Here is a 56,182-nt window from a genome sequence, read left to right on the forward strand (position 1 = left end):
CGTCGCGTACGTCGGCACGTTCTCGAAGACGATCTTTCCCGAACTGCGGATCGGCTACACGATTCCGCCGCGTGCGCTGCGCGGCGCGCTGGCCAAGGCGAAGCAGATCGTCGACTGGCACACCTGCACGCTGACGCAGGCGGCGCTCGCGCGCTTCATGCTCGAAGGCGATTTCGCACGGCACCTGAAGCGCGCGCAGAAACACTACGACGCGCGCCGCAAGATGCTGATCGCGCACCTGCGCGGCGAACTCGCGCCGTGGTTCGACGCGATCGTGCCGACCGCCGGCATCCACCTCGCCGCGTACCTGAAGCCGGGGCTCGACGAAGCAGCGCTGGTCCGGGCAGCCCGTGCGCAGGACATCGGCCTGTACGGAATCTCGGCGTTCAATGTCGGCGTGCCGGTTCGCGCGGGGCTGCTGTTCGGCTATGGCGGCATCGACGCGTTGCGCATCGATACGGCGCTCGCGAAGCTGGCCGGAATGCTGGGTTCGGGCGTAGCCGGCGTACCGACACTGGTTACCTGAATTTCCACAAAATTGGATATTCAAGCGGGCCAGTCCGCATCTTAAAGTGGGTCCTGTCGCGCCACCCGGCGCACCCACCGAAAAAGGACCTGCCATGCAACCGCGCCTGAACTTCTATGCCGCCAGCCCGAATGCGATCAAGGTAATGCGCAACGCCGAGGAATTCCTCGCGAAAAGCTCGATCGAGAAGCCGCTCGCCGAACTCGTCCGCCTGCGCGCGTCGCAGATCAACGGCTGCGCGTTCTGCGTCGACATGCACACGACCGACGCGCGCAAGGGCGGCGAAACCGACCGCCGCCTCGCGACCGTCGTCACGTGGCGCGAAACGCCGTTCTTCACCGAACGCGAACGCGCGGCGCTGGAGTGGACCGAGGCACTGACGCTGGTGGCCAGCAACCACGTGCCCGACGCCGTCTGGGAAGCCGTGAAGCCGCATTTCACCGACGAGGAACTGTTCGACCTGTCGATGCTGATCGCGACGATCAATTCGTGGAACCGCTTCGCGATCGCGTTCCGCAAGATGCCCGAGTAAGGAGGCGACGATGGTTCGCTCCCTGCTCCGTCTCGGCACGTCTTGCACGTGATTCGCGCAGAAATGAAAAAACCGGCCCGAAGGCCGGCTTTTTCATACCGCATGCCGTAAGCGGCGCTCGCGCGCCGCGCGACATCAGAAGCGGTGGATCATGCCGACGCCGAGGCCGATCTGGTTCTGCTTCGAACCTGCGCCCACGCCGTCGCCGATCGACGTCGTTGCAGCGATGATGCCACCCGTCGGGGTCAGCGTGTTGCCGCTCGAGTGCTGGTAAGCCTCAACTGCGTACAGGCCCGTGCGCTTCGACAGGCTGTAGTACTGCGACAGCGTGACCTGATGGTACTTGGCCGAGCTCGTGATGCCGTTCGACTGCGTTGCCGCCGTGTACGAGTAGCCCGCTGCGAAATCCCACTGAGCCGCCGCCTTCCAGTGCAGCACGGCGCCTGCCGTGTTGAAGATCGCCGTGTTCCGGAAGCCCGAACCCGTGCCCGGAATGTACTGAACGTTCGAGTACGACGCCGAAATGTCCCACGACGGCGTGAACTGGTAGCCCGCCGTCACGGCCAGGCGCTGTTGCGACTGCGCGAACTGGTAGCCGTTGTTGATCGACGACACCGCCGGCTCGACGCCGTTGGTACCCGTCGCGTTCAGCCCGTTCTGGACCGTCGAGTTCGCGCCCCACGCGCCGCCGCCGAGCGTCGAGTTGTTGACCTTCTGGTAGCCGACCGCGATGCCTGCCGGGCCGTTCAGGTACTGGATCGCCGCGCTCCACGTCGAGCCGCGGTTCGTCGCGCCTGCGACGCCGCCGAACGAGTACGAACCGCCGACCGTGAAGCCGTAGAACTTCGGCGACATGTAGACGAGCGAGTTGTTCGCGCGGTAGCTGGTATCCAGCGAATCGATATCGCCCGGGTGCGCGCCGTAATAGCCGGTCAGCCAGGTCGTCGGGCTGTACGGCGACAGCAGCGTGTAGTACGCGGTGTACTGGCGGCCGGCCGTCAGCGTACCGTACGCGTTGTTGGTCAGGCCAACCCACGCCTGACGCGTGAAGATGCCGTTGGTCCACTGCGACGAGCCGTTAGCCGTGTTGACGCCGGCTTCCAACTGGAAAATCGCCTTCGTGCCGCCGCCGAGATCTTCGCTGCCCTTCAGGCCGAAGCGGCTGCCTGCCCACACGCCGGTGGACATCTGCACTTTCGAGTGACCACCCGTGGTCGCGCCGGTGGCCGACGAGTTGTTCTGGTATGCCAGACCGTTGTCGACGATACCGTACAGGGTCACGCTGCTCTGGGCGTGGGCGGCGGTAGCGGCTGCAAGGCCCACTGCCGTCATGGCGAAAGCGACGCGCTTTTTCATTGATTCTCCGTCCTCAAAGAATGTTTCTTTTCTGGTGTGGTTTTATGACTGACACATGTGCGAGTACATGCCGACGCGATTCTGACGGATTACCAATTGTTTCCCAACATGTGCAGTCGGTCATCGTATGATCGACGCAACGCGCGGGTTCACCAAGCGGTTACGTAACACCTTGAAACGCTTGCGCAGCGGGCCTTTCCGGCATTTCCCGGTGAAAACCCTAGCTTTACATTTTTACTGGTGCAACGCGACTGTCCGATGTCGTCAGACGCCTTCGGCAAAAAATCATCTTACAAATGCGCGATCGCAGCTGACGCCGCGATTCACGCCGCCGCGCAGGATCGCTGACATTCATGACACCCACATTTCGGGAAGCGAAATCATGAAAACGTTTCAGTCGGCGGGCGGGAGATCGGAAGGAAACGGCCCGGCGAACGCGGGCCGAGATGCGTTGCCGGCGCGACGCGCCGGCAACGTTCAGCGCGATGCCGGGCGGGCGAGCCGCGCGGCCACCGCATCGGCGAGTGTGGCCATGCGCGCCCGGATCGCCGCGTTCGAGCCGACCAGCGCGAGCGACGATGCCATGATCCGGTAGATGCGCTTGCGCGGCACCTTGGCCGGCTTCGCCGGGTCGAGCCACGCATCGTGGCCGGCCAGCAGTTCGAGCGTTTCGAGGCCGATCATGATCGGCCACAGGCACGCGAGCCGCAGCCGCACGAAACGGCGCGGAATCGCGAGCGTATACAGGCATGCGTCGCGATACTGGTCGAGCGTCACGCGCAGCAGGTCGTCCAGCACGACACGCGCGCGCGCCGACGCTCCCGGTTGCATCAGGTCGGCCACGCTAAGTCCGTGCGCGCCCAATACGTCGTCCGGCAGATAGCAGCGACCGATGCGCAGGTCCTTCGCGCAATCGCGCAGGATGTTGGTCATCTGCAGCGCCTTGCCGAAACGGATGCCCTTCTCGCGCATGTCCGCCAGATCCCAGTGGCGCGCGGCGCGCGTGTGCGCGACCGTCATGTCGGTCCAGAACTCGCCAACGCAGCCGGCCACGAGGTACGTGTAACGATCGAGCACATCGCCCGTCGGCAGCGACGCGACCTGCCCCGACTGCTCGTCCGGGAACGTGCGCAGGTCGAATTCCATCCCCGACGTAAGCGTCGCGACGACCTTGCGGATCGACGCGCGGTCCGCGTCGGGCTGCGCGCGCAGCAGCGCGAGCATCGGCTCCATCGAACCAAGCAGCACGTGCTCGTGCGAATCGGTCTGCATCCGCGTCACGTCCTCGAGCGAACGCGACAGCGCCGCGCCGTCGCCGAGCCGCTCGATGTCGTCACGCAGGTCGGTCAGCAGCGCCGCCCGTCGATCGGGCGCGACGAGCGCGGTATCGGCGATCGTGTCGGCCGCGCGCGCGAGCAGGTACGCAAGGCCGACCGGGTCGCGCATGCCGTCGGGCAGCACACGCAGCGTCAGGTAGAAGGAGCGGGAAACGTTCTTCAGCAGGTCGCCGAGCAGAAAGGCGGAATCGGTTCGAGTCGTCATGGGTCGGGAAAAATCGGCCGGCGCGGGCCCCGGACGCACGCGGGCGCCGGGCGCCCGCGCCGGCCGCGAGTCGCCGCATCGTCGTGCCAGGCGTGCGTCTGGCCCCGGCGCGGCGATGCAAAAGTCCCGCAAGTTTAGTGCATCCGGCGTGCGGCCTGCCTGCGACGGCCGGCGTGCGGTGCACGCGAGACCGCCGCCGATGCCCTTCCCGCACGCATCGCGCCCTCAAAGAACACAATGGAAAGGCACAAGTAATACATATGTAATTATTCGGTGCGACGATCGCGCACCGTTCGATTCCGCGCGGCGCGGCGCCACCGCCGTGCTGCCGGAGCGACCGCCCTTTTCCGACTCCCGTTTCGAAGGTTCATCGACATGCTCTTCAAGCGCCCGACCTCCCTGCGCTACGTCCCGCTCGCCTGCGCCGCCGCGTTCCTGCTCGCCGCGTGCGGCAGCGACGACGACCTGGCGTCCGATCCCACGCAGCCGATTTCCGCGAAGGTCCAGGTGGTCGGCCATCGCGGCGCAAGCGCGCTGCGCCCCGAACACACGCTCGCGTCGTACCGCAAGGCGATCGAGGACGGCGCGGACGTGATCGAGCCCGACCTCGTGTCGACCAGCGACGGCGTGCTCGTCGCGCGCCACGAGAACGAAATCTCGGGTACGACGAACGTGTCGGCACTGCCGCAGTTCGCGAGCCGCAAGGCGACCAAGACGATCGACGGCGCGCAGCTGACCGGCTGGTTCACCGAGGATTTCACGCTGGCCGAGCTGAAGACGCTGCGGGCGCGCGAACGCATTCCGCAGGTCCGCCCCGCGAACACCGCGTACAACGACCAGTTCGAGATCCCGACGTTCGACGAGATCGTCGCGCTCGCGAAGCAGATGTCCGCGCAGACCGGCCGCACGATCCACCTGTATCCGGAAACCAAGCACCCGACCTACTTCCAGTCGATCAACCTGCCGCTCGAGGACCGTCTCGTCGACGCGCTGTTGAAGGATACGTACACGTCGCGCACGGCGACCGTCTACATCCAGTCGTTCGAAGTCGCGAACCTGAAGACGATCCGCAACCGGATCAGGTCGAGCCAGCCGAACTGGAAGCTCGTGCAGTTGATGGACGAAGCCGGCCAGCGTCCGTACGACTTCGTGAAGGCGAACGACAAGCGCACCTACGGCGACCTGTCGACGCGCGACGGCATGCGCGAGATCGCGACCTATGCGAACGGCGTCGGCCCTTACAAGACGTCGATCATCGCGGTTGCCGCGGACGGCACGCTGCAGCAGCCGACGCCGTACGTGCGCTATGCGCACGAGGCCGGCCTCGTCGTCCATCCGTACACGTTCCGCCCGGAGAACAACTTCCTGCCCGCGTCGCTGAAGGACAGCGGCACGCCGGCCGCGCGCAACACGGCCGGCTCGGTGCGCGAGATCCAGGCCTACCTGCGCGCAGGCATCGACGGCTTCTTCACCGACGATCCGGCCGTCGGCCGCACGGCCGTCGATACGTTCAAGCGCTGACCCGCACGCCGACCGGGCGCGGCGCACGACGCACGCGCCGCACCCGGTTGCACCGTAGCGGTCAGATCACGTTGAAGTGGTGCGTGCCGTCCCGCTTCAACTGGTCGACCAGCCCGTATTCCCAGTCGAGATACGCCTGCATCGCGGCCGCCGCGTTGTCGGTGCCTTCGTACGGGCGGCGGTAGCGGTCGACGCGCGGCGATGCGAGGTGCGTCTCGCCGCTTTCGAGCGGCAGCCCGGCGTCGATCCACGCGGCCGTACCGCCGGTCAGCACCGAAATGTCGGCCGACGCCGGCAGCAGCGCGCGCGCATCGTCCGCCGCGAACCGCGCCAGCAGGCTCGATCCGCACGTGAATACATAGCGCTTCGCGGGCGGGATCGCAGCAAGCGCATCGCGCAACTGCGCACGCACGACGAACCACGCGCCTGGAATATGGCGCTTCACGTAATTCGCGCTGACCGTCACGTCGACGATCGCGAGTTCGCCGGGCGCCGCTTCCTTCAGCCAGCCCGCGAGCGTCGCGGGCGACACGTCGGTCGCAGGCGGCGTTGCCGGCACGTCGCGCGGCGGCTGGCCGCGTTCGCCGAACGCCGCCGCACCGGCCGGCTCGACGACGCGGACGTCCCAGCCCATCTGCGCGAGCCACGATGCGGTCATGTCGGCGCGCACGCCGTCGTCGTCCGCCAGCACGATCCGTGCACCGCGCACGGCCGCGTGATGGTCGGTCTCCTGCACGAGCTGGCCGCCCGGCGTGCTCAGGAAGCCCGGCAGGTGGCCGGCTTCATATTCCTCCGGCGTGCGTACGTCGAAGCGGTACAGCGTGCGGCCCGGCTCGTCGAGCGCGGCGACGTCGGCCAGCGCGATGCGCGGCACGCCGGCACGTTCGGCCACCGCGCGTGCAGCCTGGCGCGCGTCGGCGCGCTGCGTCGCATCGATCTCGTCCGGAAAACGGCGCGCGGCGCCGCGCTCGAGCGTCTGGCCCGCGAGCGTCCAGCCGATCGTGCCGTTGCGCAGCGCCGCGACCGGGTTCGGCAGCCCCGCGTTGACGAGCGACTGCGTGCCGATGATGCTGCGCGTGCGGCCCGCGCAATTGACGACCACCTGCGTGCGCGGATCCGGCGCGAGCGCGCGCACGCGCAGCACGAGTTCCGCACCCGGCACGCTCGTCGACGTCGGGATGTTCATCGTCTGGTATTCGTCGAACCGGCGCGCGTCGACGATCACGACATCGGCCTTCGCGTCGATCAGCGCGTGGACTTCCTGCGCGGACAGCGACGGCGTATGGCGCTCGGCCTCGACCCATTCGCCGAACGACTTGCTCGGCACGTTCACGTCGATGAACAGTTCGCCACCGGCCGCCAGCCAGCCGGCGAGGCCACCGTCGAGCAGCCGAACGTCGGTGTAACCGAGCTGTGCAAGCTTCGCGGCCGCGCGCGGCGCGAGATCCTCGCCGCCCGCTTCGCCGAACACGACGATCGGCGTGTCGCGACGCGGAATCCGCGTCCACGCATCGAGTTCGAGCTTCGACAACGGAAAGTTGGCGGCCCACAGCGGATGGCCCTGCGCGTACGGATCTTCCTCGCGTACGTCGATCAGCGCGAGCTCGTCGCGGGCCAGCAGGCGCGCGCGTACATCCTGGTACGACGCGACGGGAAAGCGGGTATTGGAATCGGCGGATTGCGTCACGATGTCTCTGTGTTGAATGCGTTGAAGTCGGTGAAGAAAGCGGAACGGATCAATGCCGGGCCTGCCGGCGCATGCGTGCGACGGTGCGCACCGGCGTGCTCCGCATCAGGCATTCGAATAGCCTGACACGAAAGGCTTCACGGTGCCGTCGTCCAGGAACACGGCGCGCTCGACCTTGCCGATGTTCGCACCGTACACGTGAATGCTGATCGACACCTGGTCGGCGAACGCGTTGGTCACGCGATGCACGTCGCCGATGCGCGGCGACACGGCCTCGACCTCGCCCGGCGCCAACTGCACGGCATCGCCGGCCGGCACCGGCCTGCCCGCCGCGTCGAACCGGTACGGCTGCGAGAACTCGCCGCCGCGCAGCATCCCGATCAGCCCCCACACCGTGTGGTTGTGGATCGGCGTCGTCTGGCCGGGCCCCCACACGAAGCTGACGATCGAGAACCGCTCGTCCGGGTCGAGATGCAGCAGGTATTGCCGATAGCGCTCGGGATCGGGCTGCGCGAACGCGTCGGGCAACCAGTCGTCGTGTTCGACGAGCGCGGCGAGCAGCGCGCCGCCTTCGTCGAGAATGCGCGCCTCGTTCGCGCCGGACGCAAGCAGCACGCCCAGGCCGTCGACGAAAGGCCGCAGCGGCGTCTGTTGCAACGAAAGCGTACTCATCGGCTGTCTCCTCGAATATGATGCCGAATATGATGGATCGTCATGATGCACCCGAAAGACCATGCAGAACAAACATGAAAATTAGCGATATCGACGCTTTTGCAGCGGTCGTCCGCTGCCAGACCCTGAGCCAGGCCGCGGCCGAGCTCGGGATGACGCAGCCCGCGATCACGCGGCGCGTCCAGAATCTCGAGGAAGCGCTCGGCGTGGTCCTGCTCGACCGCAACACGAAGCCGCCGCGTCCGACCGACATCGGCCGGCAGGTCTTCGAGCAGTGTCGTGCGATCCTGCGCGAGGTCGATGCGCTGCGCGAACTGACGGCCGGCGAGCAGCCGCCCGCCGGCGCATTCCGGATCGGGCTCACGCAGGGGCTCGGCGAGCTGATGCTGCCGGCACTCATCGCGGCACTCGCCGCGCAGTGGCCCGCACTCGCGACACAAGTCACGACCGCCTGGGGCGGTATGCTCGTCGAACGCATCGCACGCCGCGAGCTCGATGCCGCGCTCGTGTTCCTCGCACGCGAAATGGTGTTGCCTGCGCAAGTCGAAGGCGAACGGCTGCTGGCCACGCGCCTCGTCGCGGTCGGCCGCAAGGGCGACTGGCCGCGCCGCAGCTACCGGCTCGCCGATTGCCACACGCGCGGCTGGGTGCTCAATCCCGACGGCTGCGGCTTTCGCGCGGGGTTGCGGCGCGCGCTCGACGCACAGGGCCTGCCGATGCCGGTCACGCTCGACACCTACGGCCGCGACCTGCAACTGCAGAGCGTCGCGAACGGCTTCGGCATCGGGCTCATGCCGCTGCCGCTCGTCGAAGGCAGCCCGCTGCGCGAGGCGCTCGACATCGTGCCGCTCGCCGATTTCAAGCCGCAGATCGATCTGTGGCTGCTGCGCCGGCACGACGCGGCCCGCCTCGATGCGCCGCTCGCGGCCGTTGCCGCGCATGCGCGCGCGGCGTTCGCGATGCCCGAGCAATCGCACGGCAAGGCCGCTTGACCCGGCGGGGCGGCACCCGCCTCCCGCCGCCCTGTTTCCACTCACGGTATCCGTGCCCCGCTCACGCATCGGGTCGATCGTGATCGATCTCGCTGCGTGACGCGTCTCCTGCCTCGAGCTTCGTTTCACCCGCGCGTACCGCGTCGAGTGCCGCCCGCCCCGCCGCCACCGCGATCGCGTCGTCCTGCGGCGTATGTACACGGCTGCACAGCACGTCGCGATAGTGACGTTCGAGCGGATTGCCCCGGCTCAGACCGTGGTTGCCCGACAGCTTCAACGCCTGCTCGACCGCGCGGATCGCCTGCTCGGTCACGGTGCGCTTGACGAGGCCGCTCGTCGTCGCCGACGGCGCATTGCCCGCGTCGGTGCGCGCGATGTGATCGTCGAGCAGCACGCGGTTCGTGTGCAGCCAGCCCTCGATCTCGCCGACCGCTTCCTGCACACGCGGCAGCGTCGCGAGCGGCGCACCGAGCCCGCTCGGCGCACGCGTCGTCGCGAATCCGACCAGCCAGTCGCGCGATGCGCGCGCCACCGCGTCGTACAGGCTGCCGAGCAGCGCGACCATCCACGCCTGCTGGTCGGCCTGTGCGTCGGCGTCCGCATGGGTCGCCGCCGACACGGCCCATGCTTCCGGCGCACGCACGTCCACCGCGTGATCGGCCGGCAGCCATGCATCGTCGAACACGACTTCGTGACTGCCCGATGCGCGCAAGCCGAGGTGATTCCAGCTTTCGATCACGCGGATGCGATCGCCATCGGCGTCGCGGTCGCGCGGCACGAGGAACACGCCGACGCGCGGCTCCGGCTCGTCGGTGCGCGCCCACACGGCCAGCCAGCGCAGTGCCGGAATGCCGGTGCTGTAGAGCTTGTGGCCGGACAGCCGCCAGCCGTTGCCGTCGCGGCGTGCGATGGTCGCCGGCAGCCCGCCGCGCGACGGCGAACCGAGCGCCGGCTCGACGCGCAGCGCATTGATCAGCGCACCGTGCGCGACCGCGCTGTCGAACACCGCGCGCCGCACCTGGGCCGGCCAGCGGTTGTCGGCGCGGCCGAGCGCGCGATGCTGCAGGTACGTCATCGTCAGCACCAGCGCGGTCGCCGGATCGGCACGCGCGACGGCAGCGACGATCCGGCTCGCCTGTGCAAGCGTCGCACCGGCGCCGCCATGCTCGCGCGGCACGACCTGCGCGATCAGCCCCGCACGATGGAGCCGCGCAAAGTTCTCGTGCGGAAAGCGGCCGTCGACGTCGTTGCGGGCCGCGTCGGCCGCGAGTTCGGGCGCGAGGCGATCGAGCAGCGCGGCGACGCGCGCGTCGTTCGCGCCGTCGACGCCGTCGGCGGGCAGGAGGCGCAGCGCAGGCTGCGGAAGCGGCGAGGAAGCGGCAAGGCTGACGGACATCGAGACGGATTCCCTGGGTAGTGCGGACACGGCGCCAACGCGCGCCCGATCATTCACGAGCCCACAGCGTATGCGCAACGCATATCGACCCAAACCATGCAAATCTGATATTCAAATCGGGATTGATTATTTCCGTTTCGCATGATCCCGGCGTTAACCTGCGCTCCATTCCTGCCCGGCCGCATGCCGGGCCGTTCCTGCACCGGAGACCCAGATGAGCGTCGAATTCATCGGCATGATCCAGAGCCAGAAGCAGTCGGAGATTCACCCGGCGTCCGGCCCCGTGGTCGATCCCGACTACGTGCGCGACTTCGCGCGCGCCCACGAAACGGCCGGCTTCGACCGGATCCTCGTGCCGCATCACTCGACCGGCCCGTCGGCGACGCTGACGATCGCGTTCGCGGCGGCCGCGACCGAGCGCATCCACTTCATGCTCGCGCATCGCCCGGGCTTCACCGCGCCGACGCTCGCCGCGCGGCAGATCGCGACGCTCGACCAGTTCAGCCGCGGCCGGCTTGCCGTGCACTTCATCTCCGGCGGCTCGGACAGCGAGCAGCAGCGCGACGGCGATTTCCTCGACCACGACGCGCGCTATGCGCGCACCGACGAATACCTCGGCATCCTGCGGCGGATCTGGACCGAAGCGCAGCCGTTCGATCACGACGGCGCGCACTACCGGTTCAAGCAGGGTTTCTCGGAAGTGAAGCCGTTCCAGCAGCCGCACGTGCCGATCTACTTCGGCGGCGCATCGGAAGCCGCGCTCGCGGTGGCCGGCAAGCATGCCGACGTGTACGCGCTGTGGGGCGAATCGCTCGACCAGGTGCGCGACCTGACGACACGCGTGCGCGCCGAAGCGGCGAAGCACGGCCGCCAGGTCCGCTTCTCCGTATCGTTCCGGCCGATCCTCGCCGCGACCGAGGACGAAGCGTGGGCGCGCGCGCATCGCATCCTCGACGAAACGCGCCGGCTGCGCGAAGCGGCCGGCCTCGGCGCCGGCGGCCCGCAGCAGAGCGAAGGCGCGCGCCGCCTGCTGGCCGCGGCCGATCGCGGCTCGCGTGTCGACAAGCGGCTGTGGACCGAGATCGCGAAGCTCACCGGCGCGCGCTCGAACTCGACGGCGCTCGTCGGTACGCCCGAACAGGTCGCCGACGCGCTGCTCGACTACTACGACCTCGGCGTGACGACCTTCCTGATCCGCGGCTTCGACCCGCTGGAAGACGCGATCGACTACGGCCGCGAACTGATTCCGCGCGTGCGCAGCGCCGTCGCCGCACGCGACGCAGCACGCCGCGCCGCCTGAGCCCAACGGAGCCACCCGCCATCATGTCCGCTGTCCTTTCCTCGCCTGTCCGCACGGCATCGGGCCTCGAGCTCGCCGACGCCCCGCGTCAGCACTTCTGGTTCGACCCGACCTCACCGCGCATCGACGTCGCCGCCGAACGCCGCCACCGGCAGGAGAAGCTCGCTGGCGCGTTCCGCCTGTTCGCGCGCTTCGGCTTCGCGTCGGGCCTCGCCGGCCACATCACCGCACGCGATCCGGAGCTGCCCGACCATTTCTGGGTGAATCCGCTCGGCGTGCATTTCTCGCAGATCAAGGTGTCCGACCTGCTGCTCGTGAACGCGCGCGGCGAAACCGCAATCGGCACGCGGCCGCTGAACAAGGCCGCGTTCGCGATCCATGCGGCGATCCACGAAGCCCATCCGCACGTCGTCGCCGCCGCGCACACGCATTCGACCTACGGCAAGGCGTGGTCGACGCTCGGCCGCCCGCTCGATCCGCTCACGCAGGACGCGTGCGTGTTCTACGAGGATCACGCGCTGTTCGACGACTTCACGGGGATGGTCGTCGACACCAGCGAAGGCGCACGGATCGCCGATGCGCTCGCGAAGCCGGACGGCACCACGCACAAGGGCGTGATCCTGAAGAATCACGGAATCCTGACGGCCGGCCCGACGGTCGAGGCCGCCGCGTGGTGGTACATCGCGCTCGACAACGCCGCGCACACGCAGCTGCTGGCCGAAGCGGCCGGCACGCCGCAGCCGATCGATCACGCCACCGCGCGCCACACGCACGGCCAGATCGGCGGCCCCGACGGTGCGCTGCATGCGTTCGACAGCCTGTTCGCGCGCGTCGTCGCCGACGAACCCGACCTGCTCGACTGAGCGCCTTTCCGCACGACCGGAGACCAGACAATGACCCACACCACCGCACCCGCGCCGGCCAACGCGCACGACGACCAACGCCGCCGGCTGCTGCGCGCGGCCGGCGCCGCCGCGCTCGCCGTGCCGGCGATCACGCTCGGCCGCAAGGCCTGGTCCGCGCCGCCGCTGAAGAAGCTCACGTTCGCGTGGAACCAGAACGCGTTCTGCCTGACGCCGATCGTCGTCGCGCAGGAGCGCGGCTTCTTCGAGAAGAACGGCCTGAAAGTCGAGCTGATCAACTACAGCGGATCGACCGACCAGCTGCTCGAATCGATCGCGACCGGCAAGGCCGATGCGGCGGTCGGGATGATCCACCGCTGGCTGAAGCCGCTCGAAGCCGGCTTCGACGTGAAGATCATCGGCAGCTCGCACGGCGGCTGCGTGCGGCTGCTCGGCGCGAAGGCGGCCGGCGTCACGACGCTGCAGGCGCTGAAGGGCAAGACGGTCGGCGTCAGCGATCTGGCAGCGCCCGGCAAGCACTTCTTCTCGATCCTGCTCGCGAAAAACGGGATCGATCCCGAACGCGACATCACGTGGCGGCAGTATCCGGCCGACCTGCTCGGCGTCGCGGTCGACAAGGGCGAGATCCATGCGATCGCCGACGGCGACCCGAATCTCTATCTGCTCGAAAAGCGCAGCAACGGCGCGTATACGGAACTCGCGACGAACCTGTCCGGCGAATACGCACGCAAGGTGTGCTGCGTGATCGGCGCACGCGGTGACCTCGTGCGCAACGACCGGCCGTCGGCCGCCGCGCTCGCGCGCTCGATCGTGCAGGCCACCGAGTACACGCACGACAACCCGAACGAAGCCGCGAAGGTATTCGCGAAGTACTCGCCGAAGATCAGCCCGGAAGACCTGCGCAAGCTGTACGCGACGCTCACCTACACGCATCACCCGACCAACGTCGACCTGCAGCAGGAAATCGCGTTCTATGCGGACGACTTCCGCCGCATCAGCGTGCTTAAAAAGAGCACGGACCCGCAGCGTTTCGCGCAGCAGGTCTATGCGAACGTACTGGGGTAACCCGATGTCGACGATCGAACACGCGTCCACCACACGCACCGCCGCGACACCTGCCGGCGGCAGTTCCGGCGCATCCGCGCGCATCGCTTGCACCCCCTGCGAAGCCACGCTGGCCGCCGAGGCCCGCCGTGCCCGCACCTGGCCGACCGGGACCGCCGCCGCGCTCGCGTGGGCGGCGCTCGGCGCGCTCACGCACCTGTGGCCGAACCGCATCGTCGGCTTCAGCGACTGGGCGTACACCGACACGTTCGGAACGGCCGCGTGGACGATCGCCGCGCTGCTGCTCGCCGCCGCGACGCTCGGCCATCTCGTCCCCGCGACCCGCACGCGGCTCGCGCGCGTGCGCCCGGCCGGCCCGTGGCTCGTCGCGCTGCCGCTCGTGCTGGCCGCGTGGGAAATCGTCACCGCGAAAACCGGCTGGCTGCCGACGCCGTTCTTCGCGCCGCCGCAGGCGTTGATCGAGGTCTACGTCGACGACTGGCCGCGCCTGCTGGGCAGCGCAGGCAACACGCTGAAGCTGCTCGCGCTCGGGTTCGCGTACGGCGTCACGGTCGGCTTCGCGGTAGGCGTGTCGATCGGCTGGTCGCGCCGGATCGGCTACTGGGTGCATCCGGTGCTGCGCGTGCTCGGCCCCGTACCGGCCACCGCGCTGCTGCCGCTCACGTTCTACTTCTTCCCGTCGAGCTATTCGGCCGCCGCGTTCCTGATCGCGCTCGCAACCGGCTTCCCGGTCGCGGTGCTCACGTGGTCGGGCGTCGCGAGCGTGAACAAGCAGTACTACGACGTCGCGCGCACGCTCGGTGCGAACGCGCGTTTCCTCGTGCTGCGCGTCGCGATTCCGGCCGCGCTGCCGCACGTGTTCGTCGGCATCTTCATGGGTCTGAGCGCATCGTTCACGGTGCTGGTCGTCGCCGAGATGATGGGTGTCAAGTCGGGGCTCGGCTGGTACCTGAGCTGGGCGCAGGGCTGGGCGTCGTACGTGAACATGTATGCGGCGCTGATCGTGATGGCGCTGCTGTTTTCCGGGTTGATCGCGCTGCTGTTCGCGGTGCGCGACCGCGTGCTCGCATGGCAGAAAGGAACCGTCAAATGGTAGGCGCCGCCGTACTCGAACCGTCCGTGGCCGCTGCACCGGTCGCCACCGCGCCGCGCGGCGCGCGCATCGACATCCGCCGCGTGAGCCATGCGTTCGACGGCCCCGGCGGCCCGCTGCCGGTGCTCGACGACGTCGCGCTGTCGGTCGCGGCCGGCGAATTCGTCGCGCTGCTCGGCCCGAGCGGCTGCGGGAAATCGACGCTGCTACGCCTCGTCGCGGGGCTCGACGCCGCGCGGCAAGGCACGATCGCGCAGGACGGCGTGCCGATCGAACGCCCCGATCCGTCGCGCATCGTCGTGTTCCAGGATCCGACGCTGTACCCGTGGCGGCGCGTGCGCGCGAACGTCGCGCTCGGCCTAGAAGCGCGCGGCGTGGCGCGAACCGCGCAGCATCGCGTCGACGATGCGCTCGCACGCGTCGGGCTGCAGGACTTCGCTAACGTGTTCCCGCATCAGTTGTCCGGCGGGATGGCGCAGCGCGTGGCACTCGCCCGCGCGCTCGTCAACGATCCGCGCCTGCTGATTCTCGACGAACCGCTCGGCAAGCTCGATTCGCTGACGCGGCTCACGATGCAGGCCGAGCTGACCGCGCTGTGGCAACGCGACGGTTTTTCCGCGCTGCTCGTCACGCACGATGTCGAGGAAGCACTGTTCCTCGCGCAGCGCGTGATCGTGTTCGGGCCGCGCCCGGCACGGATCGTCGCCGAACTGCACGTCGACCTGCCCTACCCGCGCCATCGCGGCGATCCGCGCCTCGCCGAATTGCGCCACGACGCGCTGCGGCATCTCGGGCTCGACGCGAGCTGGTAGATGCGAGGCGCCGTTCGACGTCCAGTTGCCGCACGGCGGAGACGCGTGCGATGAATGCCCCGCCGTTCGCCGACTGGGCGATCGCATTCCTGCAACTGCTGTATCGCGCGCAAATCGCATTGGCGCACGTGCTGCATGCAGTCGGCCTGGCCGACGACGCCGATGGCCAGGCCGCATGGCCGTGGCCACACCGCATCGCACTCGAAACGCTTCGGATCGACGCGGGACTGACGCGCCAGCTCGCGTTCGCTTGCGGCGTGATGGCGCTGGCCTTCGTGCTCGCCTGCGTCGCGCTCGTTTCGCGCAAGTGGCGATTCCGGTCCGCGATCGCCGCGCTGGCCGTCGCATGGTTCGCGCCGTGGCCCGCGTCGTCGCTGTGGCTCGCCCCCGCCGTGCCGACCAGTTTCCAGCGCGATCCCGCACCGTTTGCCGTATCGAACGTGATGCGCGGCGCGCACCTGTATGTGCAGCATTGCGCGGCCTGCCACGGCGCTGACGGGCGCGGCGAAGGGCCGCTCGCGGCCACGCTCGCGCACTGGCCGCCGACCTTCGCCGGCACGCTGCTCGCCCGTCGCCTCGATGGCGAACTGTTCTGGCGCGTACGGCACGGCACGCATGACGAGCACGGCGCATCGACGATGCCCGGCTTCGCCACGACGCTCGGCCCGCAGGACACATGGGCCGTGCTCGACTACCTGAAGGCACTGGCTGCGGGCAGCGGCGCGCAGGCGGAAGGCGCATGGCCGGTGCCCGTCCCGCTGCCGGCGCTCGACGTGCGCTGCGGCGACGCCGCGCCGCAATCGCTCGACCGCTGGCGCGAAGGCCAGCGCGTGCGCATCGTTGCGCTCGCGCCGGGCGCGACACCGCCGCCCGAAGACGCGCGCTGGCAAACCTTGCTCGTGACGGAACGGGGCGCGTCCGTGGCGCCCTCGACCGCCACGCGTGCGAACTGCGTCGCGACAACGCCCGATGCGTGGCGCGCGTTCGCGACGATTGCCGGCGTCGCGCCCGACGCGCTCGGCGGCACGCAACTGCTCGCCGATCGTCGAGGCTGGCTGCGGGCCCGCGCATTGCCGGGCAGCGCCGGCTGGTCGGCTGCCGACCTGCTGTGCCGCTCGGATGCAGCCGCCCGGCCGGCTGCGTCAGCCGCCGGTGGCGACGCGCTGACCGCCCTGCTGCTGCGCGTCGACACCGAACCCGTGCGCGACGTGCAGGCCGGACTCCCGCATTGACCTCCCCGAACCCTTGTTCCGACCGAACTTCACGATGAATCCGACCCGACGCCATTTCCTCGCGCAAGCGAGCGCCCTCGCCACGATCGCCGCCGCGCCGGCCGCACTGCGCGCGCAATCGGGCACACGGCCGCTGCTGCGCGCCGGCGACCAGAAAGGCGGGCTGCGCGCGCTGCTCGAAGCAGCCGGCGAACTGAACGGCCTCGCGTACGACATTTCGTGGACCGAGTTCCCGGCCGCCGCGCCGCTCGCCGAAGCCCTGAACGCGGCGGCCGTCGACTGCGGGCCGATCGGCGACGCGCCGGTGATCTTCGCGCTCGCATCGGGCGCCCGCATCAAGGTGATCGGCGCGAACCGTTCCGATCCGTACGGCACGGCCGTGCTCGTCCAGCCCGGCGCCGCGCTGAAAGGCGCGGCCGACCTGAAGGGCAAGCGCATCGGCACCACGCGCGGTTCGATCGGCCATTTCGTCACGCTGAAGGCGCTCGACGCGGCCGGCCTGCCGCCCGATGCGGTGTCGTTCCGGTTCCTGCCGCCGGCCGACACGATGCTTGCGCTCGCCACCGGGTCGATCGATGCGTGGGCGACGTGGGAGCCCTATACCGCGCTTGCCGAAACGAGCGGTCGCGCGCGCGTGCTGGTCAATGGCCGCGGGCTGTGGTCGGGCCTCAGCTATCTCGCGGCGACCGACGCGGCGATCGCGTCGAAGCGCGACGTGCTGCACGATTTCCTGCGGCGCGTCGTGCGCGCGCAGGCCTGGTCGTACCGGCACGTCGACGCGTACTCGGCCGCGCTCGCACGCATCATCGGCATTCCGCCGGCCGCGGCGAAGCTGCAGTTCGAGCGCCGCAACACGCGTTGGCTGCCGATCGACGCAACGGTGATCGCCGAACAGCAGCGCACGGCCGACTTCTACCTGAAGGCCGGGCTGCTGCGCCAGCCGCTCGACGTCCGCACGACGTTCGACCCCGGCTTTCCGCTCGCATAACCGGCCGTACGGCGATACGCAACCGCCCAAACGGCTTCGGCACGATCTGGCACAATCGCGATTCGACCACCTCGCGTTCAGCCAGCGTCATGCCAGCCATCACCGAACTTTTCGTCTATCCGATCAAATCCTGCGCCGGCATCGCGCTGACGCGTGCGCAACTGCTCGAAACCGGTCTCGCGTACGACCGCCACTGGCTGATCACCACCCCCGACGGGATGATGGTCACGCAGCGCACGCACCCGCGCCTCGCACTGATCCGCACCGCGCTCGACCACGATGCGCTCGTGCTGAACGCGCCGGGCATGCCGGAGATCCGTACGCCGCTCGACGGCGATGCATCGCCCGCCACGCCGAAGATGGCCGCGACCATCTGGCGCGACACCGTCGACGCGGTCGATACGGGCGCCGCAACGGCCGCATGGCTCACCGAATTCCTCGGCATGCCGACGAAGCTCGCGCGCTTCGGGGCCGACTCGCGCCGTGGCTGCAACCGCAAGTGGACCGGCGAGATCGATACGCACACGCAGTTCGCGGACGGCTATCCGCTGCTCGTGATCGGCCAGTCGTCGCTCGACGACCTGAACGCACGGCTCGCCGCGAAAGGCGCGCCGACGATCCCGATGAACCGTTTCCGCCCGAACATCGTCGTGTCGGATCTCGATGCGTACGAGGAGGATTTCGTCGAGCACCTCGACACCGACGGCACGACGCCGGTGCGGCTGCGCCTCGTGAAGCTGTGCACGCGCTGCCCGATGCCGACGATCGACCAGGTCACCGGCGCACCCGATCCGGCATGGCCGAACGAGCCGAGCGACACGATGCAAACCTATCGCGCGAACCCGAACTACGACGATGCGCTGACGTTCGGCATCAATGCGATCGTCGTCGAAGGCGCCGGTGCATGGCTCGAAATCGGCCAGCCGGTCGAAGCGGAAATCGGGTTCGGCGACTGAGCCGCGCAGCCGCCCTTTGCCATCCCGCATCGTCACGCGCCGTCACGCGGCGCGTGGCACCGCCTCGCTCACCACCGCCGGCAGCCGGATCGTGACGACCAGCCCGCCGCCGGCCGCGTCGGCAAGAGCCACGCTGCCCTGATGCACGCGTGCGATCTCCCGCACGATCGACAGCCCGAGCCCCGTCCCCTCGACCGTCTGCGTCTTGCTGCCGCGATGGAAGCGCTCGAACACCGCGTCACGCTCGTCCACCGGAATACCCGGCCCGTTGTCGATCACGTCGAGCCGCGCGTGCTCGCCGTCGTGCGATACGCGCACCGTGATCACCGCATGGTCGCCCGCATAGCGGATCGCGTTGTCGATCAAATTGCCGATCATCTCGCCGAGCAGGTCGGACTGCCCGAGCACGTCGACGTCGGCCTCGTGCTCGAAGCCGAGATCGATGTCGCGCGCACGCGCGACGGGCGACCAGTCGAGCGTCACGCTGCGCGCGAGCCGGTGTAGCGCGACCGGCTTGTGCGCGACCGCATGACCGCTGTCCGAATCGAGCCGCGACAGCGACAGCAGCTGCTGGACGATCTTCGCGGCCTGCCGCACCGCGCCGTTCGCGCGCCGCAGGTGCCCGTTCGCGCGCGGCTGCTCGTCGGGCCGCAGCGCAAGCTCGACGCCGGCCTGCACGGCCGCGAGCGGCGTCTTCAGTTGATGCGCCGCATCGGCGAAGAAGCGGCGCCGCGCAACCTGCATGCGCTGCGTGCGGCCGATGTACTGGTTGATCGAATCGACGAGCGGCGCGAGTTCGCTCGGCATCGCCCCGGTATCGAGCGGCGTCGTGTCGTCCTCGCTGCGTGCGGCCACGGTGGCCGACAGCCGGTTCAGCGGACGCAGCCCGCGCCCGACGCCGAGCCACACGATCCCGAGGGCGAGCACGACGAGCAGCCCTTCCTGCAACAGCGACCCGACCAGGATCTCGCGTGCCAGCGCCTGGCGCGCCTCGATCGTCTCGCCGACCATCACCCACACGATGCGCGACTGCGCGGTCGGCACGTCGTGCACCGGGATGCGCAGCGCGGCCATCCGCAATTGTTCGCCGCGATACACGACGTCGTAGTAGCGCGTGACGAACAGCGCGCCGTCGCCCGCATCGAGCCCCTGCGGCAGCGGCAGATCCGGATAGCCGGTGATCGTGTGGCCGTTGTCTTCGCGGATCAGGTAGTAGATCTTGCCGCCGTCGCTCGACTCGAGCATTTCGAGCGCGAGATACGGCAGGTCGACCTCGATTTCGCCGTCGTTGAGCCGCACGCCTTCGCGGATCGACTTCAGCGACGACGACAGCGTGCGGTCGAACGCGACGTGCGCAGCGCTCATCGCGCGCTGGTACGTGAGCCACGAGTCGAGCGCGAGCAGGCCGAGCAGCGGCAGCAGCAGCCACAGCGCGACCTGCGTGCGCAGGTTCGGGCGGGTCATTCCGCGTGCTCCGCCTTCGCTTCGAGCAAGTAGCCGAGCCCGCGCAACGTGACGATCGCGATGCCCGTGTTCTCCAGCTTCTTGCGCAACCGGTACACGTAGATTTCGATCGCATCGGCATTGACCGACTCGTCGAGCCCGAAGATCTTCTCCGACAGCGTGTCCTTGTTGATCGCGCGCCCGTTGCGCAGGATCAGCACCTCGAGCACCGAGCGCTCGCGCGGCGTGAGCGACAGCGGTTCGCCCGCGAGATGGAAGCTTCGGTCGATACTGTCGTACGAAAGCGGCCCGCATTCGACGCGCGAATGCTCGTGGCCGAGGCTGCGCCGGATCAGCGCGCGGGCGCGCGCCTCCAGTTCGGTCAGCTCGAACGGCTTCGCGAGATAGTCGTCGGCGCCGAGATCGAGCCCCTTCACGCGATCCTCGACCGACCCGTGCGCGGTGAGGATCAGCACCGGCACCGGGTTGCGGCGTGCGCGCAACCGCCGCAGCACCTCCAGCCCGTCGAGCTTCGGCAGCCCGAGATCGAGGATCACCAGCGCGTAATCCTGCGTGCGCAGCACGTGGTCCGCCGCCTCGCCGTCCGCCATGTGGTCGACCGCGAAGCGTGCGGCGCTCAGCGCGTCGCTCAGCGACTGGGCCAGGTTCGGATTGTCTTCGACGAGCAGCACACGCATGGGGATTCCGGGAAGGTCAGCGACAGGCCGCTACATTACATGATCCTTTCCATGCCGACGCCTCGCGGAAACACGGGTTGCGCGGGTGTCGCGGAGCCGCCGCGCCCGTCCGTGACGGCCGCCGCTCAGCGCTCGACCGCAGAACGGCCGCCCGTCGCGAAGCGCGCATCGCCTGCCGCGCTCCGCTCGCGAAACCCGACGACCACCGCGACGAACGCGACGCTCGCGCCGACCGTGACGACGATCATCGGGTGCGCGGTGCCGTCCGACAGCCACGCCAGCACGCCGCCGCACGCGGCCGTGATCCCCATCTGGATAAAGAAGAACAGCCCCGATGCCGTGCCGGCGATCTTCGTGTACGGCTGCATCACCGCGAACTGGCAGGCCGGGATCGCGATCCCGACGGCGATCATCACGACGAACATCGGCACGACGAGCGCCGCCACCGCCATCGGGGCGATCGCGCCGCCGACCCACAGCACGGCGGTGCCGGCCAGGTTGACGGCTGCCGCCGCCGCGATGACGAAATCGGGGCTCCAGCGCCTGCTGGTCCGCGCAAACGCGCTCGAGCCGATCAGGTAGCCGACCACCGTCACGCCGAAGATCGCGGCATAAACCGGGCCGGACACGCCGATCTGCCGCTGGAACAGCGTCGACGATTCCGCGATGAACGGATAGTACGTGCAGTAAGCGAAGCTGATCGCCAGCGAGTAGCGCAGGAACCGGCGGTCGCGCAGCAGGCCTGCGTACGTCCGCAGGAGCCCGGGGCCCGGCGCCGGCCGCGCATCGCGCTCGCGGGTCTCGGGCAGGTAGCGCAGCACCATCGCGGTCGCTATCAGCCCGCCCGCCGCCAGCCATCCGAACACGCCGCGCCAGCCGAGCCACTCGGCAATCGCGCTGCCGGCCAGCGGCGCGACCACCGGTGACAGCGCCATGCCGGCCGAGATATGGCCGAGCATCGTGGCCTGCGTCGCGGCCGGAAAACGCTCGCGCACGATGACGCGCCCGATCACGGTGCCGCTGCAGCCGCCGAGCGCCTGGAGCATGCGCGCGGCGATGAGCGCGGGAATGCCGGTCGCCAGCGTGCACGCGACGCTCGCGACGACGTACAGGCACAGGCCGCCGAGCAGCACGGGACGGCGGCCATAACGGTCCGACAACGGCCCCGACACGAGCATGGAAAGCGCGTAGCCGACCATGTAGAGGGTCAGCGTGAGCTGCAATTGCGCGTCGGTGCCGTGCAGCGCGTCCGCCATCGCGGGCAGCGACGGCAGGTACGCATCGATCGTGACGCGCGGCAGGCACACGACGAGCATCAACAGGAACAGCCAGCCCCATCGGGGTAATGAACGCGTATTCATGCGGTAAGTCCGTTTCCGGTCAGGATGGGTGGGATCGACTGCAATCTAAGGGGAAAGTGATATAATCTGAAGGTCCATTAAATCGACCATCGACTGGACCACTATGCCGCGAGGCAAAGCCGCGATTCCGCTTGATCTGCCTTGCCCTGCCGGGCTGTCGGCCGGTAGCCCGCAATCGAAGCAGGAATGCATCGCCGACACGATTCGCGACGCGATCCTGAAGCGCCTGCTGCCCGGCGACAGCCCGCTGCCGTCCAGCCGGACGCTCGCTGCGCGCTGGGGTGTCGCCCGCGGGACCGTCGAAGCGGCATACGACCGGTTGTGCTCGGAGGGCTACATCGCACGCACGCAAGGCGCGGGGACGCGCGTCTGCGCGGTGGTGCCGGACAGCTATCTGCGCGCGGCCGCGCAGTCGCGCGACAACAGCGTGGCCGAGACCGCCGCACCGGCGAGCGAAGCAGGCGCGGCCGAGCCGGAGCACGGCGTGCGTCCGGGCATTCCGTTCGTCGCACGGCTCGCCGATCCCGGCCTGATGCCGATGCAGCCCTGGAAAAAGGCGCTCGGCGCGAGCCTGCTGGCCGCGACGGCGAACGATCTCGGCGCGACGCCGGCGCAAGGCGTCGAAAGCCTGCGCGCCGAAATCGCCGCGTACCTGCGCGAATACCGCGGCATCCCGTGCGGAGCCGACGACATCTTCATCACGACCGGCATCCGTAACGCGATCGATCTCGTCGCGCGCACGCTGCTCACGCCCGGCTCGACGGTGCTGATGGAAGATCCCGGCTATGCGTCGGCGTGGCAGATTTTCACGATCGCGGGCGCGACCGTGATCGACGTTCCGGTCGATCGCGAAGGCATCGACACCGCAGCGCTGGATCGCCATCCCGATGCACGCGCCGCGTACGTGACGCCGGCCCATCAGGCGCCGCTCGGCATCACGATGTCGGTCTCGCGCCGGCTCGAACTGCTCGACTGGGCGCAGCGCCACCGCACATGGGTCATCGAGGACGACTACGACGGCGAGTTCAGCTACCAGACCGCCCCGCTGCCCGCGCTGAAATCGCTCGACGCATGCGACCGCGTAATCTACTGCGGGTCGTTCAACAAGACGCTGTTCTCCGGGCTGCGCATCGGCTTCATGGTCGTGCCGACAGCACTGCGGCCGGCGCTGTCGGCCGTGTGGCACGCAACCGCGCGCGCGGTTGGCGTGGCGCCCCAGCTGGCGCTCGCCCGTTTCATCGCGCACGGCGATTTTGCGAAGCACCTGCGCGCCGCGCGCCACGCGTACCGCCAGCGACGCGACATCGTGCTCGACCAGCTCGCGAAGCACGCCGGCGGGCGGTACACCGTGTCCGGCGAGCACGCGGGCTTTCATTTCGTGTTGTGGCTGCCGCCCGGCATGGATGACGCCACCTGTGTCGCTCAGGCCCGCGCGGCCGGCGTCGAGTTGCAGCCGATCCGCGGATTCTGTCGCAGCGCCCGGCGCGAAGCCGGCGTCGTCATCGGGTACTCGGCACTGACCGCCGCGCACGCGCGCCATGGCGGCCGCGTCCTCGGCAAGCTGCTGACGGCCTCTGCATAGCTGTCGTTGCCGGCGTTCCCGCGCCTGTCCCCCCTCGCTTCTTGCCCCGCTCGAACCGTGCCGCGCGCCGCGTAACCCGCTGCTGCTGCCGCTTCGACCTCGGGAAATCCATGACACAAACGGCACGATTGCGAACGGAAATGAAAGCAGGCTGAAAGTGCCCCGCAATTAACATCCGCGTCACTCGAACAACACTATGCGTAACTGGAGGAAGACATGCCGTTTGCACCGAAGCACCTCGCCGCCGCGCTGGCGATCGTCCTGGGCACTGCTGCCGGCAGCGCCGCCGCGCAGGTTCCGGCCGGGTATCCGGGTAACTACCAGGGCGTGATCGACGCCGCGAAGAAGGAAGGCAAGCTGATCGTCTACTCGACGACCGACACGGGCCTCGTACGCCCGCTGATCAAGGACTTCGAAAGCCTGTACGGCGTGAAGGTCGAGTACAACGACATGAACAGCACCGAGCTGTACAACCGCTACATCAGCGAGAACGCGGCGAGCAGCACCAGCGCCGACGTGCTGTGGAGCTCGGCGATGGACCTGCAGGTCAAGCTCGTCAACGACGGCCTGATGGCGTCCTACGATTCGCCTGAAAGCCCGAACGTGCCGCAATGGGCGCAGTACCAGAAGCAGGCGTACGGCACGACGTTCGAGCCGCTCGCGATCGTCTACAACAAGCGCCTGATCCCCGAGAACGAGGTGCCGACGACGCGCGCCGACCTGATCAAGCTGCTCACCACGCAGGCCGACAAGTTCAAGGGCAAGGTCACGACCTACGACATCGAGAAATCGGGCGTCGGCTTCAACTACCTGACGCAGGATGCACACGTGAACGAGAAGGTCACGTGGGAGCTCGTGAGGGCGATCGGCGCGACCGGCCCGAAGCTGCAGTCGAGCACGGGCGCGATGATGGAACGCATCTCGTCGGGCGAGAACCTGATCGGCTACAACATCATCGGTTCGTATGCCTACGCAAAGGCGAAGAAGGACAAGTCGATCGGCTACGTGTTTCCGAAGGACTACACGCAGGTCGTGAGCCGCCTCGCCACGGTCTCGAAGAAGGCGAAGAACCCGAACGCCGCGAAGCTGTGGGTCGACTACCTGCTGTCGAAGCGCGGCCAGACGCTGATCGCGAACCAGGCGAACCTGTACGCGATCCGCGCGGACGTGACCGGCGAAACGTCGGCCGCGAGCCTGTCGAAGGAACTCGGCGATTCGCTGAAGCCGATCCAGATCGGCACCGGCCTGCTCGTCTATCTCGACCAGTCGAAGCGCCTCGCCTTCCTGAAGCAATGGCAGCAGGCGATCAAGCGCTGATCCGCTGACTGCCGGCCGCCCGCCGCACATCGCGCGGGCGGCCCCTTCCCCTTACCGACTTCCTTGAGGCGGCCATCCGGATGGCCGCAGGGGCGAACTCATGCTTTCAACCAGCACACGCGGGGCGGCACCGGCCGTTCCGCCCGCCACCGGCCCGCGCGACGCAATTCCCGCGCTGCCGGCCAACAGCCTGCAGCCGCTCGCCGGCATGCTGCGCTGGATCGTCGTCGCGGTGCTGACCATCGCGGTCGCACTGCCGCTCGGCTTCATCCTGTTCCAGAGCCTGCTGTCCGCGCCGTTCTTCGACGCGAACAAGACGCTCGGCATCGAAGGTTTCCGCTTCATCTTCAGCGATCCCGACTTCTGGTCGGCCGTGAAGAACTCCTTCATCATCGCCGGCGGGATGCTGTTCATCTCGATCCCGCTCGGCGGCATCCTCGCGTTCCTGATGGTGCGCACCGACCTGCCCGGCCGCCGCTGGCTCGAGCCGCTGCTGCTCACGCCGGTGTTCGTGTCGCCGATGGTGCTCGCGTTCGGCTACGTGGTCGCGGCCGGCCCGGTCGGCTTCTACTCGGTGTGGTTCAAGGAACTGTTCGGGGTGCAGAACGTGCCCTGGAACGTGTACTCGATCTTCGCGATCACGGTGATCGTCGGCCTCACGCACGTGCCGCACGTGTACCTGTACTCGTCGGCCGCGCTGCGCAACCTCGGCTCGGACGTCGAGGAAGCCGCGCGCGTGACGGGCGCCCGCCCGTTCCGCGTCGCGCTCGACGTGAGCCTGCCGATGACGATGCCCGCGCTGCTGTTCGCCGGCGTGCTCGTGTTCTTCCTCGGCTTCGAGGTGTTCGGGCTGCCGCTCGTGCTCGGCGATCCGGAAGGCCACCTCGTGCTCGCGACCTACCTGTACAAGCTGACCAACAAGCTCGGCGTGCCGTCGTATCACCTGATGGCCGCGGTCGCCGTGTGCATCGTCGCGATCACGTTCCCGCTCGTGCTGCTGCAGCGCCGCCTGCTGAAGACCGCGAACCGCTTCGTCACCGTGAAGGGCAAGGCCGGCCGCGCGACGGTGCTGCCGCTCGGCGTGTGGCGCTGGGTCGCGCTCGCGATCGTCGCGCTGTGGCTGATGCTGACGGTGATCGTGCCGATCTCGGGCATCGTGCTGCGCGCATTCGTGACCAACTGGGGCGAAGGCGTCGCGCTCGCCGAGGTGCTGACGCTGTCGAACTTCATCGAATTGTTCGAGCAGGACAACCTGGTGCGCGCGATCGTCAACACGCTCGGCATCGGCGTGATCGGCGGCGCACTGGCGGTCGGCTTCTACTCGCTCGTCGCGTTCGCAGGCCACCGCCGCCCCGACTGGGCGACCAGGCTGCTCGACTACATCGTGCTGCTGCCGCGCGCGGTGCCCGGGCTGCTCGCCGGCCTCGCATTCCTGTGGATCTTCCTGTTCGTGCCGGGCCTGCGTGAACTGAAGAACTCGATGTGGAGCATCTGGATCGCGTACACGGTCGTGTGGCTCGCATACGGGATGCGTCTCATCCAGAGCGCGCTGCTGCAGGTCGGCCCGGAACTCGAGGAAGCCGGCCGCAGCGTCGGCGCGACGCGCAGCCGCGTGTCGCTCGACGTGACGCTGCCGCTCGTGCGCTTCGGCCTGCTCGCCGCGTGGCTGCTGATCTTCATGATCTTCGAGCGCGAATACTCGACGGCCGTCTACCTGCTGTCGCCCGGCACCGAAGTGATCGGCGCGCTGCTCGTGTCGCTGTGGGCGACCGGCGCCGTCGACCAGGTTGCCGCGCTTTCTGTCATCAACATCGCGATGGTCGGCGCCGGTCTCGGCGTGGCCCTGCGCTTCGGAGTGAAACTTCATGGATAAGCTCATCGTCGACGACCTGCATCTCAGCTACGGCACCAATCCGATCCTCAAGGGCGTGTCGTTCGAACTGAAGGCCGGTGAAGTCGTGTGCCTGCTCGGCGCGTCGGGCAGCGGCAAGACCACGCTGCTGCGCGCGGTGGCCGGCCTCGAACAGCCGTCCGACGGGCGCATCCAGCTCGACGACCGCGTGTTCTTCGACGGCGCGCAACGCATCGACCTGCCCGTCGAACAACGCTCGCTCGGCCTCGTGTTTCAGTCGTACGCGCTGTGGCCGCACCGTACCGTCGCCGACAACGTCGGCTACGGGCTGAAGCTGCGCCGTGTCGCACCGGCCGAACAGAAGCGCCGCGTGCAGACCGCGCTCGACCAGCTCGGCCTCGGCCATCTCGCGGAGCGCTTTCCGCACCAGCTGTCGGGCGGCCAGCAGCAGCGTGTCGCGATTGCGCGCGCTCTGGTCTACAACCCGCCGGTGATCCTGCTCGACGAGCCGCTGTCGAACCTCGACGCGAAGCTGCGCGAGGAAGCGCGTGCGTGGCTGCGCGAACTGATCGTGTCGCTCGGGCTGTCGGCCCTGTGCGTGACGCACGACCAGACCGAGGCGATGGCGATGTCCGACCGCATCCTGCTGCTGCGCAACGGCCGCATCGAACAGGAAGGCACGCCGGCCGAGCTGTACGGCGCGCCGCGCTCGCTGTACACGGCCGAGTTCATGGGCAGCAACAACCGGATCGACGCGCGCGTCGCCGCGATCGACGGCGAATGCGTGACGCTCGCCGGCGACGGCTGGGAGCTGCGCGCCCTCGCCCGCGACACGCTTGCGCCGGGCCAGGACGCGCAGGCCGTGATCCGCCTCGAACGCGTGCAGGTCACCGACGGCCCGGGCGCGAACCGGCTGCAGGCCGACCTCGTCACGTCGATGTATCTCGGCGACCGCTGGGAATACCTGTTTCATTGCGGCGACATGCGCCTGCGCGCGTTCGGCCACGTGCCGCGCGCGGCCGGCAAGCACTGGATCGAATTCCCGACCAACGACTGCTGGGCGTTCGCGAAAGCGGGCTGACCCGGTCGCGGCGGCTCATGCGCCGCCGCGCACGTCCTCCGCGCGCACCCCGCCATGCGATGACGAGTTTGTCCGGCGGACGCTTCCCGGCATCCGCCGCGGGCCGTCGCGCGCCGTAACCGATTCACCCAACCCACAAGAACCAAGGAGACACCGTCAATGAAGTCACGCGCAGAACGTTCCCTTCGCGCCGCCGTCCTGACCGGATCGGCCGCCGTCGCCGGCCTCGCGGCAGGCGCCGCGCACGCGCAGTCGTCGGTCACGATGTACGGGATCATGGACGCCGGCATCGAATTCACGAACCATGCGGCGCCGGAAGGCGGCAATTCGGTCAAGCTCAAGTCGGGCAACAAGAACACATCGCGCTGGGGCCTGCGCGGCGTCGAGGATCTCGGCGGCGGGCTGAAGGCCGTGTTCCGCCTCGAAAGCGGGATCGACATCGCGAACGGCGCGCTCGACGATGGCCCCGATTCGATCTTCGCGCGCCGCGCGACGGTCGGCCTGAAAGGCAAATGGGGCGAACTGTCGCTCGGCCGCAACTTCACCGTCACCTACGACTACATGCTGCCGTTCGACCCGATGGGTTACGCGCAAAACTATTCGTGGGCGACGTCGTCGATGGCCACGGGCGGCCGCAAGGACGGCCTGTTCACGCGCTCGTCGAATGCGGTGCGCTACGACGGCGAATTCAGCGGCTTCAAGTTCGGTGCGCTGTACGGTTTCGGGAACGTGCCGGGCAGCATGAAGACCAGCTCGAAATACGACGTCGCGCTCGGCTACGAGACGGGCCCGTTCGCGGCCGTCGTCACGTTCGACCGGCAGAACGGCGCGGCCGACAGCGTCACGCCGGCCGACACGGTCAACTACATCCAGGGCATCCACGCGGGCCTGAGCTACGACTTCGGCAACCTGAAGACGATGGCCGGGTATCGCAACTATCGGCGCACGTACCAAACCTCGGCCGCGAACCAGCTGAGCGACATGTACTGGCTCGGCGGGTCGTACCAGTTCACGCCGACGTTCTCGCTGATCGCGGCCGTCTATCACCAGAACATCAAGGGCGGCACGGATGCCGACCCGACGCTCGTGTCGGTGCGTGCGAATTACGCGCTGTCGAAACGGACGGTGCTGTACGCAGCCGGTGCGTTCGCGATCGCGCAGCATGGGCAGAAGGTCGGCGTCTCGCGCGATGTCAACGGATACGGCACCACGCAGGTCGGCGTCACGGCGGGGATTCAGCAGCGGTTCTGACGCTGCCCCGGCGGTCGACAACGGTCGGCCGCCCTTTCCTCACGCCACGCGCGGCGGCATGACGGCGATCGGCCGATCGCTGCCGCGCAGTTCGCCCCTCATGCCGCCTGCGGCCTGCCGCGTTTCGATACGCCGCTCATTCGCCGCGCATCGTGAATACCGGGCGCACGAGACTGTTCACATCGCTCCAGTGCTCGCCGACCGCCGACAGCGGCACCGTGCGCGTGTCGATCGCGAGACCCGCCGGCCCGGCCGCATCGAACACGCCGCGCACCGACACCAGCAAACGCGGCAGCGACACGCTGCCGATGCCGCTGCCCATCAGTTCGATCGCGGTCGCACGCAAGATGGCGCCCGGCAGCAGCACGTCCGCGCCGCCGATCGAGCCGATCTGCACGAAACGCAGCCGGCGGCCCTCGGGTGTTGCCTTCGCGGCGGCCACCAGCAGCGTCTGCGCGCTGGCGCCCCACAGATAGTCGAGCACGACATCCACGCCCGCCCGGAAATGCGGTTCGAGCGCCCGCGTCAGGTGCGCGTCGTCCTGCTGCAACGACACGACGGCATCCGCGCCGGCATTCAGCAACGCCTGCAGCGCGGCCGCATTGCGGCCCGTCGCGATCACTTTCGCGGCGCCGAGATGCTTCGCGATCTGCACCGCCAGCCGACCCGACGTACCCGTTGCACCGTTGACGAGCACCGTCTCGCCCGCGACGAGCTGCGCACGTTCGGTCAGCGCCGCCCACGACGACATCCCGGGAATCGCGATCGCCGCGGCCGTGACGTCGTCGAGCGAGTCCGGCAGCGGCACGCACTGCGTATCGGGCGCGATCGTGCGCTCGGCCATCGCGCCGAACGGCGCGGGAGCGCCGAAGAAGTAGACGCGTTGGCCATCATCGAGACGGCCGACGCCGTCGACGCCAACGACGAACGGATAACGGCCGTTCGACGAGTAATGCTTGCCCGACGCACGTGCCTGTGCGATCCGGCTCAATGCGGACGCCGTCACGTCGATCAGGCGGTGGCCCGGCATCGCGTGCGGCGCATCGAATTCCATCTGGACGGGACGCTCGCCGGCGCCCGTCACGACTGCTGCTTTCATGTTGACTCCTTGAATCGGGGATCTCGATCGACGGATCCGGTGTGCGTCAGCGTGCGTCGAGCCACGCGCGCAGCGCGGGATCGCGCACTTCGAGCACGTCGAACAGGCCGAGCGCGCGGAGCGCGGGCAACGCGTCGATCGCGTCGGCTTCCGCGCGCGCCCGGTCCGCCGGCGCGGCATTCGGGTCGGTCAACACACGCGCGTTGGCCAGGAACGCGCCGACGGTACCCTTGCGGATCGTCGTTCCGCCGGTTTCAATCTGGTCGGCATGGTCGGGAAGCATCTGTTCGGCTCGCATCGCGTCGTACTCCGGTTGTCATCGATGGACGCAGTGTAGGCGTGCGAAGCCGGCCGATCTCCGGTATAACAGCCATTCGATACCGAGATCCAGCCATGTCCGATCCGCTGCTGCCCGCCCGATTCGTCACGTCCGACGACGGCCCGTTCGTGGTCGCCGCCGTGCTGTCGCAGCGCGACCCGCGTGTGACCGCCGCGCATTCACATGCGCGCGGCCAGCTCGTCGGTGCGCTGAGCGGGCTGGTGACGATCGGTCTCGACGATCAGGACTGGGTCGTGCCGGCGATCCACGCAATCTGGATTCCGCCGCATTGCCGGCATTCGCTGCGCTCGTTCGGACCGATTTCCGGCTGGTCGGCGTTCATCGCCGAGGCACGCTGCGCGGCGCTGCCGGCCACGCCGCGCGCGATCCGCACGACGCCGCTGCTGCGCGAAGCCGTGCAGCGCGCGGCAAGCTGGGGCGATTCGGAACTGGACGCCGCGCAGACGCGGATCGCCGACGTGATCCTCGATGAAATCGCGGCGTCGGAGGTCGAAGCGCTGGGGCTGGTACGGCCGCAGGATCCGCGGCTCGTGAAGATCACCGATGCACTGGCCGCGGATCTCGCGGACAACCGGCGGCTGGAGGAATGGGCCGAATGGGCCGGCATCAGCGCGCGGACGATGAGCCGCCGCTTCGTCGCCGAGACGGGGCTGACGTTCGCGCAGTGGCGTCAGCAGGCCAGGCTGCTGCGGGCGCTGGAGCGCATTGCCGACGGCGTGCCGGTGACGACCATCGCGCTCGATCTCGGGTATGACAACGTGAGCGCGTTCATCGACATGTTCCGGCGTACGCTGGGGACGACGCCGGGAAAGTATCTGGAGGCGGGACGGCGCGTGGAGGAATAGATGCGGCCATGCATGCTGCATGGCGCATGCACGGCGAAAGGCGGCCCGTCCGGCAAGTCGAAAACCGCCGCCCGGCGCGCATCGTCAATAGGTGCCGTCGCCCTTTTTCACGGCTTCGCCGCCCTGCTCCTTGAACTGCGCGGCCAGCCGCTCCGCACTCCTCGCGAGCAGCGTCGTATCGACACCGACCGCGACGAACAATGCCCCCGCTTCCAGGTAGCGCCGCGCGGCCGCTTCATCCGCGCTGAGAATGCCCGGCGCCTTGCCGGCCGCCTTGATCGTCCGGATCGCGCCGTCGATCGCGGCCTGCACGTCCGGATGCCCCGGATTGCCGAGATGCCCGAGGTCGGCCGCCAGGTCGGCCGGCCCGATGAACACGCCGTCGACACCGTCGACCCGCGCAATCGCATCGATCGCATCGAGCCCCGCGCGCGTCTCGACCTGCACGAGTACGGCCATCTCGTCGTTCGCGCGATGCAGGTAGTCGCCGACGCGATTCCAGCGCGACGCCCGCGCCAGCGCACTGCCGACGCCGCGAATCCCGTGCGGCGGGTAACGCGTCGCAGCCACGGCCGCGCGCGCTTCGTCGGCGCTCTGCACCATCGGCACGAGCAGCGTCTGCGCGCCGAGATCGAGCACCTGCTTGACGATCACCGGATCGTTCCACGGCACGCGCACGACCGGATGCGACGGGTACGGCGCGATCGCCTGCAACTGCGCGAGGATCGTCGGCACCGTGTTCGGCGCATGCTCGCCGTCGATCAGCAGCCAGTCGAAACCGGCGCCCGCGACGACCTCGGCGCTGTACGGATTCGCGAGCCCGAGCCACAGCCCGACCTGCGCATCGCCGCGTGCCAGCGCGGCCTTGAAGACATTCGACGGAATCTGCATCGTTCGCTCACCTCACTCGAAGTAGCACTGGATCGTCCCGAGCGGGCCGTAGTCGACGCTGAACGTGTCGCCCGATCGCGCCGCGCACGGCCGCGTGAACGAGCCGCCGAGCACGATCTGCCCCGGCTCCAGCGCGACGTCGAAGCGCGACAGCCGGTTCGCGAGCCATGCGACGCCGTTCGCCGGATGGTTCAGCACGCCGGCCGCGACACCCGTTTCCTCGACCACGCCGTTACGCGACATGATCGCCGCGACCCAGCGCAGGTCGACGTCCTGCGGCCGCACCGGCCGGCCGCCGATCACGACGCCCGCGTTCGCCGCGTTGTCGGCGATCGTGTCGAACACCTTGCGCGGGCGTTTCGTGTCGGGGTCGATCGACTGGCTGCGCGCGTCGATGATCTCGAGCGCCGGCACGACGTAGTCGACCGCGTCGTACACGTCGAAGATCGTGCAGTTCGGACCGGTGAGCCGCTTGCCGAGCACGAACGCGAGCTCGACCTCGACGCGCGGCACGATGAAGCGGCCGGTCGGGATCGTGCCGCCGTCTTCGAAGAACATGTCGTTGAGCAGCGCACCGTAGTCGGGCTCGTCGATCTGCGACGTATTCTGCATCGCCTTCGACGTGAGGCCGATCTTGTGCCCCTTCAGCGTGCGGCCTTCCGCGAGCTTGAGGGTCACCCACGCGCGCTGGATCGCATACGCGTCGTCGATCGTGATGTCGGGATGGTCGAGCGAGATCTGGCGGATCTGCTTGCGCTCGCGCTCGGCGTCGTGCAGACGCTGCGCGAGCTGGTCGATGATGGCGGGTTCGAGCATGGTTGGATCGGGAATGAGGTTCAGCCGGCCCGCTTGTAGCGGGCGTGAATGTTGTTGTGCTTGTACGAGCCGCTTTCGCTGAACTCGGTCAGCTCCATCGACAGCGCGAGATAGCGTTTCGCGTAAAGGTCGGCGAAATGCGCCTTGATCGCGTCGAACAGCGCGTCGCATGCGGCTTTTTTCTGCGCGTCGGTGCGGCCCGAGCCGATCTTCAGCGTTACGTGGACGAATGCGTCGTCCCCCGTGCCGTCGGCCACGCAGTAGTCCTGCAGTTCGATCGCGCGCGAGCGGATGCCGCCGGTCGGGAACACGCCGCCCTGTGCGATCAGCGACGCGTTGATCGTGTGCAGCAGCACGGGGATGCGCGCGTCGTCGCGGATGTTCGCGGTGTATTCGACGACGATATGAGGCATGGCTAATCTCCGGTCGATTGCTTGGCAGACTGCGGCGCTCAGGCCAGCGGGAAGATCGCGTTGATCTGCCCGGTGCCCGAACTCGCGAAATAGTCGGTGACGATCTCGACGGGCTTGTCGTAACGATCCCAGCCGAGCAGTCCGAGCAGCATCGCCGTGTCGTGCATCCCGCCTTCGCCGTGGCAATGCGTGTTGTACTCGGGCAGCATCGCGCAGAAGGTCTTGAAATCGCCCTGCTTCCACAGCTCGACCACGCGCAGGTCGACCTGCCGGAAGAATTCGCGGCTGATCTGGTGGATCGATTCCTCGGGGCTGCCGTTGTCGTTGAAGCGGTGCGACAGCGAGCCGCTCGCGAGGAACGCGACGTTCGAATCGCTCTTCTCGATCGCTTCGAGCAGCGCCTCGCCGAAGCGGCGGCTTTCGTCGAGCTGGTGCCACATGCACCAGCCGGCGATCGACACGACCTTGAAATGCTGGTCGGCGTTCATGTAGCGCATCGGCACCAGCGTGCCGTATTCGAGTTCGAGGCTGTCGATCTCGTGCGCGCGCGTCGCGATGCCGCGCTCGGTGGCCGTCTCGGCGATCAGCCGGCCGAGCGCCGGATTGCCCGGATACGCGTACTGCATGTCGCGGATGAAATGCGGCAGCTCGTTACTCGTGTAGGTGCCCGAGAACCGGGCATTGCAGTTCACGTGATAGCCCGCGTTGACAAGCCAGTGCACGTCCGACACGACGATCGTGTCGACGCCGAGCGCACGGCAGCGCTCGCCGATCAGCTGGTGGCCGCGGATCGCCGCCTCACGGCAGCCGTGATGCTTGCCGGGCAACTCCGACAGGTACATCGACGGCACGTGCGTGATTTTCGCGGCGAGGGACAGTTTGCCCATCGTTCAGTCTCCGTATGGTTCTTGCAGCGAATCGTCGCGTCGCGCGCCCGTCACACGCCCCAGCGCGGAACGTGATGCGAACCCATCGAGATGCACACGTTCTTGATCTCCGCGAACACTTCGAAACTGTATTCGCCGCCTTCGCGCCCGGTGCCCGACTCCTTCACGCCGCCGAACGGCTGGCGCAGGTCGCGCACGTTCTGGCTGTTCACGAACACCATGCCGGCCTCGATCCCGCGTGCAAGGCGATGCACCTTGCCGACGTCCTGCGTCCAGATGTACGACGCGAGGCCGTACGCCGTGTCGTTCGCGAGCCGCAGCCCTTCGTCTTCGTCCTCGAACGGGATGATGCAGGCAACCGGCCCGAAGATCTCTTCCTGCGCGATGCGCATCCGGTTGTCGACGTCGGCGAACACGGTCGGCCGCACGAAGTTGCCGTTGCGCAGATGGTCCGGCAGCCCGGCCGGCTTGTCCGCGCCGCCCGCGACCACGCGCGCGCCCTCCTGCTCGCCGATGCGGATGTAGCCCGTCACCTTCTCCCAGTGCTGGCGCGTGATCATCGCGCCGAGGTTCGTGCCCGGATCGGCCGGATCGCCGACCACCAGGTTGTTCGCGCGGCGCGCGAATTCCTGCACGAAGCGATCGTAGATCGTGCGCTGCACGAAGATCCGCGAGCCCGCCGTACAGCGTTCGCCGTTGATCGAGAAGATCGTGAACAGCGACGCGTCGAGCGCGCGATCGAAATCGGCGTCGTCGAAGATCAGCACCGGCGACTTGCCGCCGAGCTCCATCGAATACTTCTTGAGACCGGCGCGCTCCATGATGCGCTTGCCGGTGACGGTGCCGCCGGTGAACGACACCGCACGCACGTCCGGATGCCGCACGAGCGCGTCGCCGGCGGTTGCGCCATAGCCCTGCACGACGTTCAGCACGCCGGGCGGAATGCCGGCTTCGAGCGCGAGCCGGCCGAGCTGGTCGGCCGTCAGCGGCGACAGCTCCGACATCTTCAGCACGGCCGTATTACCGAGCGCGAGACACGGCGCCGTCTTCCACGTCGCTGTCATGAACGGCACGTTCCACGGCGACACCAGCGCACACACGCCGACCGGCTGGTACAGCGTGTAGTTCAGCATCTGGTCGTCGACCGGGTACGTGCGCCCGTTCATCTGCACGCACACTTCCGCGAAGAAATTGAAGTTCTCGGACGCGCGCGGAATCAGCTGCTTGCTCGTCTGCGCGATCGGCAGCCCGGTATCCTGCGTTTCCAGCGCCGCAAGCATCGGCACGTTCTTCTCGATCAGCTCGCCGAGCTTGCGCATCAGCTTCGCGCGCTCCTTCGCCGGCGTGTTCGCCCACTTCGGAAACGCTTCCTTCGCCGCGCGCACGGCCGCATCGACCTCGGCCTCGCCGCCCGACGCAACGTCGGTGATGACTTCGCCCGTCGCGGGGTTCAGCGTCGTGAAGGTTTCGCGGCTCTCCACTTCACGGCCGCCGATCCAGTGCTTGATGGTCATGTGCTCTCCTTGGGCGACGGGCTCAGCCGGCGCGATAGTAGTCTGCTTCGCCGACGATCGTGTTCACGAGCCGGCCGATTCCTTCGATTTCGGTCACGACCTCGTCGCCCGGCTTCGTGTCCGCCAGCCCCTCGGGCGTGCCGGTCAGGATCAGGTCGCCCGGCGAGAGCGTCATGAAGCCGCTGATGTGCTCGATCAGGGCCGGCACGTCGAAAATCATGTCGCGCGTGCTGCCGCGCTGCGTCTCCTGGCCGTTCACGGTCGTGCGCAGCGTCAGGTCGCCCGCGTCGCCGATCTCGTCGCGGCTGACGAACCACGGCCCGAGCGGCGTGCAGGTGTCGCGATTCTTCACGCGCAGGTTCGGGCGGTAGTAGTTCTCGAGATAGTCGCGGATCGCGTAGTCGTTCGCGACCGTATAGCCGGCCACGTAGTCGAGCGCCTGCGCGCGGCTCACGTTGCGCGCGGGCCGGCCGATCACGACGGCCAGTTCGCACTCGTAGTGCATGTGCGTCGCATCCGCCGGACGCACGGTGCGCGACCGGTGGCCGACGAACGTGTTCGGCCCCTTCAGGAAGATCAGCGGCTCGCTCGGCGCCTTGAACGCGAGTTCCTTCGCGTGGTCGGCGTAGTTCAGGCCGAGCGCGAACGTCGTGCGCGGTGCGACGGGCGGCAGCCACGACACCCCATCCTCGGCGACCACGCGCCCCGTATCGAGGCGGATCGTGCCGTCGCCGGCCGGTTCGGCGGCATGCAGTGCGCCGTTGTAGATCACGCGCGCCGTCTTCATCGTGCTTCCTCCGCAATCAGCGTGTGCCGCAACGTGCCGATGCCGGCCGCGGCGATCTCGATCGTGCTGCCCGCGCGGGCGCGCGGCGCGCCGCCCGCGACGCCGAGCAACAGCACGTCACCCGCGTCGAACGACATGAAGGCCGTCACGTCGGCGATCAGTTCGCGCACCGGGCGGATCAGCGTCGCGGTCGACGCGGAAACGGCCACCTCGCCGTCGATCCGTACCGTCAGGCCGATCGCGTCGATATCGCCGAGCGCGGCGACCGGCACGATGGCCGGCCCCAGCGGGCAGAACCCGTCGCGGCACTTGAAACGCACGGCCGGACGGTAGTAATCGGGATGCGGCACCGACACGTCGCTCGCGAGCGTGAAGCCGTGCACGTAGTCGAGCGCCTGCGCGGCCGCCACGCGCGTCGCGCGCCGGGCGAACACGACGGCCACCGATGCGCCGATCTCCAGCGCGTCGACGCCGGCCGGCACGACGACGGCAGCCCCGTCGGCCGCATGCGTGTTGGCGGGCTTGATGTACAGGATCGGCGCCTGCGGCGGGCGGCCGTAAGGCGGTGCGTTCACGGCGTCGCCGAGCGCGTCGAGCGCCGCGCGCTCGTTGAGCAGCGCGCCGTAGACGGTACCGATGGCGACCGGCAACGGCGGCGCCGCGGCGGTCGTGCAAGACAGCTCCATGCGTCATTCCCCTGCCGCGCGTCGCGGCGCATCGTCAATAGTTAATATCTTAAGTAAACAATCGGGCGCTGGCAACCTCAATTACCCTGATACGCGAAATTCACCACCTCCGGCTGTTAAGATTGATGCGTCCCCGTCCTCTACCCACCCCGATGAACCGTACGCTCGACCATCGCAACCTGGCCATGCTGCTGCTCGAGGCCCGCGAAACGCTGATGGGTCTGTTTCGCCCCATTCTCAAGGAATTCGCGCTGACCGAACAGCAATGGCGGATCATCCGCGTGCTCGACGGCGAACCGGCGCAGGCGCTCGAAGCGGGACAGATCGCCAGGCGCTGCTGCATCCTGAGCCCGAGCCTCACGGGCGTGCTGGAACGGATGGAGCGCGACGGCCTGATCACGCGCACGCGCGCGCAGGAAGATCAGCGCCGGCTGCTGGTCAGCCTGACGCCGCAAAGCAGGAAACTGGTGACGGAAATCGGTCCGCGCATCGACGAGCAATACCGGCAGCTCGAGTCGCGCTTCGGCCAGGACGGCCTCGAAGACATCTACCGCGCGCTCGACCGGCTCATCGAGCTCGGCGGCCACGCGTGACACCGGTGCCCGTTCCCGCCATGCGCGGGAACGGGCACCGGCCTTGAAGCACGGCGGTCAGTGGATCTCGCCGCGGATCAGCTCGGTCACGGCCACGCCGCGCGACGTGCGCATGCACTCCTCGACGTAATCGATGAACGGCAACGGCTCGAAATCGATTTCGTCGCGTACGCGGCGGTTGTCGAACACGCGATCGACCGTCGCGAATTCCCCGCAGCGCTGCAACGCGCGGCCGATCACGCGCTCGAGCGCCGGATCGGGCCGCCCGAGCACGTCGCGCACCACGAGCGGCAACTCGGCCGGTGCGCACGCCGCGTAGCGCGGCGCCCCCGTCATCCCCGCCGCCTCGTCCATCGCCCGCACGATCTGCGCGACCTGCGGCGCTTCGTCCCCGGCCGACACGTGATAGACGTCGTGCGCGAGCGTCGGCTTGACGGCCAGCAGCATCGTCGCGCGCGCCACGTCGTCCACCGACACGATGTCGATGCGCGTCATCGGGCGCGCGGTGAAGCGGCGCGCGGCATGCGCAAGCCGGAACATCCAGAACGAATTCGGCGCGGGCCGCGTGCCGAGCACCGTATGGCCGACCACATGCGACGGCCGGACGACGACGAGCGGCAGCCCGAGCGCGCGCAGGCGCTGCTCCGTTTCCGCCTTCGCGTGCAGGTAGTCGGCCGCGAGCACCGCGCCCGGCAGGCCTTCGTCGTTGTGCGCCGCGTCGTTCGACGCATCGTCCAGCGCTTCCTCCTGCACGATCCCGCCACGGCCCGCATGCGCATAGGCCGTGCCGACGTACACGAAGCGCTGCAGGCGCGGCGCGCGCGCAAAGCGTTCGGCGAAGCGCACCGCATCGGCGATGTCGGCCTGCAGGTGCACGCCGTCGGCCGGCGACGCATGGCCGGCGCAGTGAATCACGTGCGTCGCACCGGCAAGGCGCGGCGCATCGGCGCCCTGCCACACGTCGCCGAGCGCGCCGACAATCACGTTCGCATCGGTCAGGCGCGATGCCCAGTACGGCGCGAGCCCCGCGCGCAGCGCCGCTTCGCGCAGCCGCGCGACGGCATGGCCGCGGTCCTGCGCACGCACGACGCAGACGATGCGGTCGAGCAGCCCCGCATTGACGAGCGCCGTCAGCACGGTACTGCCGATGAAGCCGGTGGCGCCGGTCAGCACCAGCCGTCCGACGTTCGCCGCCGCGACCGGTGCGCTGGCCGGCGACACGAGGCTCGTCCGCCAGTTGAGCGACAACGCGGTTTTCCAGATCAGCACGATAGTCTCCTTCGATGAATCGGCCGGGCGGCGCGGCGCCCGCGGTTGCGGGCTGCGCACGGCTCACCGGCCGGGCCGGGGCTGACGCGCGCCCTGGCGGCCCCGATCGGGCATGCGGCCAGCGATCACGTCGATCGGGTCTCTGGCACGAGGCGGCGGCAGCCGCCGCGGACGGGCGTCCGCGGCACAGGATCGGGAAGTTCCCAGTGTGGGGCCCGACCGAATGCAAGTCTGTCCCGAAAGTTTCGTGAAAGTGTGCCGTTTTGTACGTGATTGTCGGAGTGTGTCGAGCCGCCCTCGCCGTCAACACGCTGAAACATCCGGTCGGGCAGCATTCGGACGACGCCGCGCCGCGTGCGTCGGCGCAGTTTCCCGCGGCGGATCGCGCGCGACAGATCGACGCGCCCCGCGGCGATGTCATCCCATGTCTCGCGCGTCGTCGATGCGCGCCTCGGCGGGGTGAGCGCCGGTCATGCCCGTCATGGCGCGGGCTTCGGGAATGACCACGAATCGTCAGACGTCGTTTCATCTGAAACCGCAATAGACTGAATACGGATTTATTGCGGATTAACACTTGCGTTTCACACCAGTCTATCTAGACTGATCAAGTCAAAACGGTCGAATGTGTCATTTTTTTAGGAGACGATCACAATGCGCCTCACCATTCGGATTAATGGCAGCGAATCGGCAACCCGGCATTCCTTCGCGGTACTGTGGGTCGACACCGACGAGGGGCTGTGGTCGCGCGAGGCACATCAAGGCATCGATCTTCCGACCTGGGGCAAGGTCCGCGACGTCGAGGGCGCAATGGCGCTCTGCGCGGCCGACAGCGGGAACGCCGTGTGCCAGCTGAAGGGGCTGTCGTTCGACGCGACGCAGCGCGAACAGGGCCCCGCCGTGCTCGCCGGCGATCATGCCGGTGCGTGGCGGCTGCAGGAAGTCGATCGCTGCACGACCCAGCCGGAATACCGCGAATTCATTTCCGTTGCGCGATAGGCATTATTGACGTGAATCGTCTGCGGTTTTCGGGTTTATTCCGGTATCAGTGATATTCATTTCGATATTCAGTATTAACGACGCCCCTTTTCGGGGCGTTTTTCATTTTCAGGCATAAAGAAATAATCGACGCGCGGGCAATTGATCGCGCTGCGTCGACGGCCGCGATCAACCGGCACCGGAATCCGCATACGCGGATCGACGCGCAGCCGCACTGCCCGCATCATCGCGTGCCGCAGCGCCGACCTCCCGCCTTCGCCACGCCGTTCCTGTCCCCGTTTCCGCGTGCGGTCGAATCGCCATTTGACGTTTTTTCACGGGGCCGGAACACACTTTCCCCACACGGTGTTTACTCATTTATTACAATCGCATTATCCAGACTGATTTGCCGCCGCCCGGCGGCCTGACCCGGCCATTGCATGAGCGTGAAAAAGAAGACCCACCCCGCCGATCCGTACGCGGCTGCGACCAAGAATCCGATGCTCGCGTCGCGCCTGCCGATGTGGCGCTCGAGGTTCGTCGTGATCATCGTGTTCCTCGCGTTCGCCGCGCTGATCGCGCGTGCTTTCTGGGTGCAGGTCGCGAACCAGGATTTCTACGTCGGACAGGGCCAGAAGCGCTACCAGCGCACGATCGAACTCGATGCGATGCGCGGGCGCATCGTCGACCGCAACGGCGCGATGCTCGCCGTCAGCCTGTCGACCTATGAAATCTGGGCGAACCCGAAACAGGTCGCCGATACCGACTACCCGCAGATCGCGAAGCTGCTCGACATGCCGCTCGTCGAGGTGAAGCGGCGCCTCGGCAACGAGAAGACCTTCGTGCTGCTCAAGCGGCAGGTCGACGCCGATACCGCGGGCCGCCTCGACAAGCTCGCGATCGACGGCGTCACGCAGATCGCCGATTCGAAGCGCTTCTATCCGGAAGGCGAATCGGCCGCGCACGTGGTCGGCTTCACGAACGTCGAGGACAAGGGCCAGGAAGGCGTCGAGCTCGCGGCGAATGCGCGTCTGCAGGGTACGTCGGGGCAGCGCGAGGTGATCCGCGACCGGCTCGGCCGCATCGTGTCGGACACGCGCCCGCTCGTCCCCGCACAGCACGGCGCGACGATCGAACTGACGATCGACCGCCGGATCCAGCAGCTCGCGTACAGCCAGCTCAAGGCGGCCGTCGTCGAGAACAACGCGGAGGCCGGCAGCGTCGTCGTGCTCGACGCGCAGAACGGCGAGATCCTCGCGCTTGCGAACTACCCGACCTTCGACCCGAACGACCGCGCGCGCCTCACCGGCCAGCAGTTGCGCAACCGCGCAGTGATCGACACGTTCGAACCGGGCTCGACGATCAAGCCGCTCGTCGTCGCACTGTCGATCGACGAACGCAAGGTCACGCCGAACACGATCATCAACACGTCGCCGGGCACCTACAAGATCGGCCCGGCCGTGATCCACGACACGTCGAACCACGGGTCGCTGACGGTCTCGCAGGCGCTTCAGAAATCGAGCAACGTCGCGCTCGCGAAGCTCGCGCTGAACCTGCCCGCCGAAACGATCTGGAACAAATACCAGGAGTACGGGATCGGCCGCGCGCCGGAACTGACGTTCCCGGGCGTCGCGTCGGGCCGGCTGCGCGGCTACAAGCGCTGGCGGCCAATCGAGCAGGCAACGATGGCGTACGGCTACGGGCTGTCGATGTCGCTGCTGCAGATCGCGCAGACCTACACGGCCTATGCGGGCGACGGCACGCTGCACCCGGTGTCGCTGCTGAAGAACGGCACCGACCAGCAGACGATCGACGCGCATCGCGGCCACCGTGTAACGTCGCCTCAGACAGCCGCGTCGATCCGCTCGATGCTCGAGATGGCGGTCGGCGAAGGCGGTACGGGCCGCCGCGCGCGCGTCGACGGCTACCGGATCGGCGGCAAGACGGGTACCGCGCGCAAGCAGGTCGGCGCAACCTATGCAAAGGGCAAGTACCGCGCGCTGTTCGCCGGGATGGCCCCGATGAGCAACCCGCGCCTGATCGTCGCGGTGATGATCGACGAGCCGCGCGGCAAGGGCTACTACGGCGGCACCGTGGCCGGCCCGGTGTTCGCATCGGTCACGAGCGGCTCGCTGCAGTTGCTCGGCGTGCCGCCCGATGCACCGGTCGAGCCCGAGAAGAATGCACCGGCGAAGGCCGCCGCGCCGCAGAAGACGGTAGCGGCGCCGAAGGCAGCGGTTCCGCCGAAAACGGCTGCCTCGCAGAAGCCGTCGGCACCGCTCAAGACAGCCGTGCATGCCGGCACGGCCGCACCGGCAAAGGCTTCCGCCGCTAGCTGAAGCAAGCTGAAACATCCGCACGGGCGATGCGGCACGCGCGTCGCCCGTACATTCGCCGCCCCGCCCGTCCCACTCTCTAGGAACACGCTGCATTATTTGAGCGTTCCCGCTGCGTCCTCCTACAATTTTTTCGCGCCGCAGGCGGCCTTGCCTGCGCGCCGGACTACAAAAACGGAGAGAGACGCATGCAATTCCACTGGAAAACGCTCGTGCTGGCCTGTGCGGGCGTCACGCTGCTGGGCGGCGCCCCGGCCCGCGCCGCCGATGCCGCCGACGTGAAAATCGGCTTCCTCGTCAAACAGCCGGACGATCCGTGGTTCCAGGACGAATGGCGCTTCGCCGAGCAGGCAGCGAAGGAAAAGCATTTCACGCTGATCAAGATCGCGACGCCGAGCGGCGAAAAGGTGTCGACGGCACTCGACAGCCTCGCCGCTCAGAAGGCGCAAGGCGTGATCATCTGCGCACCCGACGTGAAGCTCGGCCCCGGCATCGCGGCAAAAGCGAAACGGGCGGGGATGAAGCTGATGTCGGTCGACGACCAGCTCGTCGACGGCCACGGCGCGCCGCTCCCGGGCGTGCCGCACATGGGCATCTCCGCATACAAGATCGGCCAGCAGGTCGGCCAGGCGATCGCGGACGAAACGAAGCGGCGCGGCTGGAATCCGGCCGAAGTCGGCATCATCCGGATCGCGTACGACCAGTTGCCGACCGCGCGCGAACGCACGACCGGCGCGGTCGACGCGCTGAAGGCCGCCGGCTTTCCCGCCGCGAACGTGATCGACGCGCCCGAGATGACGGCCGACACCGAAGGCGCGTTCAACGCGGCGAACATCGCGTTCACCAAGCATGCGAACTTCAAGCGCTGGGTCGCGTTCGGCTCGAACGACGACACGACGGTCGGCGCGGTGCGCGCCGCCGAGGGGCGCGGCATCGGCGCGGACGCGATGGTCGCGGTCGGCATCAACGGCAGCCAGGTCGCGCTCAACGAATTCGCGAAGCCGAAGCCGACGGGCTTCTATGGCTCGATCCTGCTGAATCCGCGCCAGCACGGTTACCAGACGAGCATCAACATGTACGACTGGATCACGAAGAACCAGGCGCCGCCGCCGCTCGTGCTGACGTCCGGCACGCTGATCACGCGCGACAACGAAAAGCAGGCGCGCGCCGCGCTCGGCCTGTGAGCCTGCCCAAGGAGCCGACATGACACGCACCACCCTCGTGACGGGCGCCGCCGGCGGTATCGGCCAGGCGCTGTGCCGCACCTTCCTTGCTGCCGGCGACCACGTGCTCGCGCTCGATCGCGACCGCGCGGCGCTCGACCGCTTCATCGATACGCTCGGCGATGCACGTGCGACACCGGTCGTCGACGACCTGACCGATGCCGAACGGCTGCGCTCGACACTCGAATCGCATCCGCCGGCCGACGTGCTCGTCGCGAATGCGGGCACGGCCGCATCGACCACGCTGCGCGACACGACGCCCGCCAGCTGGCGCACCGATCTCGATGCGAACCTGACGGCCACCTACGTGAGCGTCGAAGCCGTGCTGCCGGGCATGCGTGCGAGCCGGCAAGGCGCGATCGCGATCATCGGTTCGGTAAACGGTGTGCACGCGCTCGGGCATCCGGCCTACAGCGCGGCCAAGGCCGGGCTGATCAGCTACACGAAATCGCTCGCGATCGAATACGGCCGCGACGGCGTGCGCGCAAACATCGTGCTGCCGGGCACGTTGAAGACGCCCGCGTGGGAAGCGCGCGTGCAGCGCAACCCGCAGGTGTTCGAGCAATTGAGGAAGTGGTATCCGCTCGACGATTTCGCGACGCCCGACGATGTCGCGCAGGCGGCGTTGTTCCTGTGCTCGCCGGCCGCGCGGATCATCACCGGCGTCGCACTGCCGGTCGACGGCGGCCTGCTGGCCGGCAATCGCGTGATGGCGCAGGAACTGACGCTCGAGACGTTCTACTGAGACTGAAGCTGAAACACGCAGGGCCGGCGGCCGCCCGGGCCGCCGCGCCCTGCCCGGTGCGCGATGCCGCGCACCGTCAATGCGCGGCCGCGACCGGCTTCGCCATCCGGCCGAGCACGTGCTCGGTCATCCCGCGCGCGAGTTCGGTCTCGCCCATGAACACGGTGCCGATCCCTTCGTTCGACAGCAGCGCGGCCTCGTCGCCGCTGTTCGTGCACAGCACGACCTCGAGCGTCGGGTTGAGCGTGCGCGAGATCTCGACGATCTGCCGCACGTCGAACACGTCCGGCAGCGTGACGACCAGCATCCCGGCCCGCGCGATATGCGCCTGCACGAGCACGATCGGCTCGATCGCGTCGCCCGACACGGCGGCAACGCCGTCCGCGCGCAGCTTCTCGACGAGCTCACGGTTCTGCTCGACGACGACATACGCGATCCCGCGCTCGTCCAGCGCATGCGCGATCCGCGTGCCGACCTTGCCGTAGCCGACGATCACGACCTGCCCGGTCAGATGTGTCTGCGGCGTCGACATCGGCAGCGCGGCGAGCGGATCGTCGCGCGCCTCGAGCCTGCGCGCGAACGCCGAATGCTTGCGGATCCATGCGAGCGCCGGGTCGATCATCGCGAACAGCAGCGTGTTCATCGCGATCGAGATCAGCGCGACCGCCAGAATCAGGCTCTGCCCCTCGGCCGACAGCAGCCCGAGCGCACGGCCGAGCCCCGCGAGGATGAACGAGAATTCGCCGATCTGCGCGAGGCCCGCGCCGACCGTCAGCGCGGTGTTCAGCGGATAGCGGAACGCGATCACGAGCGCGACCGCCGCGAGCGTCTTGCCGATCACCACGATCGCCGCGACCTCGATCACGTGCAGCGGCTCCGCGAGCAGGATCTTCGGGTCGAACAGCATGCCGACCGAAATGAAGAACAGCACCGAGAACGCGTCGCGCAGCGGCAGCGTCTCGTCGGCCGCGCGCCGGCTGAATTCCGACTCGCGCATCATCATCCCGGCAAAGAACGCGCCGAGCGCGAACGACACGTCGAACAGCTTCGCCGCGCCGAACGCGATGCCGACCGCGGCCGCGATCATGCACAGCGTGAACAGCTCGCGCGAGCCCGTGCGCGCGACGAGCCACAGGATGCGCGGAAACACGCGCTTGCCGACCACGAGCATCAGCGCGATGAACGCCGCGACCTTCAGCATCGTGACACCCAGCGTGCCCCACACGCTGCCGCCGGCCGCATGCGCGTCGCCGGGCGGCGTGCCGCCGAGCAGCCCCGCGACGGGCGGCAGCAGCACCAGCACGAGCACCATCACGAGATCCTCGACGACCAGCCAGCCGACCGCGATGCGCCCGTTGACCGTCTCGACGAGCCCGCGCCCTTCGAGCGCACGCAGCAGCACGACGGTACTCGCGACCGACAGCGCGAGCCCGAACACGAGCGCCGCACCGATGCTCCAGCCCCACGTGAGCGCGAGCCCGCCGCCGAGCAGCGTCGCCACCGTGATCTGGACGATCGCGCCCGGCAGCGCGATCTTGCGCACCGCGAGCAGATCGCCGAGCGAGAAATGCAGGCCGACGCCGAACATCAGCAGCATCACGCCCACTTCCGCGAGCTGCTGTGCAAGCGACAGGTCGCCGACGAAACCCGGCGTGCCGGGGCCGATCACGATCCCGGCGAGCAGATAGCCGACGAGCGGCGGCATTTTCAGCAGCGACGCGAAGTAACCAAAGACCATCGCGAGACCGAAACCGGCCGCGAGCAACGCAATCAGGCTGACGTCATGAGGCATCCCCCCTCCCAAGTTCTTGTAACTATTTAGTAAGGTTCAAGAGTGAAAGGATAAGGGATGAGGCGGAAGAATGGCGCGCAGCCGCGAAAATTTCACGTGGCGGCGCGCCTTTGCAGGGTGCAACCCCGGCGAAGCGGCAGGTGCCCTGCGGCCCTGCCGGCGCGCTGAAACGGGTCGGACAGGCGGGGCTGTCGCCCCGCCGTCCGCGTCAGCGCGACGCTTGCGGGAACCGCGCGCCCGGCGGCGGTTCGGGCCGCGTCGACGGCACGCTCTTGCGCACCTTCGCGACCTGCGCGGCCGTCACCGGCGCGCCCGTATTGCCCCAGCTCGTGCGCACGAAGTTCGACACGTCCGCGACTTCCTGGTCCGACAGGCGCCAGCCGAACGGCGGCATCGTGAAGGTCGACGGCGCGGTGCGCGTGCCCTGCAGCGCGCTGCCTTCCAGCACGACATGGATCAGCGAGGTCGGATCGTCGCCCTGCACGACCGGGTTGCCGGCGAGCGCCGGGAACACGCGCGTGTAGCCGTGGCCGTCGCTGCGGTGGCAGGCCGTGCAGTTGTCGCGATAGACGGCCGCGCCCGGCTTGCTCGCGTCGCCGGCCTGCAGCGCCTTCGCGGCAGCCGCGTCGTACACGTGCGGCTGCTCGCCCTGCACGCGCGGCGGCAGCGTCTTCAGGTAGCGCGCGATCGCGTTCAGGTCGTCGTCGGTCATGTGCTGCATGCTGTGGCCGACCACGTCGGTCATCCCGCCGAATGCGGCCGTGCGCAGCGTGCGGCCCGTCTTCAGGAACTGCACGATCTCGGTTTCGTTCCACGTCCCGAGGCCCGTGCGCGGCTCGCCGCGCAGGCTCGTCGGCACCCAGCCGTCGATCGCCGCGCCGCCGGCCAGGAAGTCCGGGCCGTCCGCGTCGGTCAGCCCGCGCTCCTGCATCGTCGGTGCACGCGGCGTGTGGCACGCGCCGCAGTGGCCGAGACCCTGCACGAGATACGCGCCGCGCGCGACCACCGGATCGGTGTACGGCGCCGCGTCGAACGCCTTCGGCGAAGGCGCGAACATCTTGCGCCAGATGCCGAGCGGCCAGCGCATCGACAGCGGCCATACGATGTCGACCGCGCGGTTCTCGTGCTCGACGGGCGCGACGCCGTGCATGAAGTACGCGTACAGCGCCTTCATGTCGTCGTCGGTCAGCCGCGCATACGACGGGAACGGCATCGCCGGGTACATGGTGTCGCCGTTCTTGCGCACGCCTTCGCGCACCGCGCGCGTGAAGTCCTCGTAGGTCCAGCCGCCGAGGCCCGTCTTCGGGTCCGGCGTGATGTTCGTCGAGTAGATGCCGCCGATCGGCGTGTCGAACTTCAGCCCGCCCGCGAACGGCTTGCCGCCGCTCGCGGTGTGGCACGCGATGCAGTCGCCGGCGCGCGCGAGGTATTCGCCGCGCTTGATCAGGTTCGCGTCGGCGGACTGGGCCGCCGGCGCAGCCGCCGGGCCGGAAGCCGCCGCGGGTGCTGCCGGTTGTGCAAACGCGGTCGTACCCGCAAAGCCGAACGCAGCCCAGGTTGCGCCGGCCGCCAGTGCGCGCCGCAACGGGGACATGCGGCGCGTGGCGAGGGTGTTCATCGGCCTCTTCATACGGTCACCAGCGGGGCAGGATTCTTCAGGTATTGCTCGCGGATCGCACGTGCCGACCAGTAGGCCAGCGCCGCGATGATCCCGGTCGGGTTGTAGCCGATGCCCTGCGGCAGCGCGGAGGCGCCCATCACGAACACGTTGTGCACGTCCCAGCACTGCAGATAGCGGTTCAGCACGCTCGTCTTCGGGTCGGTGCCCATGATCGCGCCGCCGACGAGGTGGGTCGTCTGATACGCGCGCGAATCGAAGTGCTTGCCGAATTCGCGCGTCGACACGCCGATCGTCTTCGGCCCCATCGCTTCCGCGATCTTCTTCATCTGCCCGGTCACGTACTGCGCCATCTTGATGTCGTTGTCCTTCCAGTCGAAGGTCATCCGCAACAGCGGCTGGCCGTACGAATCGCGATAGGTCGGATCGAGGTCGAGATAGACGTCGCGGTACGACATGTTCGAGCCGTGCGCGTCCATCGAGATCGTGTGCGCGTAGTTGTCCTTGACGGCCTTCTTCCACGCCGAGCCCCACTGCGGTGTGCCGGCCGGTGTCGCGATGCCGCTGATCGGCTTCACGCCGGCCTGGTTCACCCACAGCGGCGAACCGCCGACGAAGCCGAGCGGGCCATGGTCGAAGTTGTCCGCGTTGAAGTCGTCCACCGCGACGCCGTTGCCGCCCGCGCCGATGAACGGGTTCGTGTAGGTGTCCTTGTCGAAGAACGCCTTGATCGTCGACAGGTTCTGGTACGCGAAATTGCGGCCGACGACGCCTTCGCCCGAGACCGGGTCGTACGGCTTGCCGATGCCCGACAGCAGCAACAGGTGCACGTTGTGGTACTGGAACGCGGCCACGATCACGAGATCGGCCGGCTGCTGCACTTCGCGCCCGGCCGGATCGACGTAGGTCACGCCCGTCGCGCGCTTCTTCGTGTCGTCGAGGTCGACGCGCAGCACGTGGCACTTCGAGCGCAGCTCGAAGTTCGGCGCCTGCTTCAGCGCGGGCAGGATGTTCAGGTTCGGCGACGCCTTCGAGTACATGTAGCACGCATAGCCGCTGCAGTAGCCGCAGAAGTTGCACGGGCCCATCTGCACGCCGTACGGGTTCGTGTACGGGCCCGACGTGTTCGCCGACGGCAGCCGGTACGGATGCAGGCCGAGCGACTGGGCCGCATCGAAGAAGCGCTGCGCCGAATACGTATTGAGCTGCGCCGGCAGCGGGAAGTTGTCGCTGCGGTTCGCTTCGAACACGTTGCCGTCGCCGACCACCTTGCCGCCGACCTTGTACGCCTGACCCGACGTGCCGAACACCTTCTCAGCGAAATCGAAATACGGCTCGAGCTCGTCGTAGGTCACGCCCGTGTCCTGGATCGTCATCCCTTCGGGGATGAACTTCTTGCCGTAGCGCTCTTCATAGTGGCTGCGCAGGCGCAGCTCTTCCGGCGTGATCCGGAAGTGCACGCCCGACCAGTGCAGCCCCGCGCCGCCGACGCCTTCGCCCGGCAGGAACGCGGCGAGCTGCCGGTACGGCAGCGCGGTGTCCTGCAGGCCGTGGCGGATCGACACGGTCGTCTTCGACAGGTCGAGGAACAGCTTCTTGCGGATGTTGTAGGTCAGCTCGTCGATCGTGTTCGGGTACGCGCCGTCCGGATAGGTGTCGCGATATTCGCCGCGCTCGAGCGCGACCACCTTCAGGCCCGCTTCGGTCAGTTCCTTTGCGAGAATCGCGCCGGTCCAGCCGAAGCCGACGATCACCGCATCGACGTGCGGCTTCTTTTCCGTGGCCATCAGCTGCGCTCCCCGTTGATCGAGACGGGGCCGTACGGATAGGGCTTGCCGCTCTGGTTGACGAAATCCATGAAGTCCGCGCGCGCACCCGGAAAGCCGATCATCTTCCACGCGGCCATGTCGTGATTGCCGCCATGCACCGGGTCGCAGAAGTAGCCTTCACGCGTGTTCTGCAGCAACTGGCCGAAGAACACGCCGGGCGGCACGTCGTCGATCTGCGCGCCGCCCTTCTCCAGCGCGCCGAGCACGGTGTCGCGCGTCGGCGCGTCGAGATCCGCGAACGCCTTGCCGTGCGCCTTCTCGCAATAGCGGTTGACGGCCGCGATGCCGAGCCGGTAGATGTCGCGCGGCAGCAGCTTCAGCTGGTAGCCGAGCTCGGGCACGCCCTGCTGGAACGGCCCCTGCATGTACCACGTCGCGCCGTGCGCATACGGCGTCTCCATCTGGCGGTCGATGAATTCGGGCACGCCCGATTCGAGCGCGCCGGGGCCTTCGGCGTCGGCCGGAATGAGCCGGTCGACGGCCGCCTGGACGAACGCCCACTCCTTCGCATCGAAAAAGGTCGGCTTGTACGGGGCGCGTTCGGCACTGGCCGATGCGGCGGGCGCGTTGCCGGCGGTCGTCGCGGTTTGCGACGACGAGCGCAGGTCGCAACCGGCGACCGACGCGATCGGCACGAGCGCGACCGACGTGCGCAGAAAACGGCGACGCGAGTTGGGTTTGTCAGGTGGCGTGGACATGGTCGGATGTTGATCGTTGGGGATCGGGGCCCGGACGCGCGCACTCCGCATGCGGCACGTCCGGCACGGCAGCCATGCCGCACGCGGCCGGCCGTCCTGTTCTTTCGTGTGTTGCGCGCAACCTCGATGCGGGCGCCCGCCGTGCAATCTGCAACGGCCTGCGACGGCGCCCTCATGCAGCCGCGCATCGCGCCGGTTCCGGCGGCGCTGCGCGGATCGGCCTCTTCGTGAGCCTTATCATCTGACAAATACCGGCATCGGCCGGCATCTGCCCGTCATCGCCCATGACCCTCATTCAACTTAGACGCCGCGTTTGCCGACGGCAAGCGCAACGTGCACGACCCTCTTTCGGGTCCGGCGACGAGTGCGGTGAATTATAAATGGAACCGGTTCCATTACGAGAGGGTTCAATGCAATTCAATGCATCGAAATTCGCAACAATTGAAAAATCCGGAAGCCGGAGCGCGCAAGGATCGTGTAATTGCCGCCCCATGAAGGGGGCGAGCGGGCGATTGTTCCGCAGCAGATGTGCGGGGGCCGTCTCGTTCCGGCCACGCGGAGCAACGCGATGGCGTCGGTTTGGGCGGCGCTCTGGTAAGCTCGGCGCCTCATGAATAACCCGAAAAACAAAACACCGACGCCCGATGCGACCAGCATCAGCAAATATCTGAGCTATCTGCTGCGCCACGAACCGCAGGCCATCGACCTGCAACTCGACGCGGAAGGCTGGGCCGATATCGGCCAACTGATTGCCGGCGCCGCCCGTCACGGGCACCGGCTCGATCGCGCGACGATCGAAAGCGTCTGTGCAACCAGCGACAAGCAACGCTTCGCGCTTTCAGATGACGGCCAGCGCATCCGCGCAGTACAGGGCCATTCGACGCCGGTCGTGCAGCGCCGGTATCCAGCCGCGCAGCCGCCCGAGCGCCTCTATCACGGCACGGCGACCCGCTTCCTGGATTCGATTCGTGCGCAAGGACTGAAACCCGGCACCCGTCATCACGTCCATCTGTCGACGGACATCCGGACTGCACTGGCCGTCGGCTCGCGCTACGGCGTGCCGGTGATGCTCGAGGTCGATGCGCAGCGCATGCACCGGCAGGGCCACACGTTCTTCGTCGCCGAAAACGGCGTCTGGCTGACCGTCGCGGTACCGGCCGAATACCTTGCGCCGATCGCTACGCGTACGGACTGAACCGCACGCCGTTCACCACGGCCAGAACATCGACGCGATCGACATCGCCAGCGCCGCGCACAGTGGCGAGTAATACAGCGTGTCCATCCGCGCGAAACGCGACCCGCGAATCCGCTTGAAGAAGCCGACGTAACGGAAATCGCCGACGGCCCGCACCGCGAAGATCAATGCGAGCGCAACGACCGCGAACGCGATCGTGCCGGGATACGCGTTGCGCCCCAGCCAGCCGGCCCGCGCGGCGACCACGCACGCGCCGCCCAGCAGCGCCGCCGCGACGGCAAGCGTGCCGACGGCTGTCGGCCGCAACAGCGGTACGCCGTCCTGCTCCGGAATGGCCGCACGCTTGCCCAGCCGCCCGCCGAACGCCCAGTAGACGTGCACGAGCGCGATCGCGCAAAGCGTCGGCACGCTGAAATACGCACCGGTCATGTCGGTCAATGTCCTCGTCTCGTTGTGTGTCGTTCTGCCGGAACGGTTCCGGCGCGCGGCCCCGGCCGCGACACGCATGACGATACCGAAACCCGGCAACGCGTGCATTGCGACCTCCGGTCGCAACCCGTGGCAGCGCATGGTGCGATGCAGTGCGCACGCATCGTTGCGCGGGCCGGTCGCTTGACTTCCCTCCGCACGCTACTACCCTGTTATTCCAGTACGGTGGTCGGCATGCCGCTGCGCAACCGGCTTCACGCACGACAACGATAACGAAGGCCATGGAGACGACTCATGCAGATCGGTGTGCCGAAAGAGATCAAGAACCACGAATACCGCGTCGGCCTCACGCCGGCCGGCGCGCGCGAACTCACGCGGCACGGCCATCGCGTGCTCGTGCAGCGCGGCGCGGGCAAGGCGATCGGCCTGCTCGACGACGACTACACGGCCGCGGGCGCGTCGCTCGGCGACAGCGCCGACGAAATCTTTGCGCGCGCCGACATGATCATCAAAGTCAAGGAGCCGCAGCCGGCCGAATGCGCGATGCTGCGGCGCGGCCAGATCCTCTACACGTACCTGCATCTCGCGCCCGATCCCGACCAGGCCGCCGCGCTCGTGAAATCCGGCGCGGTCTGCATCGCGTACGAAACCGTGACGGGCCCCGGCGGCGGCCTGCCGTTGCTCGCGCCGATGAGCGAGGTTGCGGGACGCATGTCGATCCAGGTCGCGGCGACCCACCTCGAAAGCCCCCGCGGCGGCCGCGGCCTGCTGATGGGCGGCGTGCCCGGCGTCCCGGCCGCGCATGTCGTCGTGCTCGGTGCGGGTGTCGTCGGCACCGGCGCGCTGCAGATGGCGGTGGGCCTCGGCGCGCGCGTCACCGTGCTCGACAATAACGTGAACCGGTTGCGCCAGCTCGACCTCGTGTTCGCCAACCGGATCGCGACCGTCTGTTCGAATGCGCATACGGTCGACGAAGCCGTGCGCGATGCCGACGTCGTGATCGGCGCGGTGCTCGTGCCGGGCGCGTCGGCGCCGCGGCTCGTCACGCGCGACATGATCGCGACGATGCGCACGGGCGCGGTCGTCGTCGACGTCGCGATCGACCAGGGCGGATGCTTCGAGACGTCGCATGCGACGACGCACGCTGACCCGACCTTCGTCGTCGACGGCGTCGTGCACTACTGCGTCGCGAACATGCCGGGCGCGGTCGCGCGCACGTCGACCTTCGCGCTGAACAACGCGACGCTCGGGCATGCGCTCGCGCTCGCCGACAAGGGCTGGAAACAGGCGATGACCGACGATCCACATCTGCGTGCCGGGCTGAACGTCTGCGACGGACACATCACGTACGATGCGGTCGCCCTGGCGCTCGGCCTGCCCTACGTACCGGCGGCCGGCGTGCTGGCATGACCGTGCCGGCGTGACCCGAACGCACGGCGTGCGGCCCGTGCCGCAGCCCGCGTTCACGCGCCCTTCGACCGGCTCCGCTTCGCCCCGCCGCCCGCGCCCATCGTGCGGGCCAGCAACGGCCGCAATTGCGCGAGTGTGCGCGTGTTCAGCACATCCTGCCGCGTGAGCCAGCCGCGTCGCGCCTGATCGACGCCGTACGCGAGCGTGTCGAGTTCGTCGGCGCTGCACGCATCCGAGCCGATCGCGACCGGTACGCCGGCCTTCGCGGCCTCGCGGCACCAGATGTCCGGCAGATCGAGCCGCCGCGGCTGCGCATCGAGCTCGACGAAGCAGCCGCGCGCCGCAGCCTGCGCGATCACGCGCGGCACATCGAGCTCGCATGCGTCGCGCTCGCCGAGCACGCGGCCGGTCGGGTGCGCGAGAATGGTGAAATGCGGATGATCCATCGCGCGCAGCATGCGATCGGTCTGCGCCTCGCGCGACAGGTCGAAGCCGTCGCGTACCGCGCCGACCACGAGATCGAGCCGGCCGAGCATCGCATCGGGCACATCGAAGCTGCCGTCCTCGCGAATGCCGGCCTCCACGCCCTTGAGCAGCACGAAATCGTCGAACGACGCGTTGACGCGATCGATCTCGTCGAGCTGCCGTGCGAGCCATTCGAAGTCGTTGCGGCCGCGTCCGGCAGGCGGTGCGCGGTCGGTGACGGCCAGGTAAGCAAGCCCGCGCGCACGGGCGGCATCGGCCATCGCGCGCAGGCTGTCGCGGCCGGCCGACGCGTCGGTATGCGCATGCAGGTCGCCATGGACATGCCTGCGCTCGACCAGCGCCGGCAGCGTGTCGGCGCGCGATGCGTCGATCTCGCCGCGATCCTCGCGCAGCTCGGGCGGCACGTCGTGCAACCCGATGGCGGCGTAGACCGATGCCTCCGTGTCGCCGGCAATCCGCTCGTCACCGCGAAACACGCCGTATTCGTTGATCTTCAGGCCGCCGGCCTGTGCGATCCTGCGCAGCGCGATGTTGTGCGCCTTCGAGCCGGTGAAGTAGACGAGCGCCGCGCCGAACGCGTCGGCGTCGACGACGCGCAGGTCGACCTGCAACCCGCTCGCGAGCACGACGCTCGACTTCGTCTTGCCGTGCGCGAGCACGCGCGCCACGTCGCCGTAGCCGACGAACGCTTCGGCGACCGCAACGGGGTCGCGCGCGGTGACGAGGATGTCGAGATCGCCGACCGTCTCGCGCCGACGGCGGAAACTGCCGGCCGGCACGACCTTGCCGACACCGGCGACCGCACGCAGGCGTTCGAGCAACGGCATCAGCGCATGCGCGGCGTCGGGCAGCAGGAAGCGCTGCGGTTCGCGTTGCAGGCGGTCGTCGATCGCTTCGAGCAGATGCGCTTCGGTTTTCGCGCCGAAGCCCGGCAGCTCGCGCACGTGCCCGCTCTTCGCTTCGGCACGCAGCTGTTCGAGCGAATCGACGTGCAGCGCGTCATGCAGCGCCTTCACGCGTTTCGCGCCGAGCCCCGGCACGTCGAGCAGCTCGACGATCGCGCCCGGCAGCGCATGACGCAAGGTTTGCTGGAGTTCGCAGGTACCGGTCGCGGCGATCTCGCGCAGCTTCGACGCGAGATCGGGCCCGATCGACGGAATCTTCCCGAGATCGTCGCCGTTCGCGATCATCGTCGGGATATCGCGGCCGTAGTCGGCGATCGTGCGCGCGGCGTTGCGGTACGCACGCACGCGAAACGGATTGGCGCCCTGGATCTCGAGCATGTCGGCGATCTCGGCGAACACGGCCGCGCACTCGGCATTGTGGATCGGCATGATCGGCGTGGCTCCCTTCCACGTGGATGGCGCCGCGCGCGAGCGCGACGGCGTCTGCCCGCCCGGCATCGCATGTCGACGCTGCCGGGCGCCCGTCCATCATCGTACGCCCGCTGTGCGGCGCGTGCAGCGACGTTGCCGCCGCGACGTCAGAGGGAAGCGCGCGGCGTCGTCGCGTAGTGCCGTTCGTAGATCGACTGGCAATGCGTGCAGCGCTCGGCAGTCGGTCGAGCCAGCAGACGCTCGTAGCCGACCGAGCCGTCGCAGTCGATGCATTCGCCGTAACTGCCGTCGCGCATCCGCTGCTGCGCACGGCCGATCGCGCGCAGTTCGGTCAGCTTCATGCCGATCAATGCATGATCGACGTCGACGAACAGATCCGCGTTCGCCTCGTCGCCCTCGTCCGGCGCCGCGCCGGCCAGGTCCGCATAGGATTCCGACGCGCGCTGGTCTTCGCTCGCGCGGATCTCCGCACGCAGCGTCTGCTCGCTCTCGTTCAGCCGCTGTTTCAGCGTCTGCCGTTGTTGTGGGTCGAGCGACATGGCCGTCTCTCCTGTTCCGGGTTCCGCGCGAAAAAGTGCGGCGCGCGGTGTCGCGCCGGCGCGCGGCAGGCAGGCGTCACCGCCGCTACCGCGCCCGGATGCACGCCCGGAGACATGAAACGCCGGACGCATTCGACGCAGGATAAACCCATTGAACACGCGTGTGTTGACCGGAATCAGCGTGCCGGTTGCACATCCGGAAATCGGGGACCGACGCGAAAACACAGCGTTGCCGGTTTCCTCCGCCGCAGACGTTCCCCCGGCATCGCCCGAGCCGTTGCACCGGGCTGCGTCACCGCCCGTCAGGCATCT

The 56,182-nt window shown here is 68.3% G+C and carries 51 protein-coding genes (2 of these 51 cut by a window edge); 25 read left to right on the top strand and 26 right to left on the bottom strand.

The annotated features are described in order from the left end of the window. Both pdxR (AC5LXK_RS24900) and AC5LXK_RS24905 read left to right on the top strand, forming a co-directional pair. Window positions 1-526, top strand: partial view of a MocR-like pyridoxine biosynthesis transcription factor PdxR gene (gene pdxR / locus AC5LXK_RS24900; RefSeq protein WP_493391348.1) — the end only. It extends 959 nt beyond the left edge of the window; only the last 526 of its 1,485 coding nucleotides appear in the window; its start codon lies off the left edge, out of view; it ends in the stop codon at window positions 524-526. A 94-nt stretch (window positions 527-620) separates the two neighbouring features. After that, the gene (locus tag AC5LXK_RS24905) at window positions 621-1,058 is read left to right on the top strand and encodes a carboxymuconolactone decarboxylase family protein (RefSeq protein ID WP_006479143.1); all 438 of its coding nucleotides are present in this window, start codon (window positions 621-623) and stop codon (window positions 1,056-1,058) included. A 135-nt stretch (window positions 1,059-1,193) separates the two neighbouring features. On the opposite strand, the gene AC5LXK_RS24910 is transcribed toward AC5LXK_RS24905, so the two are convergent. After that, window positions 1,194-2,414 (bottom strand): porin, encoded by a 1,221-nt coding sequence (locus AC5LXK_RS24910; protein WP_493391349.1) that lies wholly within the window; start codon window positions 2,412-2,414, stop codon window positions 1,194-1,196. A gap of 477 nt (window positions 2,415-2,891) precedes the next feature. Then, window positions 2,892-3,956, bottom strand: coding sequence for a phytoene/squalene synthase family protein (locus tag AC5LXK_RS24915; RefSeq protein WP_493391350.1), 1,065 nt, complete (start codon window positions 3,954-3,956; stop codon window positions 2,892-2,894). Window positions 3,957-4,331: 375 nt separating this feature from the next. Here AC5LXK_RS24915 and AC5LXK_RS24920 point away from each other — a divergent pair, with 375 nt between their 5' ends. Next, window positions 4,332-5,477, top strand: coding sequence for a glycerophosphodiester phosphodiesterase (locus AC5LXK_RS24920; protein WP_493391351.1), 1,146 nt, complete (start codon window positions 4,332-4,334; stop codon window positions 5,475-5,477). A gap of 61 nt (window positions 5,478-5,538) precedes the next feature. On the opposite strand, the gene AC5LXK_RS24925 is transcribed toward AC5LXK_RS24920, so the two are convergent. Together AC5LXK_RS24925 and AC5LXK_RS24930 are read right to left on the bottom strand one after the other, a co-directional pair. After that, entirely contained in the window at window positions 5,539-7,164 is a 1,626-nt protein-coding gene (locus AC5LXK_RS24925; protein WP_493391352.1) for a rhodanese-related sulfurtransferase, read from the bottom strand. Window positions 7,165-7,269: 105 nt separating this feature from the next. Further along, a complete protein-coding gene (locus AC5LXK_RS24930) occupies window positions 7,270-7,836 on the bottom strand; it encodes a cysteine dioxygenase family protein (protein WP_493391353.1) in 567 nt (188 codons plus the stop codon). A gap of 17 nt (window positions 7,837-7,853) precedes the next feature. On the opposite strand from AC5LXK_RS24930, the gene AC5LXK_RS24935 reads away from it, so the two are divergent. Then, window positions 7,854-8,828 (top strand): LysR family transcriptional regulator, encoded by a 975-nt coding sequence (locus AC5LXK_RS24935; RefSeq protein ID WP_493391354.1) that lies wholly within the window; start codon window positions 7,854-7,856, stop codon window positions 8,826-8,828. Between the two features lie 61 nt (window positions 8,829-8,889). Here AC5LXK_RS24935 and AC5LXK_RS24940 read toward each other — a convergent pair whose 3' ends face one another. After that, on the bottom strand, window positions 8,890-10,224 hold the full coding sequence (locus AC5LXK_RS24940) for an acyl-CoA dehydrogenase family protein (RefSeq protein ID WP_493391355.1): 1,335 nt from the start codon (window positions 10,222-10,224) through the stop codon (window positions 8,890-8,892). Between the two features lie 214 nt (window positions 10,225-10,438). Between AC5LXK_RS24940 and AC5LXK_RS24945 the strand changes: the two genes are divergently transcribed. From AC5LXK_RS24945 to AC5LXK_RS24980, 8 genes are all read left to right on the top strand, one after another. Beyond that, window positions 10,439-11,524, top strand: coding sequence for an LLM class flavin-dependent oxidoreductase (locus AC5LXK_RS24945; protein WP_493391356.1), 1,086 nt, complete (start codon window positions 10,439-10,441; stop codon window positions 11,522-11,524). Between the two features lie 23 nt (window positions 11,525-11,547). Beyond that, a complete protein-coding gene (locus tag AC5LXK_RS24950) occupies window positions 11,548-12,387 on the top strand; it encodes a class II aldolase/adducin family protein (RefSeq protein WP_493391357.1) in 840 nt (279 codons plus the stop codon). A gap of 30 nt (window positions 12,388-12,417) precedes the next feature. After that, window positions 12,418-13,452 carry an ABC transporter substrate-binding protein gene (locus AC5LXK_RS24955; RefSeq protein ID WP_493391358.1) on the top strand — a complete coding sequence of 345 codons (1,035 nt, stop codon included), beginning with the start codon at window positions 12,418-12,420 and terminating at the stop codon, window positions 13,450-13,452. A gap of 4 nt (window positions 13,453-13,456) precedes the next feature. Beyond that, window positions 13,457-14,548: an ABC transporter permease gene (locus tag AC5LXK_RS24960; RefSeq protein WP_493391359.1), complete on the top strand. Its 1,092-nt coding sequence runs from the start codon at window positions 13,457-13,459 to the stop codon at window positions 14,546-14,548. Further along, window positions 14,542-15,357: an ABC transporter ATP-binding protein gene (locus tag AC5LXK_RS24965; protein WP_493391360.1), complete on the top strand. Its 816-nt coding sequence runs from the start codon at window positions 14,542-14,544 to the stop codon at window positions 15,355-15,357. Before AC5LXK_RS24960 ends, AC5LXK_RS24965 begins: the two co-directional genes overlap by 7 nt. A gap of 50 nt (window positions 15,358-15,407) precedes the next feature. Continuing rightward, complete coding sequence (locus tag AC5LXK_RS24970; RefSeq protein ID WP_493391361.1) at window positions 15,408-16,589, top strand: c-type cytochrome; 1,182 nt, start codon at window positions 15,408-15,410, stop codon at window positions 16,587-16,589. Between the two features lie 34 nt (window positions 16,590-16,623). Then, window positions 16,624-17,577 (top strand): ABC transporter substrate-binding protein, encoded by a 954-nt coding sequence (locus AC5LXK_RS24975; RefSeq protein ID WP_493391362.1) that lies wholly within the window; start codon window positions 16,624-16,626, stop codon window positions 17,575-17,577. Between the two features lie 89 nt (window positions 17,578-17,666). Next, complete coding sequence (locus AC5LXK_RS24980) at window positions 17,667-18,533, top strand: MOSC domain-containing protein (RefSeq protein ID WP_493391363.1); 867 nt, start codon at window positions 17,667-17,669, stop codon at window positions 18,531-18,533. Between the two features lie 42 nt (window positions 18,534-18,575). Here AC5LXK_RS24980 and AC5LXK_RS24985 read toward each other — a convergent pair whose 3' ends face one another. The 3 genes from AC5LXK_RS24985 to AC5LXK_RS24995 all read right to left on the bottom strand — a co-directional run bounded on the left by AC5LXK_RS24985 (window position 18,576) and on the right by AC5LXK_RS24995 (window position 22,035). Further along, a complete protein-coding gene (locus tag AC5LXK_RS24985; RefSeq protein ID WP_493391364.1) occupies window positions 18,576-19,997 on the bottom strand; it encodes a sensor histidine kinase in 1,422 nt (473 codons plus the stop codon). Next, entirely contained in the window at window positions 19,994-20,674 is a 681-nt protein-coding gene (locus tag AC5LXK_RS24990) for a response regulator (protein WP_493391365.1), read from the bottom strand. The genes AC5LXK_RS24985 and AC5LXK_RS24990 overlap by 4 nt, the downstream gene beginning before the upstream one ends. Before the next feature lie 125 nt (window positions 20,675-20,799). After that, window positions 20,800-22,035, bottom strand: coding sequence for a multidrug effflux MFS transporter (locus tag AC5LXK_RS24995; RefSeq protein WP_493391366.1), 1,236 nt, complete (start codon window positions 22,033-22,035; stop codon window positions 20,800-20,802). A 103-nt stretch (window positions 22,036-22,138) separates the two neighbouring features. Between AC5LXK_RS24995 and pdxR (AC5LXK_RS25000) the strand changes: the two genes are divergently transcribed. The 5 genes from pdxR (AC5LXK_RS25000) (at window position 22,139) to AC5LXK_RS25020 (ending at window position 29,118) form a co-directional block, all read left to right on the top strand. Beyond that, window positions 22,139-23,617 carry a MocR-like pyridoxine biosynthesis transcription factor PdxR gene (gene pdxR, locus AC5LXK_RS25000; protein WP_493391367.1) on the top strand — a complete coding sequence of 493 codons (1,479 nt, stop codon included), beginning with the start codon at window positions 22,139-22,141 and terminating at the stop codon, window positions 23,615-23,617. A 216-nt stretch (window positions 23,618-23,833) separates the two neighbouring features. Beyond that, entirely contained in the window at window positions 23,834-24,934 is a 1,101-nt protein-coding gene (locus AC5LXK_RS25005) for an ABC transporter substrate-binding protein (protein WP_493391368.1), read from the top strand. Window positions 24,935-25,034: 100 nt separating this feature from the next. Beyond that, window positions 25,035-26,807: an ABC transporter permease gene (locus tag AC5LXK_RS25010; protein WP_493391369.1), complete on the top strand. Its 1,773-nt coding sequence runs from the start codon at window positions 25,035-25,037 to the stop codon at window positions 26,805-26,807. After that, on the top strand, window positions 26,800-27,867 hold the full coding sequence (locus AC5LXK_RS25015; protein ID WP_493391370.1) for an ABC transporter ATP-binding protein: 1,068 nt from the start codon (window positions 26,800-26,802) through the stop codon (window positions 27,865-27,867). The genes AC5LXK_RS25010 and AC5LXK_RS25015 overlap by 8 nt, the downstream gene beginning before the upstream one ends. Before the next feature lie 159 nt (window positions 27,868-28,026). Then, window positions 28,027-29,118, top strand: coding sequence for a porin (locus AC5LXK_RS25020; protein ID WP_493391371.1), 1,092 nt, complete (start codon window positions 28,027-28,029; stop codon window positions 29,116-29,118). 136 nt (window positions 29,119-29,254) lie between these two features. Here the strand turns inward: AC5LXK_RS25020 and AC5LXK_RS25025 are convergent, their stop codons facing one another. Together AC5LXK_RS25025 and AC5LXK_RS25030 are read right to left on the bottom strand one after the other, a co-directional pair. Continuing rightward, window positions 29,255-30,217, bottom strand: coding sequence for a quinone oxidoreductase family protein (locus AC5LXK_RS25025; RefSeq protein ID WP_493391372.1), 963 nt, complete (start codon window positions 30,215-30,217; stop codon window positions 29,255-29,257). Between the two features lie 46 nt (window positions 30,218-30,263). Beyond that, a complete protein-coding gene (locus tag AC5LXK_RS25030) occupies window positions 30,264-30,515 on the bottom strand; it encodes a hypothetical protein (protein WP_493391373.1) in 252 nt (83 codons plus the stop codon). Between the two features lie 95 nt (window positions 30,516-30,610). On the opposite strand from AC5LXK_RS25030, the gene AC5LXK_RS25035 reads away from it, so the two are divergent. Next, window positions 30,611-31,402 carry an AraC family transcriptional regulator gene (locus tag AC5LXK_RS25035; RefSeq protein WP_493391374.1) on the top strand — a complete coding sequence of 264 codons (792 nt, stop codon included), beginning with the start codon at window positions 30,611-30,613 and terminating at the stop codon, window positions 31,400-31,402. An 84-nt stretch (window positions 31,403-31,486) separates the two neighbouring features. Here the strand turns inward: AC5LXK_RS25035 and hpaI are convergent, their stop codons facing one another. From hpaI to AC5LXK_RS25070, 7 genes are read right to left on the bottom strand one after another with little or no spacing between them, the layout of a single operon-like run. Further along, complete coding sequence (hpaI, locus tag AC5LXK_RS25040) at window positions 31,487-32,293, bottom strand: 4-hydroxy-2-oxoheptanedioate aldolase (protein WP_493391375.1); 807 nt, start codon at window positions 32,291-32,293, stop codon at window positions 31,487-31,489. A gap of 12 nt (window positions 32,294-32,305) precedes the next feature. Beyond that, a complete protein-coding gene (gene hpaH / locus AC5LXK_RS25045; RefSeq protein WP_493391376.1) occupies window positions 32,306-33,109 on the bottom strand; it encodes a 2-oxo-hept-4-ene-1,7-dioate hydratase in 804 nt (267 codons plus the stop codon). A 20-nt stretch (window positions 33,110-33,129) separates the two neighbouring features. Beyond that, the gene (locus AC5LXK_RS25050) at window positions 33,130-33,522 is read right to left on the bottom strand and encodes a 5-carboxymethyl-2-hydroxymuconate Delta-isomerase (protein ID WP_493391377.1); all 393 of its coding nucleotides are present in this window, start codon (window positions 33,520-33,522) and stop codon (window positions 33,130-33,132) included. Between the two features lie 38 nt (window positions 33,523-33,560). Beyond that, window positions 33,561-34,409 carry a 3,4-dihydroxyphenylacetate 2,3-dioxygenase gene (gene hpaD / locus AC5LXK_RS25055; RefSeq protein ID WP_493391378.1) on the bottom strand — a complete coding sequence of 283 codons (849 nt, stop codon included), beginning with the start codon at window positions 34,407-34,409 and terminating at the stop codon, window positions 33,561-33,563. Between the two features lie 50 nt (window positions 34,410-34,459). Continuing rightward, window positions 34,460-35,923: a 5-carboxymethyl-2-hydroxymuconate semialdehyde dehydrogenase gene (hpaE, locus tag AC5LXK_RS25060; RefSeq protein ID WP_493384516.1), complete on the bottom strand. Its 1,464-nt coding sequence runs from the start codon at window positions 35,921-35,923 to the stop codon at window positions 34,460-34,462. A 22-nt stretch (window positions 35,924-35,945) separates the two neighbouring features. After that, complete coding sequence (locus tag AC5LXK_RS25065; RefSeq protein WP_493391379.1) at window positions 35,946-36,710, bottom strand: fumarylacetoacetate hydrolase family protein; 765 nt, start codon at window positions 36,708-36,710, stop codon at window positions 35,946-35,948. Next, complete coding sequence (locus tag AC5LXK_RS25070; RefSeq protein WP_493391380.1) at window positions 36,707-37,396, bottom strand: fumarylacetoacetate hydrolase family protein; 690 nt, start codon at window positions 37,394-37,396, stop codon at window positions 36,707-36,709. Before AC5LXK_RS25070 ends, AC5LXK_RS25065 begins: the two co-directional genes overlap by 4 nt. A gap of 152 nt (window positions 37,397-37,548) precedes the next feature. On the opposite strand from AC5LXK_RS25070, the gene hpaR reads away from it, so the two are divergent. After that, entirely contained in the window at window positions 37,549-37,989 is a 441-nt protein-coding gene (gene hpaR / locus AC5LXK_RS25075; protein ID WP_493391381.1) for a homoprotocatechuate degradation operon regulator HpaR, read from the top strand. A 57-nt stretch (window positions 37,990-38,046) separates the two neighbouring features. Here hpaR and AC5LXK_RS25080 read toward each other — a convergent pair whose 3' ends face one another. Beyond that, window positions 38,047-39,258: an SDR family oxidoreductase gene (locus tag AC5LXK_RS25080; RefSeq protein ID WP_493391382.1), complete on the bottom strand. Its 1,212-nt coding sequence runs from the start codon at window positions 39,256-39,258 to the stop codon at window positions 38,047-38,049. Window positions 39,259-39,909: 651 nt separating this feature from the next. Between AC5LXK_RS25080 and AC5LXK_RS25085 the strand changes: the two genes are divergently transcribed. The 4 genes from AC5LXK_RS25085 to AC5LXK_RS25100 all read left to right on the top strand — a co-directional run bounded on the left by AC5LXK_RS25085 (window position 39,910) and on the right by AC5LXK_RS25100 (window position 44,537). After that, window positions 39,910-40,254, top strand: coding sequence for a DUF3564 family protein (locus AC5LXK_RS25085; RefSeq protein WP_493391383.1), 345 nt, complete (start codon window positions 39,910-39,912; stop codon window positions 40,252-40,254). Between the two features lie 419 nt (window positions 40,255-40,673). Beyond that, window positions 40,674-42,572: a peptidoglycan D,D-transpeptidase FtsI family protein gene (locus AC5LXK_RS25090; protein ID WP_493391384.1), complete on the top strand. Its 1,899-nt coding sequence runs from the start codon at window positions 40,674-40,676 to the stop codon at window positions 42,570-42,572. A 185-nt stretch (window positions 42,573-42,757) separates the two neighbouring features. Then, the gene (locus AC5LXK_RS25095) at window positions 42,758-43,753 is read left to right on the top strand and encodes an arabinose ABC transporter substrate-binding protein (protein WP_493391385.1); all 996 of its coding nucleotides are present in this window, start codon (window positions 42,758-42,760) and stop codon (window positions 43,751-43,753) included. Window positions 43,754-43,772: 19 nt separating this feature from the next. Then, window positions 43,773-44,537, top strand: a complete 765-nt coding sequence (locus tag AC5LXK_RS25100; RefSeq protein WP_493391386.1) for an SDR family oxidoreductase — start codon at window positions 43,773-43,775, stop codon at window positions 44,535-44,537. A gap of 76 nt (window positions 44,538-44,613) precedes the next feature. Here the strand turns inward: AC5LXK_RS25100 and AC5LXK_RS25105 are convergent, their stop codons facing one another. The 4 genes from AC5LXK_RS25105 to AC5LXK_RS25120 form a co-directional block, all read right to left on the bottom strand. Beyond that, complete coding sequence (locus AC5LXK_RS25105) at window positions 44,614-46,329, bottom strand: cation:proton antiporter domain-containing protein (RefSeq protein WP_493391387.1); 1,716 nt, start codon at window positions 46,327-46,329, stop codon at window positions 44,614-44,616. A gap of 208 nt (window positions 46,330-46,537) precedes the next feature. Then, complete coding sequence (locus tag AC5LXK_RS25110) at window positions 46,538-47,959, bottom strand: c-type cytochrome (RefSeq protein ID WP_493391388.1); 1,422 nt, start codon at window positions 47,957-47,959, stop codon at window positions 46,538-46,540. Further along, window positions 47,956-49,734 (bottom strand): GMC family oxidoreductase, encoded by a 1,779-nt coding sequence (locus tag AC5LXK_RS25115; RefSeq protein WP_493391389.1) that lies wholly within the window; start codon window positions 49,732-49,734, stop codon window positions 47,956-47,958. Before AC5LXK_RS25115 ends, AC5LXK_RS25110 begins: the two co-directional genes overlap by 4 nt. Next, a complete protein-coding gene (locus AC5LXK_RS25120) occupies window positions 49,734-50,474 on the bottom strand; it encodes a gluconate 2-dehydrogenase subunit 3 family protein (protein ID WP_493391390.1) in 741 nt (246 codons plus the stop codon). Before AC5LXK_RS25120 ends, AC5LXK_RS25115 begins: the two co-directional genes overlap by 1 nt. A 610-nt stretch (window positions 50,475-51,084) precedes the next feature. Here AC5LXK_RS25120 and AC5LXK_RS25125 point away from each other — a divergent pair. Beyond that, a complete protein-coding gene (locus tag AC5LXK_RS25125; protein ID WP_493391391.1) occupies window positions 51,085-51,669 on the top strand; it encodes an RNA 2'-phosphotransferase in 585 nt (194 codons plus the stop codon). Between the two features lie 12 nt (window positions 51,670-51,681). On the opposite strand, the gene AC5LXK_RS25130 is transcribed toward AC5LXK_RS25125, so the two are convergent. Then, complete coding sequence (locus AC5LXK_RS25130; protein WP_493394051.1) at window positions 51,682-52,098, bottom strand: DUF3995 domain-containing protein; 417 nt, start codon at window positions 52,096-52,098, stop codon at window positions 51,682-51,684. A gap of 294 nt (window positions 52,099-52,392) precedes the next feature. Between AC5LXK_RS25130 and ald the strand changes: the two genes are divergently transcribed. Then, window positions 52,393-53,508, top strand: coding sequence for an alanine dehydrogenase (gene ald / locus AC5LXK_RS25135; protein WP_493391392.1), 1,116 nt, complete (start codon window positions 52,393-52,395; stop codon window positions 53,506-53,508). A 53-nt stretch (window positions 53,509-53,561) separates the two neighbouring features. Here the strand turns inward: ald and polX are convergent, their stop codons facing one another. The 3 genes from polX to AC5LXK_RS25150 all read right to left on the bottom strand — a co-directional run. Further along, complete coding sequence (gene polX / locus AC5LXK_RS25140) at window positions 53,562-55,328, bottom strand: DNA polymerase/3'-5' exonuclease PolX (protein ID WP_493391393.1); 1,767 nt, start codon at window positions 55,326-55,328, stop codon at window positions 53,562-53,564. A gap of 149 nt (window positions 55,329-55,477) precedes the next feature. Further along, window positions 55,478-55,870: a TraR/DksA family transcriptional regulator gene (locus AC5LXK_RS25145; RefSeq protein ID WP_493391394.1), complete on the bottom strand. Its 393-nt coding sequence runs from the start codon at window positions 55,868-55,870 to the stop codon at window positions 55,478-55,480. 302 nt (window positions 55,871-56,172) lie between these two features. Continuing rightward, window positions 56,173-56,182, bottom strand: partial view of a glycosyltransferase family 4 protein gene (locus AC5LXK_RS25150; protein WP_493391395.1) — the 3' portion only. 1,163 nt of this gene lie beyond the right edge of the window; the window shows 10 of its 1,173 coding nt (coding positions 1,164-1,173); the start codon falls outside the window, past its right edge — the gene reads right to left on this strand; it ends in the stop codon at window positions 56,173-56,175.

This window comes from Burkholderia pulmonis, from assembly GCF_984667975.1.

What these genes read in the sequence shown, in the direction of transcription:
- AC5LXK_RS24905 (WP_006479143.1), top strand. Translation starts at nt 621, where the DNA reads ATGCAACCGCGCCTGAACTTCTATGCCGCCAGCCCGAATGCGATCAAG.
- AC5LXK_RS24910 (WP_493391349.1), bottom strand. Translation starts at nt 2,414, where the DNA reads ATGAAAAAGCGCGTCGCTTTCGCCATGACGGCAGTGGGCCTTGCAGCC.
- AC5LXK_RS24915 (WP_493391350.1), bottom strand. Translation starts at nt 3,956, where the DNA reads ATGACGACTCGAACCGATTCCGCCTTTCTGCTCGGCGACCTGCTGAAG.
- AC5LXK_RS24920 (WP_493391351.1), top strand. Translation starts at nt 4,332, where the DNA reads ATGCTCTTCAAGCGCCCGACCTCCCTGCGCTACGTCCCGCTCGCCTGC.
- AC5LXK_RS24930 (WP_493391353.1), bottom strand. Translation starts at nt 7,836, where the DNA reads ATGAGTACGCTTTCGTTGCAACAGACGCCGCTGCGGCCTTTCGTCGAC.
- AC5LXK_RS24935 (WP_493391354.1), top strand. Translation starts at nt 7,854, where the DNA reads ATGATGCCGAATATGATGGATCGTCATGATGCACCCGAAAGACCATGC.
- AC5LXK_RS24940 (WP_493391355.1), bottom strand. Translation starts at nt 10,224, where the DNA reads ATGTCCGTCAGCCTTGCCGCTTCCTCGCCGCTTCCGCAGCCTGCGCTG.
- AC5LXK_RS24945 (WP_493391356.1), top strand. Translation starts at nt 10,439, where the DNA reads ATGAGCGTCGAATTCATCGGCATGATCCAGAGCCAGAAGCAGTCGGAG.
- AC5LXK_RS24950 (WP_493391357.1), top strand. Translation starts at nt 11,548, where the DNA reads ATGTCCGCTGTCCTTTCCTCGCCTGTCCGCACGGCATCGGGCCTCGAG.
- AC5LXK_RS24955 (WP_493391358.1), top strand. Translation starts at nt 12,418, where the DNA reads ATGACCCACACCACCGCACCCGCGCCGGCCAACGCGCACGACGACCAA.
- AC5LXK_RS24960 (WP_493391359.1), top strand. Translation starts at nt 13,457, where the DNA reads ATGTCGACGATCGAACACGCGTCCACCACACGCACCGCCGCGACACCT.
- AC5LXK_RS24965 (WP_493391360.1), top strand. Translation starts at nt 14,542, where the DNA reads ATGGTAGGCGCCGCCGTACTCGAACCGTCCGTGGCCGCTGCACCGGTC.
- AC5LXK_RS24970 (WP_493391361.1), top strand. Translation starts at nt 15,408, where the DNA reads ATGAATGCCCCGCCGTTCGCCGACTGGGCGATCGCATTCCTGCAACTG.
- AC5LXK_RS24975 (WP_493391362.1), top strand. Translation starts at nt 16,624, where the DNA reads ATGAATCCGACCCGACGCCATTTCCTCGCGCAAGCGAGCGCCCTCGCC.
- AC5LXK_RS24980 (WP_493391363.1), top strand. Translation starts at nt 17,667, where the DNA reads ATGCCAGCCATCACCGAACTTTTCGTCTATCCGATCAAATCCTGCGCC.
- AC5LXK_RS24985 (WP_493391364.1), bottom strand. Translation starts at nt 19,997, where the DNA reads ATGACCCGCCCGAACCTGCGCACGCAGGTCGCGCTGTGGCTGCTGCTG.
- AC5LXK_RS24990 (WP_493391365.1), bottom strand. Translation starts at nt 20,674, where the DNA reads ATGCGTGTGCTGCTCGTCGAAGACAATCCGAACCTGGCCCAGTCGCTG.
- AC5LXK_RS24995 (WP_493391366.1), bottom strand. Translation starts at nt 22,035, where the DNA reads ATGAATACGCGTTCATTACCCCGATGGGGCTGGCTGTTCCTGTTGATG.
- pdxR (WP_493391367.1), top strand. Translation starts at nt 22,139, where the DNA reads ATGCCGCGAGGCAAAGCCGCGATTCCGCTTGATCTGCCTTGCCCTGCC.
- AC5LXK_RS25005 (WP_493391368.1), top strand. Translation starts at nt 23,834, where the DNA reads ATGCCGTTTGCACCGAAGCACCTCGCCGCCGCGCTGGCGATCGTCCTG.
- AC5LXK_RS25010 (WP_493391369.1), top strand. Translation starts at nt 25,035, where the DNA reads ATGCTTTCAACCAGCACACGCGGGGCGGCACCGGCCGTTCCGCCCGCC.
- AC5LXK_RS25015 (WP_493391370.1), top strand. Translation starts at nt 26,800, where the DNA reads ATGGATAAGCTCATCGTCGACGACCTGCATCTCAGCTACGGCACCAAT.
- AC5LXK_RS25020 (WP_493391371.1), top strand. Translation starts at nt 28,027, where the DNA reads ATGAAGTCACGCGCAGAACGTTCCCTTCGCGCCGCCGTCCTGACCGGA.
- AC5LXK_RS25025 (WP_493391372.1), bottom strand. Translation starts at nt 30,217, where the DNA reads ATGAAAGCAGCAGTCGTGACGGGCGCCGGCGAGCGTCCCGTCCAGATG.
- AC5LXK_RS25030 (WP_493391373.1), bottom strand. Translation starts at nt 30,515, where the DNA reads ATGCGAGCCGAACAGATGCTTCCCGACCATGCCGACCAGATTGAAACC.
- AC5LXK_RS25035 (WP_493391374.1), top strand. Translation starts at nt 30,611, where the DNA reads ATGTCCGATCCGCTGCTGCCCGCCCGATTCGTCACGTCCGACGACGGC.
- hpaI (WP_493391375.1), bottom strand. Translation starts at nt 32,293, where the DNA reads ATGCAGATTCCGTCGAATGTCTTCAAGGCCGCGCTGGCACGCGGCGAT.
- hpaH (WP_493391376.1), bottom strand. Translation starts at nt 33,109, where the DNA reads ATGCTCGAACCCGCCATCATCGACCAGCTCGCGCAGCGTCTGCACGAC.
- AC5LXK_RS25050 (WP_493391377.1), bottom strand. Translation starts at nt 33,522, where the DNA reads ATGCCTCATATCGTCGTCGAATACACCGCGAACATCCGCGACGACGCG.
- hpaD (WP_493391378.1), bottom strand. Translation starts at nt 34,409, where the DNA reads ATGGGCAAACTGTCCCTCGCCGCGAAAATCACGCACGTGCCGTCGATG.
- hpaE (WP_493384516.1), bottom strand. Translation starts at nt 35,923, where the DNA reads ATGACCATCAAGCACTGGATCGGCGGCCGTGAAGTGGAGAGCCGCGAA.
- AC5LXK_RS25065 (WP_493391379.1), bottom strand. Translation starts at nt 36,710, where the DNA reads ATGAAGACGGCGCGCGTGATCTACAACGGCGCACTGCATGCCGCCGAA.
- AC5LXK_RS25070 (WP_493391380.1), bottom strand. Translation starts at nt 37,396, where the DNA reads ATGGAGCTGTCTTGCACGACCGCCGCGGCGCCGCCGTTGCCGGTCGCC.
- hpaR (WP_493391381.1), top strand. Translation starts at nt 37,549, where the DNA reads ATGAACCGTACGCTCGACCATCGCAACCTGGCCATGCTGCTGCTCGAG.
- AC5LXK_RS25085 (WP_493391383.1), top strand. Translation starts at nt 39,910, where the DNA reads ATGCGCCTCACCATTCGGATTAATGGCAGCGAATCGGCAACCCGGCAT.
- AC5LXK_RS25090 (WP_493391384.1), top strand. Translation starts at nt 40,674, where the DNA reads ATGAGCGTGAAAAAGAAGACCCACCCCGCCGATCCGTACGCGGCTGCG.
- AC5LXK_RS25095 (WP_493391385.1), top strand. Translation starts at nt 42,758, where the DNA reads ATGCAATTCCACTGGAAAACGCTCGTGCTGGCCTGTGCGGGCGTCACG.
- AC5LXK_RS25100 (WP_493391386.1), top strand. Translation starts at nt 43,773, where the DNA reads ATGACACGCACCACCCTCGTGACGGGCGCCGCCGGCGGTATCGGCCAG.
- AC5LXK_RS25105 (WP_493391387.1), bottom strand. Translation starts at nt 46,329, where the DNA reads ATGCCTCATGACGTCAGCCTGATTGCGTTGCTCGCGGCCGGTTTCGGT.
- AC5LXK_RS25110 (WP_493391388.1), bottom strand. Translation starts at nt 47,959, where the DNA reads ATGAAGAGGCCGATGAACACCCTCGCCACGCGCCGCATGTCCCCGTTG.
- AC5LXK_RS25115 (WP_493391389.1), bottom strand. Translation starts at nt 49,734, where the DNA reads ATGGCCACGGAAAAGAAGCCGCACGTCGATGCGGTGATCGTCGGCTTC.
- AC5LXK_RS25120 (WP_493391390.1), bottom strand. Translation starts at nt 50,474, where the DNA reads ATGTCCACGCCACCTGACAAACCCAACTCGCGTCGCCGTTTTCTGCGC.
- AC5LXK_RS25125 (WP_493391391.1), top strand. Translation starts at nt 51,085, where the DNA reads ATGAATAACCCGAAAAACAAAACACCGACGCCCGATGCGACCAGCATC.
- AC5LXK_RS25130 (WP_493394051.1), bottom strand. Translation starts at nt 52,098, where the DNA reads ATGACCGGTGCGTATTTCAGCGTGCCGACGCTTTGCGCGATCGCGCTC.
- ald (WP_493391392.1), top strand. Translation starts at nt 52,393, where the DNA reads ATGCAGATCGGTGTGCCGAAAGAGATCAAGAACCACGAATACCGCGTC.
- polX (WP_493391393.1), bottom strand. Translation starts at nt 55,328, where the DNA reads ATGCCGATCCACAATGCCGAGTGCGCGGCCGTGTTCGCCGAGATCGCC.
- AC5LXK_RS25145 (WP_493391394.1), bottom strand. Translation starts at nt 55,870, where the DNA reads ATGTCGCTCGACCCACAACAACGGCAGACGCTGAAACAGCGGCTGAAC.